This window comes from Paraburkholderia sp. BR10936 (assembly GCF_040965735.1).
In the GTDB taxonomy this organism is placed as follows: domain Bacteria; phylum Pseudomonadota; class Gammaproteobacteria; order Burkholderiales; family Burkholderiaceae; genus Paraburkholderia; species Paraburkholderia nodosa_A.
The window spans coordinates 1-47,791 of sequence record NZ_JBFRCM010000034.1; the positions used below are offsets into that span (position 1 = coordinate 1).

General features: G+C 62.9%; 76 protein-coding genes. 25 read left to right on the forward strand and 51 right to left on the reverse strand.

Features of this window, described 5'->3' with window-relative positions; translation table 11 throughout:
- The 34 genes from AB4Y36_RS38015 to AB4Y36_RS38180 form a co-directional block, all read right to left on the reverse strand.
- On the reverse strand, positions 1–634 hold a 634-nt coding region (locus AB4Y36_RS38015), incomplete at its 3' end, for a DUF2612 domain-containing protein (RefSeq protein ID WP_368685661.1).
- Positions 635–639: 5 nt separating this feature from the next.
- A complete protein-coding gene (locus AB4Y36_RS38020; protein ID WP_368685662.1) occupies positions 640–1,713 on the reverse strand; it encodes a baseplate J/gp47 family protein in 1,074 nt (357 codons plus the stop codon).
- A gap of 52 nt (positions 1,714–1,765) precedes the next feature.
- A complete protein-coding gene (locus AB4Y36_RS38025; RefSeq protein ID WP_368685663.1) occupies positions 1,766–2,131 on the reverse strand; it encodes a hypothetical protein in 366 nt (121 codons plus the stop codon).
- Positions 2,132–2,353: 222 nt separating this feature from the next.
- On the reverse strand, positions 2,354–3,103 hold the full coding sequence (locus AB4Y36_RS38030) for a Gp138 family membrane-puncturing spike protein (protein WP_368685664.1): 750 nt from the start codon (positions 3,101–3,103) through the stop codon (positions 2,354–2,356).
- On the reverse strand, positions 3,100–4,059 hold the full coding sequence (locus AB4Y36_RS38035) for a hypothetical protein (protein ID WP_368685665.1): 960 nt from the start codon (positions 4,057–4,059) through the stop codon (positions 3,100–3,102). Before AB4Y36_RS38035 ends, AB4Y36_RS38030 begins: the two co-directional genes overlap by 4 nt.
- A gap of 8 nt (positions 4,060–4,067) precedes the next feature.
- Positions 4,068–4,406, reverse strand: coding sequence for a hypothetical protein (locus AB4Y36_RS38040; RefSeq protein ID WP_368685666.1), 339 nt, complete (start codon positions 4,404–4,406; stop codon positions 4,068–4,070).
- Entirely contained in the window at positions 4,403–5,200 is a 798-nt protein-coding gene (locus AB4Y36_RS38045; RefSeq protein ID WP_368685667.1) for a phage baseplate protein, read from the reverse strand. Before AB4Y36_RS38045 ends, AB4Y36_RS38040 begins: the two co-directional genes overlap by 4 nt.
- Positions 5,201–5,209: 9 nt before the next feature.
- A complete protein-coding gene (locus AB4Y36_RS38050; protein WP_368685668.1) occupies positions 5,210–5,419 on the reverse strand; it encodes a hypothetical protein in 210 nt (69 codons plus the stop codon).
- Positions 5,416–7,131 carry a hypothetical protein gene (locus AB4Y36_RS38055; protein WP_368685669.1) on the reverse strand — a complete coding sequence of 572 codons (1,716 nt, stop codon included), beginning with the start codon at positions 7,129–7,131 and terminating at the stop codon, positions 5,416–5,418. The genes AB4Y36_RS38050 and AB4Y36_RS38055 overlap by 4 nt, the downstream gene beginning before the upstream one ends.
- A gap of 96 nt (positions 7,132–7,227) precedes the next feature.
- Entirely contained in the window at positions 7,228–7,713 is a 486-nt protein-coding gene (locus AB4Y36_RS38060; RefSeq protein WP_368685670.1) for a phage tail assembly chaperone, read from the reverse strand.
- 11 nt (positions 7,714–7,724) lie between these two features.
- Positions 7,725–8,159 carry a phage protein gene (locus AB4Y36_RS38065; protein WP_368685671.1) on the reverse strand — a complete coding sequence of 145 codons (435 nt, stop codon included), beginning with the start codon at positions 8,157–8,159 and terminating at the stop codon, positions 7,725–7,727.
- 24 nt (positions 8,160–8,183) lie between these two features.
- Positions 8,184–9,692, reverse strand: a complete 1,509-nt coding sequence (locus tag AB4Y36_RS38070) for a DUF3383 domain-containing protein (protein WP_368685672.1) — start codon at positions 9,690–9,692, stop codon at positions 8,184–8,186.
- A gap of 72 nt (positions 9,693–9,764) precedes the next feature.
- Complete coding sequence (locus AB4Y36_RS38075) at positions 9,765–10,250, reverse strand: hypothetical protein (RefSeq protein ID WP_368685673.1); 486 nt, start codon at positions 10,248–10,250, stop codon at positions 9,765–9,767.
- On the reverse strand, positions 10,237–10,605 hold the full coding sequence (locus tag AB4Y36_RS38080) for a hypothetical protein (protein ID WP_368685674.1): 369 nt from the start codon (positions 10,603–10,605) through the stop codon (positions 10,237–10,239). Before AB4Y36_RS38080 ends, AB4Y36_RS38075 begins: the two co-directional genes overlap by 14 nt.
- Positions 10,602–11,027, reverse strand: a complete 426-nt coding sequence (locus AB4Y36_RS38085; RefSeq protein ID WP_368685675.1) for a hypothetical protein — start codon at positions 11,025–11,027, stop codon at positions 10,602–10,604. Before AB4Y36_RS38085 ends, AB4Y36_RS38080 begins: the two co-directional genes overlap by 4 nt.
- 34 nt (positions 11,028–11,061) lie before the next feature.
- On the reverse strand, positions 11,062–11,592 hold the full coding sequence (locus AB4Y36_RS38090; protein ID WP_368685676.1) for a DUF4054 domain-containing protein: 531 nt from the start codon (positions 11,590–11,592) through the stop codon (positions 11,062–11,064).
- Positions 11,589–11,921, reverse strand: a complete 333-nt coding sequence (locus AB4Y36_RS38095; RefSeq protein WP_368685677.1) for a hypothetical protein — start codon at positions 11,919–11,921, stop codon at positions 11,589–11,591. Before AB4Y36_RS38095 ends, AB4Y36_RS38090 begins: the two co-directional genes overlap by 4 nt.
- Before the next feature lie 11 nt (positions 11,922–11,932).
- A complete protein-coding gene (locus AB4Y36_RS38100) occupies positions 11,933–12,901 on the reverse strand; it encodes a DUF2184 domain-containing protein (RefSeq protein WP_368685678.1) in 969 nt (322 codons plus the stop codon).
- 76 nt (positions 12,902–12,977) lie between these two features.
- Complete coding sequence (locus AB4Y36_RS38105; protein WP_368685679.1) at positions 12,978–13,457, reverse strand: hypothetical protein; 480 nt, start codon at positions 13,455–13,457, stop codon at positions 12,978–12,980.
- Between the two features lie 26 nt (positions 13,458–13,483).
- On the reverse strand, positions 13,484–14,731 hold the full coding sequence (locus AB4Y36_RS38110; RefSeq protein WP_368685680.1) for a DUF2213 domain-containing protein: 1,248 nt from the start codon (positions 14,729–14,731) through the stop codon (positions 13,484–13,486).
- A gap of 2 nt (positions 14,732–14,733) precedes the next feature.
- Positions 14,734–14,946 carry a hypothetical protein gene (locus tag AB4Y36_RS38115; RefSeq protein WP_368685681.1) on the reverse strand — a complete coding sequence of 71 codons (213 nt, stop codon included), beginning with the start codon at positions 14,944–14,946 and terminating at the stop codon, positions 14,734–14,736.
- Positions 14,947–14,959: 13 nt separating this feature from the next.
- Complete coding sequence (locus tag AB4Y36_RS38120) at positions 14,960–15,787, reverse strand: phage minor head protein (protein WP_368685682.1); 828 nt, start codon at positions 15,785–15,787, stop codon at positions 14,960–14,962.
- Complete coding sequence (locus tag AB4Y36_RS38125) at positions 15,741–17,180, reverse strand: DUF1073 domain-containing protein (RefSeq protein WP_368685683.1); 1,440 nt, start codon at positions 17,178–17,180, stop codon at positions 15,741–15,743. The genes AB4Y36_RS38120 and AB4Y36_RS38125 overlap by 47 nt, the downstream gene beginning before the upstream one ends.
- Entirely contained in the window at positions 17,177–17,407 is a 231-nt protein-coding gene (locus AB4Y36_RS38130; RefSeq protein ID WP_368685684.1) for a hypothetical protein, read from the reverse strand. The genes AB4Y36_RS38125 and AB4Y36_RS38130 overlap by 4 nt, the downstream gene beginning before the upstream one ends.
- A 12-nt stretch (positions 17,408–17,419) precedes the next feature.
- Complete coding sequence (locus tag AB4Y36_RS38135; RefSeq protein WP_368685685.1) at positions 17,420–18,076, reverse strand: glycoside hydrolase family 19 protein; 657 nt, start codon at positions 18,074–18,076, stop codon at positions 17,420–17,422.
- A 3-nt stretch (positions 18,077–18,079) separates the two neighbouring features.
- Positions 18,080–18,235, reverse strand: a complete 156-nt coding sequence (locus tag AB4Y36_RS38140) for a hypothetical protein (RefSeq protein ID WP_368685686.1) — start codon at positions 18,233–18,235, stop codon at positions 18,080–18,082.
- Positions 18,236–18,445: 210 nt separating this feature from the next.
- Positions 18,446–18,700, reverse strand: a complete 255-nt coding sequence (locus tag AB4Y36_RS38145) for a hypothetical protein (protein WP_368685687.1) — start codon at positions 18,698–18,700, stop codon at positions 18,446–18,448.
- A gap of 11 nt (positions 18,701–18,711) precedes the next feature.
- Positions 18,712–20,292, reverse strand: a complete 1,581-nt coding sequence (terL, locus tag AB4Y36_RS38150; protein WP_368685688.1) for a phage terminase large subunit — start codon at positions 20,290–20,292, stop codon at positions 18,712–18,714.
- Between the two features lie 36 nt (positions 20,293–20,328).
- Complete coding sequence (locus AB4Y36_RS38155; RefSeq protein WP_368685689.1) at positions 20,329–20,757, reverse strand: hypothetical protein; 429 nt, start codon at positions 20,755–20,757, stop codon at positions 20,329–20,331.
- Positions 20,735–21,640, reverse strand: a complete 906-nt coding sequence (locus tag AB4Y36_RS38160) for a hypothetical protein (protein WP_368685736.1) — start codon at positions 21,638–21,640, stop codon at positions 20,735–20,737. Before AB4Y36_RS38160 ends, AB4Y36_RS38155 begins: the two co-directional genes overlap by 23 nt.
- Entirely contained in the window at positions 21,640–22,374 is a 735-nt protein-coding gene (locus AB4Y36_RS38165) for a ParB/Srx family N-terminal domain-containing protein (protein WP_368685690.1), read from the reverse strand. Before AB4Y36_RS38165 ends, AB4Y36_RS38160 begins: the two co-directional genes overlap by 1 nt.
- A 182-nt stretch (positions 22,375–22,556) precedes the next feature.
- Complete coding sequence (locus tag AB4Y36_RS38170) at positions 22,557–23,057, reverse strand: hypothetical protein (RefSeq protein WP_368685691.1); 501 nt, start codon at positions 23,055–23,057, stop codon at positions 22,557–22,559.
- Positions 23,050–23,520 carry a DUF1367 family protein gene (locus AB4Y36_RS38175; RefSeq protein WP_368685692.1) on the reverse strand — a complete coding sequence of 157 codons (471 nt, stop codon included), beginning with the start codon at positions 23,518–23,520 and terminating at the stop codon, positions 23,050–23,052. The genes AB4Y36_RS38170 and AB4Y36_RS38175 overlap by 8 nt, the downstream gene beginning before the upstream one ends.
- A gap of 6 nt (positions 23,521–23,526) precedes the next feature.
- Positions 23,527–23,769, reverse strand: coding sequence for a hypothetical protein (locus tag AB4Y36_RS38180; RefSeq protein WP_368685693.1), 243 nt, complete (start codon positions 23,767–23,769; stop codon positions 23,527–23,529).
- Positions 23,770–23,996: 227 nt separating this feature from the next.
- Here AB4Y36_RS38180 and AB4Y36_RS38185 point away from each other — a divergent pair, with 227 nt between their 5' ends.
- The 11 genes from AB4Y36_RS38185 (at position 23,997) to AB4Y36_RS38235 (ending at position 27,743) form a co-directional block, all read left to right on the forward strand.
- Positions 23,997–24,560: an LPD29 domain-containing protein gene (locus AB4Y36_RS38185; RefSeq protein ID WP_368685694.1), complete on the forward strand. Its 564-nt coding sequence runs from the start codon at positions 23,997–23,999 to the stop codon at positions 24,558–24,560.
- Complete coding sequence (locus AB4Y36_RS38190; protein ID WP_368685695.1) at positions 24,557–24,835, forward strand: hypothetical protein; 279 nt, start codon at positions 24,557–24,559, stop codon at positions 24,833–24,835. The genes AB4Y36_RS38185 and AB4Y36_RS38190 overlap by 4 nt, the downstream gene beginning before the upstream one ends.
- Positions 24,836–24,939: 104 nt before the next feature.
- Positions 24,940–25,203, forward strand: a complete 264-nt coding sequence (locus AB4Y36_RS38195) for a hypothetical protein (RefSeq protein ID WP_368685696.1) — start codon at positions 24,940–24,942, stop codon at positions 25,201–25,203.
- Between the two features lie 59 nt (positions 25,204–25,262).
- On the forward strand, positions 25,263–25,517 hold the full coding sequence (locus tag AB4Y36_RS38200) for a hypothetical protein (protein ID WP_368685697.1): 255 nt from the start codon (positions 25,263–25,265) through the stop codon (positions 25,515–25,517).
- Entirely contained in the window at positions 25,514–25,846 is a 333-nt protein-coding gene (locus tag AB4Y36_RS38205) for a hypothetical protein (protein ID WP_368685698.1), read from the forward strand. Before AB4Y36_RS38200 ends, AB4Y36_RS38205 begins: the two co-directional genes overlap by 4 nt.
- On the forward strand, positions 25,843–26,136 hold the full coding sequence (locus AB4Y36_RS38210; RefSeq protein WP_368685699.1) for a hypothetical protein: 294 nt from the start codon (positions 25,843–25,845) through the stop codon (positions 26,134–26,136). The genes AB4Y36_RS38205 and AB4Y36_RS38210 overlap by 4 nt, the downstream gene beginning before the upstream one ends.
- Positions 26,133–26,345: a hypothetical protein gene (locus AB4Y36_RS38215; protein WP_368685700.1), complete on the forward strand. Its 213-nt coding sequence runs from the start codon at positions 26,133–26,135 to the stop codon at positions 26,343–26,345. The genes AB4Y36_RS38210 and AB4Y36_RS38215 overlap by 4 nt, the downstream gene beginning before the upstream one ends.
- 62 nt (positions 26,346–26,407) lie before the next feature.
- Complete coding sequence (locus tag AB4Y36_RS38220; protein ID WP_368685701.1) at positions 26,408–26,836, forward strand: antirestriction protein; 429 nt, start codon at positions 26,408–26,410, stop codon at positions 26,834–26,836.
- Between the two features lie 12 nt (positions 26,837–26,848).
- Entirely contained in the window at positions 26,849–27,220 is a 372-nt protein-coding gene (locus AB4Y36_RS38225; RefSeq protein WP_368685702.1) for a hypothetical protein, read from the forward strand.
- A 15-nt stretch (positions 27,221–27,235) separates the two neighbouring features.
- Positions 27,236–27,493: a hypothetical protein gene (locus tag AB4Y36_RS38230; protein ID WP_368685703.1), complete on the forward strand. Its 258-nt coding sequence runs from the start codon at positions 27,236–27,238 to the stop codon at positions 27,491–27,493.
- Between the two features lie 4 nt (positions 27,494–27,497).
- Positions 27,498–27,743 (forward strand): hypothetical protein, encoded by a 246-nt coding sequence (locus AB4Y36_RS38235; protein ID WP_368685704.1) that lies wholly within the window; start codon positions 27,498–27,500, stop codon positions 27,741–27,743.
- On the opposite strand, the gene AB4Y36_RS38240 is transcribed toward AB4Y36_RS38235, so the two are convergent.
- Positions 27,708–28,673 carry a hypothetical protein gene (locus AB4Y36_RS38240; RefSeq protein WP_368685705.1) on the reverse strand — a complete coding sequence of 322 codons (966 nt, stop codon included), beginning with the start codon at positions 28,671–28,673 and terminating at the stop codon, positions 27,708–27,710. The genes AB4Y36_RS38235 and AB4Y36_RS38240 overlap by 36 nt on opposite strands.
- 780 nt (positions 28,674–29,453) lie before the next feature.
- Between AB4Y36_RS38240 and AB4Y36_RS38245 the strand changes: the two genes are divergently transcribed.
- The 14 genes from AB4Y36_RS38245 to AB4Y36_RS38310 all read left to right on the forward strand — a co-directional run bounded on the left by AB4Y36_RS38245 (position 29,454) and on the right by AB4Y36_RS38310 (position 37,790).
- A complete protein-coding gene (locus AB4Y36_RS38245) occupies positions 29,454–29,678 on the forward strand; it encodes a hypothetical protein (RefSeq protein WP_368685706.1) in 225 nt (74 codons plus the stop codon).
- A 142-nt stretch (positions 29,679–29,820) separates the two neighbouring features.
- Complete coding sequence (bet, locus tag AB4Y36_RS38250) at positions 29,821–30,963, forward strand: phage recombination protein Bet (RefSeq protein ID WP_368685707.1); 1,143 nt, start codon at positions 29,821–29,823, stop codon at positions 30,961–30,963.
- Positions 30,960–31,598, forward strand: a complete 639-nt coding sequence (locus tag AB4Y36_RS38255; protein ID WP_368685708.1) for a hypothetical protein — start codon at positions 30,960–30,962, stop codon at positions 31,596–31,598. The genes bet and AB4Y36_RS38255 overlap by 4 nt, the downstream gene beginning before the upstream one ends.
- Before the next feature lie 46 nt (positions 31,599–31,644).
- Positions 31,645–32,313, forward strand: coding sequence for a hypothetical protein (locus AB4Y36_RS38260; protein WP_368685709.1), 669 nt, complete (start codon positions 31,645–31,647; stop codon positions 32,311–32,313).
- Positions 32,314–32,326: 13 nt separating this feature from the next.
- Positions 32,327–32,524 (forward strand): hypothetical protein, encoded by a 198-nt coding sequence (locus AB4Y36_RS38265; RefSeq protein ID WP_368685710.1) that lies wholly within the window; start codon positions 32,327–32,329, stop codon positions 32,522–32,524.
- A gap of 369 nt (positions 32,525–32,893) precedes the next feature.
- Entirely contained in the window at positions 32,894–34,072 is a 1,179-nt protein-coding gene (locus AB4Y36_RS38270; RefSeq protein ID WP_368685711.1) for a tyrosine-type recombinase/integrase, read from the forward strand.
- 22 nt (positions 34,073–34,094) lie between these two features.
- Positions 34,095–34,448, forward strand: a complete 354-nt coding sequence (locus AB4Y36_RS38275; protein ID WP_368685712.1) for a hypothetical protein — start codon at positions 34,095–34,097, stop codon at positions 34,446–34,448.
- Positions 34,449–34,467: 19 nt separating this feature from the next.
- Positions 34,468–34,752 carry a hypothetical protein gene (locus AB4Y36_RS38280; RefSeq protein ID WP_368685713.1) on the forward strand — a complete coding sequence of 95 codons (285 nt, stop codon included), beginning with the start codon at positions 34,468–34,470 and terminating at the stop codon, positions 34,750–34,752.
- A gap of 18 nt (positions 34,753–34,770) precedes the next feature.
- Positions 34,771–35,169 carry a hypothetical protein gene (locus AB4Y36_RS38285; protein WP_368685714.1) on the forward strand — a complete coding sequence of 133 codons (399 nt, stop codon included), beginning with the start codon at positions 34,771–34,773 and terminating at the stop codon, positions 35,167–35,169.
- Positions 35,166–35,402, forward strand: coding sequence for a hypothetical protein (locus AB4Y36_RS38290; RefSeq protein ID WP_368685715.1), 237 nt, complete (start codon positions 35,166–35,168; stop codon positions 35,400–35,402). The genes AB4Y36_RS38285 and AB4Y36_RS38290 overlap by 4 nt, the downstream gene beginning before the upstream one ends.
- Positions 35,399–35,590, forward strand: coding sequence for a hypothetical protein (locus AB4Y36_RS38295; RefSeq protein WP_368685716.1), 192 nt, complete (start codon positions 35,399–35,401; stop codon positions 35,588–35,590). Before AB4Y36_RS38290 ends, AB4Y36_RS38295 begins: the two co-directional genes overlap by 4 nt.
- 619 nt (positions 35,591–36,209) lie before the next feature.
- Entirely contained in the window at positions 36,210–37,037 is an 828-nt protein-coding gene (locus tag AB4Y36_RS38300) for a transposase (RefSeq protein ID WP_368685717.1), read from the forward strand.
- Positions 37,030–37,590 (forward strand): hypothetical protein, encoded by a 561-nt coding sequence (locus tag AB4Y36_RS38305; RefSeq protein WP_368685718.1) that lies wholly within the window; start codon positions 37,030–37,032, stop codon positions 37,588–37,590. Before AB4Y36_RS38300 ends, AB4Y36_RS38305 begins: the two co-directional genes overlap by 8 nt.
- Positions 37,587–37,790 carry a hypothetical protein gene (locus tag AB4Y36_RS38310; protein WP_368685719.1) on the forward strand — a complete coding sequence of 68 codons (204 nt, stop codon included), beginning with the start codon at positions 37,587–37,589 and terminating at the stop codon, positions 37,788–37,790. The genes AB4Y36_RS38305 and AB4Y36_RS38310 overlap by 4 nt, the downstream gene beginning before the upstream one ends.
- On the opposite strand, the gene AB4Y36_RS38315 is transcribed toward AB4Y36_RS38310, so the two are convergent.
- The 16 genes from AB4Y36_RS38315 to AB4Y36_RS38390 form a co-directional block, all read right to left on the reverse strand.
- Positions 37,782–38,114: a hypothetical protein gene (locus AB4Y36_RS38315; RefSeq protein ID WP_368685720.1), complete on the reverse strand. Its 333-nt coding sequence runs from the start codon at positions 38,112–38,114 to the stop codon at positions 37,782–37,784. The two genes, AB4Y36_RS38310 and AB4Y36_RS38315, sit on opposite strands and share 9 nt — an antisense overlap.
- A 4-nt stretch (positions 38,115–38,118) precedes the next feature.
- Complete coding sequence (locus AB4Y36_RS38320; RefSeq protein ID WP_368685721.1) at positions 38,119–38,385, reverse strand: hypothetical protein; 267 nt, start codon at positions 38,383–38,385, stop codon at positions 38,119–38,121.
- A complete protein-coding gene (locus tag AB4Y36_RS38325; protein ID WP_368685722.1) occupies positions 38,385–38,579 on the reverse strand; it encodes a hypothetical protein in 195 nt (64 codons plus the stop codon). The genes AB4Y36_RS38320 and AB4Y36_RS38325 overlap by 1 nt, the downstream gene beginning before the upstream one ends.
- Positions 38,580–38,653: 74 nt before the next feature.
- Positions 38,654–38,890: a hypothetical protein gene (locus AB4Y36_RS38330; protein WP_368685723.1), complete on the reverse strand. Its 237-nt coding sequence runs from the start codon at positions 38,888–38,890 to the stop codon at positions 38,654–38,656.
- Positions 38,859–39,203 (reverse strand): hypothetical protein, encoded by a 345-nt coding sequence (locus tag AB4Y36_RS38335; RefSeq protein WP_368685724.1) that lies wholly within the window; start codon positions 39,201–39,203, stop codon positions 38,859–38,861. Before AB4Y36_RS38335 ends, AB4Y36_RS38330 begins: the two co-directional genes overlap by 32 nt.
- Positions 39,204–39,388: 185 nt before the next feature.
- Entirely contained in the window at positions 39,389–39,745 is a 357-nt protein-coding gene (locus tag AB4Y36_RS38340; protein WP_368685725.1) for a hypothetical protein, read from the reverse strand.
- A complete protein-coding gene (locus tag AB4Y36_RS38345; RefSeq protein ID WP_368685726.1) occupies positions 39,742–40,413 on the reverse strand; it encodes an AAA family ATPase in 672 nt (223 codons plus the stop codon). The genes AB4Y36_RS38340 and AB4Y36_RS38345 overlap by 4 nt, the downstream gene beginning before the upstream one ends.
- A gap of 88 nt (positions 40,414–40,501) precedes the next feature.
- Positions 40,502–40,756, reverse strand: a complete 255-nt coding sequence (locus AB4Y36_RS38350; protein WP_368685727.1) for a hypothetical protein — start codon at positions 40,754–40,756, stop codon at positions 40,502–40,504.
- Positions 40,757–40,811: 55 nt separating this feature from the next.
- Positions 40,812–40,985, reverse strand: a complete 174-nt coding sequence (locus AB4Y36_RS38355) for a hypothetical protein (RefSeq protein WP_368685728.1) — start codon at positions 40,983–40,985, stop codon at positions 40,812–40,814.
- Positions 40,986–41,002: 17 nt separating this feature from the next.
- Complete coding sequence (locus AB4Y36_RS38360; RefSeq protein ID WP_368685729.1) at positions 41,003–41,611, reverse strand: hypothetical protein; 609 nt, start codon at positions 41,609–41,611, stop codon at positions 41,003–41,005.
- Between the two features lie 220 nt (positions 41,612–41,831).
- Positions 41,832–43,925, reverse strand: coding sequence for a tail fiber domain-containing protein (locus tag AB4Y36_RS38365; protein ID WP_368685730.1), 2,094 nt, complete (start codon positions 43,923–43,925; stop codon positions 41,832–41,834).
- 3 nt (positions 43,926–43,928) lie between these two features.
- Positions 43,929–44,357 carry a phage tail assembly chaperone gene (locus tag AB4Y36_RS38370; protein WP_368685731.1) on the reverse strand — a complete coding sequence of 143 codons (429 nt, stop codon included), beginning with the start codon at positions 44,355–44,357 and terminating at the stop codon, positions 43,929–43,931.
- Entirely contained in the window at positions 44,357–46,099 is a 1,743-nt protein-coding gene (locus AB4Y36_RS38375; protein WP_368685732.1) for a hypothetical protein, read from the reverse strand. The genes AB4Y36_RS38370 and AB4Y36_RS38375 overlap by 1 nt, the downstream gene beginning before the upstream one ends.
- A gap of 3 nt (positions 46,100–46,102) precedes the next feature.
- Positions 46,103–46,549: a phage tail assembly chaperone gene (locus AB4Y36_RS38380; RefSeq protein ID WP_368685733.1), complete on the reverse strand. Its 447-nt coding sequence runs from the start codon at positions 46,547–46,549 to the stop codon at positions 46,103–46,105.
- Between the two features lie 8 nt (positions 46,550–46,557).
- Entirely contained in the window at positions 46,558–47,607 is a 1,050-nt protein-coding gene (locus tag AB4Y36_RS38385) for a phage tail protein (protein WP_368685734.1), read from the reverse strand.
- Positions 47,579–47,791, reverse strand: a 213-nt coding sequence (locus AB4Y36_RS38390) for a hypothetical protein (protein ID WP_368685735.1), incomplete at its 5' end; no start/stop codon positions are given. The genes AB4Y36_RS38390 and AB4Y36_RS38385, both read right to left, overlap by 29 nt.

Consider the following 47,791-nt stretch of genomic DNA (forward strand, 5'->3'; position numbering starts at 1 on the left):
GGATCGTCACAAATAGCTGCGGGTCAAAGTCGTAGTCGGTATTGATGAGGATTTCGACGCCCGAGGCACGCGGCAGCAGATCCATGTAATTGAGCACGAATTCGACAAAGGGCGTGACGCGCGAGCGGATAATGAAAAGCGTGACCGTCATGTCGAGGTTATCGACGGCGTTCGCATACGCGCCGCCCGTGAGGATCATTGCGCCGGTAATGAGGTTCGGAAGCGACGCGTCCTGATAGTTTTTGACGACCTTCATGCGGATGAGCGTGCGCATTTCCTCATCGTTGGCCGTCGCGCTGTCCGCGATCGCACCGCCGTAGCGGTACCACTTGCCGCCCAGACGCTGGCCGCGCGTGAACGGCCCCGCATAGGGATTAGGAAAACTGGTCTGGTCGGGCTCGCCGTTGAAGCCGAAGAAGGTACGCGGCGCGGCTCCCTGCAGGATGCGCGAGACGCCGACGATGCGCCCGATCACGTCAAGCGAGATGCCCGTTACGTGGTCGATATCGTAGGTGTCCATCAAGGCCATGAAGCCCGCCCAGGTCGGCTTGACGAGCGTATCGAACAGCTCGGCGGTCGCCTTCGCGCGTGGCTTGCCCTTGTACTGCCAGACGAGCAGATCGCTATAGGCCATGATGTTTAAACCACCACGATAGAGACGTTGTCCGCATCGATCACGGCCTTCTCGCGCGGGCCGATCGCGATATCCTGCTCGGCGGGCGCGAGCGTATCGGTACCGATCCACAGGCGTGTCACGATGAAGCCAGGAATGCTGTACATCGGCGCATAAAGCTCGGTGCGGATAACCGGAATGCCGATCTTGAAGTTAAGGCGCGCGAGCGCTTCCGCGATCGCCTCATCGTCAATATCGGTAAAGTTCGCGCGGCGCGTAACCTGCGCTTCGACGTGCACCGCTACCTTGGTGGGGCGGTCGAACACGATTTCGCGCACGCGCGAAAACTGGTCAACCACATAGACCGTGCTTTCGCCCTGCATGCCTGTCCCGGCTGGCTTGCGCTGCAAAATGACCTGGCCGATGGAGCTTTCATCGCCGCCGTTGACCACCGCATTGATGGAGTTCGGCTCGGTGCCGTTGTGGTCGACATACTTCTTATAGTTCTCATAGACCTGCGCATCATCGACGCCGTTGAGCGCGAGCAGGTTGCCGAGCATGGAGCTGGCATCGTCCTGCGCGGTGCGCTCGCGCGAGAGGTAGAAGCGGGCGCGCAATGGCGGGTCCGTCTCCTGGTCGGTGCCGGTCGTGGCCGCGCGCGAGGTAATCGCGCTGACCCAGCCCGTCACGCCCGCGAGGATATCGAGCACCGTATTCGCGCCGACATTGAACGCACCGGCATCGACGCTCTGGAAATCGACGCGCGCGCTGCCGTTCGCATCGAGCCGCACGCGCTGCATCGAGCGCCACTGGATACCGGACTGGTCACGCGCGAGCGAGTCGGCAGGCACGTAAATGAGCGGCGTGCCCGAGAGAATCACCGAGCGCAGGTAGGAGGGGCTATCCACTGTGCGGCGGATGCCCGCGAAGTTCACCACGCGATCGAGGTTCGGCCCCGTCGCATAGTCGGGGTCCATCTGCCGCCACATTTCGCCCGCGAGTTCTTCAAGGTCGGCTAGCGCCTGCGACCACAGGCCAATCATCTGGCCATCGGGCGAGTCCGGGTCGGTGCTGATATCGGCGCCGTAGATGGTTTTCATCCCGGCGTCCATAGTCGAAATGATTTCGTCCAGCCGACGAATCACAAAGCCGCTATCGGTTAGCTGACCCATAGCTCACCACCACGGTTGAGGCGTTGCCGTCAGTCGTCTGCACTTCGGCGGTCACTTGCAGCTCGCGATCGGGCGAGAGCGTGAGGTCGAGCGAATCGAGTTGCGCGACGCCCGTTGTCTGGAGGATCGTGAGGCGCGCGGAGCGCTCGATATCGGCCAGGTTGGCGGGGCGCTCGAAATCGGTCAGCCACGGCATGCCGACTGCAAGGTTGAGAAACCAGTCACCGAGGAACATCAGCAGGCGCGTGCGCACGCGCTGCGCGGTCGATTCGCCATCGTCGGCATAGTTCGCCGTGCCCTGGCCGAACGTCCAGTCGCCGTAGGCATCGAGCCGTCTTACCTTCATCGCCTCGCATCCATACAAAAAGGCCCGCGCGAGCAGCGAAGCTCGAACGGGCCTGACGGGAAAACGCGCACGCTATGCGCACGCTCTGCGAATAAAAAGGGCGCGCGGCGGTCACCATCAGGGAACCGCGCGCGCCGTTGCGACCTGGTTCATTCCCCATGCCCCAATGCTGCGGCGCAAGGCGGCATGAGACAGAACAACGGGGGGAGGTCGCAGAAGCCTTTAGAAGGGGTAGCCCACGTTTCCGCCCTGTGGATCGTTGTGTGAGTGCCGGTCGTGACTCGCCACGTTCGGCGTCGTGATATCCAGCGCCGTCAGCCGGTTGGCGAGCGCGGCCTGTCCGCTCCCGCCGTTGCCTGGCGTGCTGGACAGGTCGCCTACGAGCAACGTATTGCCGTTGAGCGTAATTCCGGCCGGCGCGTTGATGACGAACCCGCCAGCAGGCGTCAGTACGGTCGAGCCCGCGCTGTTGCGGTTCGTCACGGTGCCGTCCGGGTCGAGCGTGACCGCCTGCGCGCCATCGACGGAGCGCAGCTCGGCGGAATCCGGCTTGTAACCTGGTATCGCCTTCGGTCGCGGCGAGACACCGACGAGCGCATAGGCGTCCGAGAGGTCATGCAACCGGTAGTCGGCGGGCGGCAATGCCTCGCCCTTCGAAAACCACGCGTCGATGCACCGGTCTGCAAAAACCAGCAGGCAGTCGTCGCCCGGCTTGACGGGCATCGTCACGCAGTACGGCCCGCCGCGCATGCAGTAGACCGGCACATCGGGCAGCGCCGGATACGCTTCGCTCGTGCCGTCCGCGAGCAGCTGCGCGAGCATCGGCTGTACGGTCGCGGTCTGCGAGTCCGGGTCGAAGAAGTCAATGCGCCCCGGCATCGCCACGCGCAGCGCGAGCGAGAGCGCATTGCTGGCCGTGTCCTGCGCGCGCTCGAACCCGCCCTGCTCGAACGGATAGTTGCCGTGGTTCATGGCGCGAGTTCCGCGACGCTCCAGACGCGTTTCTGGCCGGTTGCGAGCGCGGCGAGGTTCTGTGAGCCCACCTCGTAGCCGCCATCGTCTCCAGAGCCGTCTGAGCCAGCCGCAGGCCCCTTTGGGGGTGTCTCTTTTGCGACCTTCTGGAACTGGCCACCGATGACGACCAGTTGCGAGAGCCAGTCACCCTCGGCAAAGTCGCCCGAGTGGTGCACGCTCACGACCTTGTAATCGCCCGAGTAGTGGGGCAGGATCGATTGCACACGCACGACGCCGCCTACGAGGATTGCGGGATTGCAGAGGCAATTGACTTCAAGCCCGTTGTCGGTCTGCCGGGGCATGCCGACCATGCCGGTGTCCTGGCTGATAAGCGGGCCTGCGCCCGCGATCGCGGCATTGGCTGGGAGCATCACGATTGCGCCGTCCTGGATCGACCAGTCGGCCTCGTTGGCGCGCGCGAGGTTCGAGAGGCAGTCGCGCGTGTTGCCGCAATACACCCTCGCCCTCGCACTGCCCTCGGTACGGGTCACGCCCATGGCCCCGCGCGTGGTATCAGGCATGGTGCCGACGAGCGCACGCGCAGCCTGTGCATCGGTCGTACCGGCTGGCAGGGTCATGTTCGCCCGCGCGCTGGTATAGGCCGTATTGCCGTCGCCGCACTCCAGCTCGAGAACGAAATCCATGCCGTCGCGCTCCACGTTGGATTTCACGATATCGCCTGCGTAGATTACCCGTAGCGCCTCATAGCCGACCGAGAGCGCAACGGTCGTGTACAGCTTCGAAAGTACCGCACCCATGTGCTGGCGCGTGAGGTTCCAGATACGGATTTTTGCCGGGTTCGGGGTCTTTTCAAGCGTCTTGGTCACCTCAAAGGCGACGCGCAGATTGTTGAATGCAAACCCCTCGCTGCGCGAGCCTATGATGAGCTGGTAGCGCCGACCGAACTGCTGCATTTACTGCCTCATTGCAACGGCACTGGCGCGGCTTCGCGCACTTCATCCATGCTGCCGATCATGAGCACGCAGCGCCGCCCGAGGTCATCGATACTCACCGGGTCGAGCAGCGCCGCGGAGAGGTCCGCCAGCATGAAAATCCACTCGCGCCCGTAGCGCTGCCCGATCGGGATGCCGACTTCAAGTGGCACGTACTGCGCGATGTACTCCGAGGTATTCACGTCGAAGATATCCATGCGCCAGTGCTGGCCTACCGAATTCCAGATGATGGTCAGTTCGAGCGCATCCGTGCCGTAGTGCACCGTCATCTGTTGCGCGGGCGTCGCGTCGGCCGGCACAATATTCACAGCGACCACCCGCCCGTCAGGGCATTGAGCGATGAGCGCTTGAGCGTGCCTGCGTCGGGCGTCTGCACATTGCCCTTGTTACGCGTGGCCGACGACTGCGCATCCGAGCGCCCGCTTTTCGCGCCCGCTGCCGGGCCGGTCGGCCCGCCGCCTGCGACCGTGATCCCGCTCACGGTCTGCGTCTCCACGATGAACAGTTCCTGCGCCGTGACCGAGAGCGCTGCGCTGCCGTCGCGCGTCTGCGTCATGCTCGCGGCCACCACGAGCATGTTTTCGTAGTGCTGCGAGCCGGTAATGATTTCAACCATCTCGCCGCTTTTCTGGATCGCGCGCAGCGCATCGAAAACCTGCTCAACGCGCCGCGATCCGCTGGACATGTCGAGCGTATCGACCGGCTGGAAGTCGGGGAGCCAGGGCGCGAGCGCGCGCTGCAGATCGAGCGCGATAACCGGCGTCACATACGAGAGCGCGGGGCCGAGCTTGCGGCGGGCCTGCTGCAGCGTCTGCGGCGTGAACGTCATGAGCGGCACCGGGAGCGCGATGAGGTTGAGAAAATCGGCACTCTCGCGCGGGATGATGCTATCGGCCAGCGAATAATTCACGCCCGCAGGAGCCCAGTCCACCATCAAGCCCTGCACCGTCAGGCGGCGCGGCTCCAGTACCGCATGATCGGCCACCACCGCCCCGGATTCGACCGGGTTGTCGGTGATGCGCATCGTGGAGTCGTGCTGTTCCTGCTGCGTGAGGTCAATCCGTACCGTGCCGATGAGGCGCGATATCAGATAGACGTCCATCGCGCGAGCCTAGTCGGGTTCGGCGCCGAGCGGCAGGCCGATGGAGGCGCACACCACATTGCCCGCCTCGACCTGTTTCGGCGTCAGGAGCACATGGAAAATCTCGGCCTTGTGCAGACGGCAGAACGCCGAGAGCGCGGCGCGCGCGTTTTCCTCATGCCCTGGCATGCTCTCGCACGCGACGAGCGCCAGCGGCAAAACCAGATAGCGAAGTTTCATTGCACGACTCCAGAGCCCATGTTTCCCACCGCAGTCCGTGCGGTGCCCTGCAATTCCGTCTTGACGGCGCGTGCTGCCGCGCCGGGGTCGGTGCTCTGCACATTGACGGTCACGTTTTGTGTGAGCAGATTGTTGTTCGCCGTGCGCGTGGCACCCGCGCCGCCCTGGCTTCTCGGCAGGTTGCGCAGTGCGTTCGCGGTCGAACTGCCGGTCCCGGCTGGCATCGGCCCGCCCGTATTGAGCGCTTGCCCGCGTGCCTCCAGTTCGGCCTGGCTCGCGATACCCGCATTGCCGGGTAGCACGGCATTGCGTGCTGCGGCCACCGCGTCGCGCGCACTGCCGCCCTGTATCAACGTGCCCGCGAACGCCGCGACGCGCCCGAGCGTGTTGTCGATCAACTTGCCGATCGTGCCGAACACCCTGTTCGCCAGCGCCTCGATGATGTTGAATGCGTTGCGGAAGGCGTCGGTAAAGCCCTGCAGATCGCCACGCGCGAGCGCGACCCAGCCCGCGAGGCCGGTTGTGAGCAGATCGACCAGCGTCGTAAAAGCGAGCGTGACTGTCTCGATGGCCGCAATAAACACATCGCCAAAAATCATGTTGACGAGCTGCGCGAGCGGTTCGAGCGCCGCGACCAGATCCTTGATGCCCTGCCATACCGGCGCGAACGCGACCGCCGCCTGATTGACGTACTCCAGGAACGGCCCCCAGAACGCGCCGAGGCTTGATTGCCCGCCGTCGAGATACGTCATGAGATCATCGATGAGCAGCAGCAGCCCTGCGATGCCGGCGACGATCCACGTTATCGGGTTGAGCAGCATCGCGCGATTCCAGATCGCGAATGCGCCCGCGATGAGCAGCACGGCATTGCGCCAGCCGATGGTTTTGCCAATCACCCGGTCGAGGAAACTGATGAAATTAATCACCATCTGGCCTACATACTGCACCGCCGTAAAGAGGCGGTTAAGGCCGTCCTGTATGAGCACCCTGTTCTCGCGAAACCACGCCTTGAATGAGGCGATCATGCGATCGAGCGTCGGGATGAGCGAGAGCCCCACCAGCGTACGGAACTGCCCGAGCCCGAAGCGCAAATCCTTGAAACGGTTGTGCAGGTTCGATGCGGCTGCGGCCTGCTCGTCGGTATTGACGCCCCACTCGTTGGCCTGGTCGATGAGTTTGCCGAATTCCTCGCTCGTGAGACTTAGCAGCTCGCGCATCGATGCGTTAATTCCCATGCGCTGCAGAAACGCGGTCTGCTGCATCGCATTCATGCCGCGCATGCGCTCCTGTATGTCGCCAAGCACCTGATTCATGCCTTTCGTGGTGCCGTCCGCATTACGCGCCGAGAGGTTGTAGGCTTCAAAGGCTTTCGCGCCGCGCCCGATGCCGTTCTGCGCCTCGCCCATCACCTTAGCCAGCCGCGTGATCGACTCGCGCGCATCATCGACCGATGAGTTAGTCTGCGTGGCGGCATAGCCGAGTTGCTGGATGAATGCGACGCTCGTCTCGGTGTTGCGCGCCATTGCGCCCAGGCGGTCGAGGTCGCCCACGCTCGCGGCGAAGTAGCCCGCGATCGCCGTAGCGCCAGCGACGACGAGCCCCGCCACCTTTGTCGCGGCGGCGCCGATATTGAGCAGTTCACCCCGGAACGCCGCCGCCTTGTTTACGTCAGCGATGACGCCGAGCTTGACCAGATATTCATCGATCAGCATGGGCGCGGTCCCATTCGTCCAGCGCTTCGTGGAAGTCCATCAAATCCTCCAGCGAGTAGACCGTGCGCAGCTCGTGCCGCGTGCACAGGCCGCGCATTATTGGCCGGAAAAGAAACCACTTAACTTTGCCCGCAACGTGTCGACCATCTGGCGGGGCAGAATCTGTGCGAGTACCCCACCGTCGAAAAAACTGTCGAACTGGAACTGGAAGGCTTTCAGGATGAGCGGAATCATGTGGCCGCGATAGTGGTTGAAGTGCACGGCGCGCTGGCCGTCATCTTCGAGCCGGAACGGTTGCCCGCCACTCCGCGCAACGGCGATGTACTTATAGAGGAATTCACGTATCACGCGCGCATCGGGCGAACTCAAACCCGCTGCGAAACGCCCTACCGGCCATTCCGAGATATGCCCCGCCTTGTCGAGCGGAACGGTAAAGCCCTGCAGTAGCGGCGTGACGTGCTCCAGCAGCATGTCGAAAGCCGGTTCGGCCGGCGCGAGCATGAAAACATAGGTCACGTCGCCTAGCGTAATCTTGCGTTCCGCCTTCTCCGCGCGCTCCGTCTCGCGTACCGGTGCATCCATGATTAGCCCTCCTATTCAAACAAGCCGCGTTCGAGCCGCATCGTGAAGCTCGTAAAGACCATGGTCCACGTCATGGCGTTGTGCCCGTTGCCGCGCTGGTACTCGGGCGGCGTGGTGAAATAGCCGTTCTCGGCGGTGCACACGTCCTCGTTGAGCAGGTCGCGGATCGACAGGTAGAGCGGCGCAAAGCTCTTGATGCTCTGCCGCTGCGCGCGTCGCCACACGTCGAGCACGGCGTTATCGCGCGTGTGCTGTTTCATGCGAATCACGAGCGAGCCCGACTCATCGGGATTCTGCACGAATACGCCAGTGCCGCCCGCGCCGATGGTCAGTTCGCCATGATCGACCTGGAAGCGCGCAACGATCACGTCGTTGCCATCGGCCCAATCCTGGAGCCGCCAGTCGTTGATGAGTACGCTAACCTGTTTGGGATCAAAGACAGCCATGATGCCTCCCGCAAGCCGCTAAAATCAGCGGTCAAAATTCACAATGACGTCCGCGTGGTGGATCGCGCCCGCGAGTTTGAGCGCCACCTGAATAGGCGGTGCGCGCCGGTCCTGCCGGTCGCTCGTACTCAGGTTGTCTACCGTGTCGGCCCAGATGTACCAGCCCGTGTCGAGGTAATCGCCAGTCTCCAGCGTGCCGAACGGATCGCCGTTCCACACGCCAGGTGCGAACGCGCCATTGCGCACGCCATCCTTGCAGGCACGCTCAATCGCGGCGATGAGCCGGTGCGTACCGGCATCGGTCAACGGCACCTTCGTCACGCTCTGGTAAAGCACGGCGAACACGTTTTTCTGCGCCGCGTCGCAGAACCAGTCCAGAATGTGGATCTCATCGAAGAAGCGCCCGCCGATGACCATGCCCTCCGCGACCATCGGCACGGTGTCGAAGTAGGCGTAGTAATTCATGCCGAGCGCCTTGGCCTTCGCGGCCTCGGTTTCGGTGATGGGCTCGGGCGTAACCAGCGGTTGCTGTTTAAACTTCATCGTGAGCGTGGTATTGCTGCCCGCGAAGTTGACCGCGAGTGCACGCGCGAGGAACGAGACGATTGCATAGCGGTCGTCGTGGTCATACTGCGCAACGACGCGATATGCCTGCTGGTCGTAGAGCCGTCGAAAAACGTTGGTCTGCACCATTTCAAGCTGTGCGGCATTCATCGACGTGACGCCGAACACCTTGCGGTCAGCAGCCATGATGTATTCCGTGGTCGTGCTGATTTCGTCGTCGCTCAGAGGCGACTTGCACACGACCGCTGCATACCAGTCGCTGTAGGTTTGCGAGAGCGTGTGAAGCGCCTCGGGGATGGTCTGCGCGCCGAGCTGCTGCTGGTCCACACCCGGCACGATGTAGGTGGGCGCGACGTTATCCAGGCCGAGCCATGCGCCGATATAGTCAGGGTCGGTCGAGTCGCCAGTGACGAAGCCAATCTGCGTGGTCGCGCCAAGCGTCAGGCTTTCCACGATGAAGCGGGTACCGGCGCTATCCCACCGGAAGCCGAGCCCTTCGGGGCGGGTCACGCCATCGATCGCGGTTGCGATCTGCGCGAAGCTGGTACGCCCCGAGAGGTCGATACCCTCGAACGCGCGCACCACGTCATTGACGGGCACGCTAAAGGTAGCCGACGAGAGCGCGGCGAAGTCACCGACCGGGCGCGTGACGGGCCGACCGAAGATGGCGGCGGCCGTCGCGGGGATACTCGCATCGGCGGCGTCCCAGCGCCCGATAAGGATCTGGCGCGGGCGCGGCGACTGCGCAAAAAACTTCGTCGCCGCCGCGTAGGTTTCGGAGTTAATGCCGAAGGCGGCGCCGATCGCGTCGATGGAGCCGTAGAGCAGCCACGTCGCGCCCTGTGACGTGAACGGCTCCACTTCGGGCGTAACCAGCACGATCATGCCGAAGTTGCGGCGGCTCGGTGCAAGCGGCTGGATATTGAGCTGGACATTTACGACCAGCGAGAGCGGAAGCGAGGTAGTCATTTGCGCGCGTCCATAAAAAAAGCCCCGCGCGTGGCGGGGCTTCGGTTTGCGAAATTGCGCATTCGCGCAAGCTCACGGTTCGTCGGGCGGTCTGACCGGAACGTGTTCAATCACGAGTTCGTCTGCGCCCATCGTTGTGTGTACGTACAGGTCCGCGAGCCGGATCGCCTCCAGCTCCGTTTCAAAAATGCGCACCGTTGAAAGCGTGGCGAGAAAGCGCGAGCGGTGCTCCTGCTGGCCAGCCAGGCCGGTGAGGTCCAGGCTCGGGCGCGTGTCGATGAGCGCACAGCGCTCGCGGCGAAACATCGCCTGCCCACTCTCGCCCTGCATCGCGGCGCGCGCGAACTCTGCGAACTCATCCGCGCCGTTGCCGTAGGCTTCAAAAACCCACGTTTCGAGCACCGAAACCGTGATGCGCTCGCGCTCGGACTGGCCGTAGAAGTCAGTACGCGCAGGCCCGAGCGGAATCACCGACTCCAGGCAGAACGTGCAGAAGGCACGACCGCCGACCGGCCCGCCCGACCACGTTTCGCGCACGTCGCCGCTAGGGAGTTGCAAAAGCGCCGCCACCCGGGACCGTAGTGCCCCCGAGTCGAGTCGCTGTAGCGTCGTAAAAGCCATAATCGCTGTAGTCCTGCAGGCGCGCGACGCGCCAGCGGTCGCCATGCCATTCGATCTGGTCGCCCTGCCTGACCGGTTCGAGCGCATAGACCTTGATGCCCTCAAGGTAGCGTTCGCCCTCGGGCAGCATCGCCATGGCGTCATCGCTCGCGGGGTGGATCGCAGCGGTAATCGTGCCAGGCGTGAGCGTTTCGACCCAATGCCCGCCCGCGTCGTAGTGGCCGCTGCGGCGGTGAATCGGCCACTCGCCTACCCACTCCGGGTCGAGCACCACGTCTGCGAGATTCATCATTTCGTTTCCCCTGCGCGGCGCACAATACCCTGCACGGACTGCCGTAGCTGGCCGGAATCAATGAGCGGGGTCGATGAGCCCTTGCGCGCTACCGTCGCGGGCTTTAGCTCCACGAAGGCGGGAACCGGGTTCGTGATTTCCTCCTGCACTCCCGCCGCGGCGTCCAGCGCCAGCCGCCCGTAGGCATAGTCGAGCGTGGCCTGTCCCGCATAGACGCGCCGCAGGTCCGCAGCCAGGCCGCGCATGTAGCGCTCGCGCCGGTTGAATACGGACTGGCGCAGGAACGGACGCGCGGGGATACCCGCTGCCGGTGCGCCCAGGTCGTGAATGGCCGCAAGCTCGGCAAGCGTGATGCCGCCGCCCTCGTGCTCGCCGCTATCTGCGGGGTAGCCGACGACGACTTCATACTTAGGCGTGGACATAACCCGATCGAGGATGCGATCGAGGTTCGAGAAGTCAAAGGGCGGGCCAGTCTGGGCCATACATGACTCCCGATCCATACTCGTCGCGCTCATCGGGCGGCTCGGCCGGGATCGGCGTGCCAGGCAACGGAAGGCTGGCGTTGAGCACGACTGCGCCCATGCCGACGATGCGCGCCATGGACCACCACTCGATGCCGTAGGTCGTCAGCGACAGAAAGTACGGCACCTGTCCAGGTCCGCCAGTCGTTGACGAACTGCCCGTCGTGCCATACGTGATCGAGAGCGCGCCTGCGCGCCGTGAGAGTGCGAAGCGGAATATGCCCGTAGCCACGCCTCCACCAGCCGCGCTAGCGCTCTGCGCGCGCTGGTTCGCGAGCGCGAGAAGGTGAGCCGCCAGCGTACACACGCCCTGCACATACTTGCTTTCCCAGCGCGAGTAGCCATTCCACGGCAACGCATCTTCAAGCGCCGCCGTAACCTGCTCATCGGAGTTGGATTCGAACTCGGGAAAGCGCGCGCGAAACTCCGCAACCGTGACTTCCGGCGCGGCGCGACGCGTGCTCATGACGATGACGGCGGCGGGGATTTTTTCGGGCGCCGGCGCGAGGCGACATTTTCCGTCTCGGCCTCGGCGTCCTCGCGCTCGGCGGTCTGTGCAGGCGTCTCGGGCTGCTCGGTATATTCCTCGGCGCTCGCCTCGGTTAGCGTCTCATCATCGACGTAGTGTTTGCCGAACTTCGATGCCTTGAATTTCGCCCACACGGTCGCATCCACTGGCGTGATGCGGCGCGCGGCCAGCTCGATATTGCGCGGGATACCAGGAATAATGACGGGTGCCTTGCTGCTGTTCTGCACGTAGACCACCGACGCTTCGCGCGTCTTGCTATCAGCCATGAAAATTCCCCTTAGAGCCCGTCCACATACAGGCCGGACTTCGGATACTTCCAGTTCACCCCGGCATACTTGTACTCGGCCGGAATCTGCGTCTCGAGCCCGAAAATTTGCGGCGCGTGGAAAATGATCGGCATCGGGATATACATGACCAGGTTGCGCTGGTTTTTCTCGTAGACGATCATGCGCGCCGTGCCGTTGGTGCCCGCCTCATCGAGGTCCGGGCCACCGACGAAATCCACATTGGTGTTGTGCTCAACGCGCGAGAGGTTGTTTTCCTGCAGGAACGTCAGAATCGTCGTGTCGCTGTTGGGCGAGCGCGGCGTGCTGGCAATGTGGCCGAACTGCGGGCCGGGGAGCACGATCGTATCGACCACGCTGTTACGCTTGGTCTGTGTCCAGACCTGCGTGATGGCGCGATTCACGTCCATGAGGATCGCATCGGGCGAGGTTGCCGGGTTGAGCCAGTCGCCGGTAATGGCGGGCATGACCGGCACATACGGGTTATTGAAAACGCCCGTCAGTTCGTACTCGCCATAGAGGCCGACAACGTTCATGTGCCGCTCGTAGGCGTCCATGCATGCCTCGGCGCGGTCGGTGTCGAGCGGCAGGTTGAGGTGGCCGCTCGTGCGCAATTCCTCGAACGTGAACGCATAGGAGAGCGCGCCCGTTTCGATCGGAATCGTCTCCATGGCGTAGTAGACGTCAACGCGCGGCAGATCGCGGCCTTTCAGCGCATGGCGGCGGCCACGGCCCGCATAGTCCTTCATCTTGTATGCGACGCTCGTAGCCCAATCGCCAGGCTCGTTGCTGATAGGCACGAGGCGTTCATAGTCCAGCGGCTCGCGCAGCCGTTCGAACACCTCGGTTTCGATATAGGCGAGCTGCGAGACGAGGAACGCAAGCGCCTCGGGCGAGTCCACCAGTTGCAGTTGAGGGTTCGAGAGAAAATCCCGGAACACCTGGAGTCGGTTCGGCTTCATTGCGCTCCCCTAAAAAAGAAAAGCCGCCCTCTCGGGCGGCTCGCATGCCTTACTGTTGATGCCTTATGTTTGGTGTTCAGTCGCCACCAGCGGCGGCGGCTGGCTTCATACGGTTCACGCGTGCGATAGCGATGCCGCCCGCTGCGGCCTTGCTATCCCAGAACGCGCCGGCCACCGGCAGTGCGCCGCCGACCGTGAGCGTGCCGTCGAGGTCCGCGCCTACCGCATCGCCTACCTCGCATCCGGCCTTGCAGATCGCCCACACGCGCCCGAATTCCATCACCGGGACCGGCGCGCTCGGCGGATAGAACCACTCCCCTTCCTCATTGGCAGGCCACACCGCGTGCCGCACCGTAATCCCGGCGACTTCGCTGCCCGCCGCGAGCGCCGCAATGCGGCCATCCCCATCGACGCCCACGGCATAGCCGGGACCGATCGGCGCGTTGGTGTTGTTCGTGTACGAGACGATGGACGAAATATTCACGTCCACGTCCATACCCGGAATGCCAGGATCGAACAGCAGATCGCCGTATGTACCAAGGTCGATTCTTCCCATGACGTTCTCCCATTACCCGTTACCTTTCACTTGGCCGCCACGCGCACGAGGCGCGTCGTCTGCCGCTTGACCCAGCTCGCGCGCGCAGCGTCCGGGTCGGGCAGTCCGTCAGCGGTCACGGCGTGTTCGCGCGCGCCATCCCTGCCGCCTCCACCGCCACCCTTCGCGGCGGCATCCTCGGCGCGCATCGAGGCGGTGAGCGCATCAGCTACGGGGTCGCTGCGGCGCGGCGCGGGCTCGGCTGCGCTCGATGCGAGGACCGCGAACGCAGTGCGAATCGACGCTTCGTCGGCGTCATCGAGCGACTTGCCTGACAACACCGCGTCAATGAGCGGCTTGCGCGCGTCATACATGGAGGCGACTACCTCGCGGCGGATCGCTGCGCACGTCTTGCCGTCCGTAACGATCTTCGGCATGAGGCGCTTGGCGTGATCGAGCGTCTTGACCCAATCGGCCACCATCGCGTCGCGCTGCTCGGGCGTCATCGCGTCCTTGCCAAGCTGGGCGATCCGTGTGGCCTGGTCGTCAATGACAGCCTGAATGGCGCTGGGATTGCTGACCGTTAGTTGTGCTTCTCCGTATCTGACGGTGGAGGCGAGTGCGGTTTTCTGCGTTTCGATCGTGGCCTGCGCTTGAGATAGTTGCGACTGCAACTTCTCGACGGTCGCTGCCGCAACATCGTCAAGCTCAAGCGGGATGCCATCGACAACAATGCGTCGAGTACTCATGGCGTTAGCTCCTGGCATTTCCGCATCAGCGATCGAGCAGGCCGCGCCGCAGCGCGCCGCCCTTACCAGTGCGACGGAATTGATGCGGATATCCCGTTGCACTGCGTCGTAAGCCATCCCCTCGTGCGTGCCTGCGGTCCAGTCAAGCGTCGCGTCATACGTGGCACTGAGCTGTTTTTTGCCCGCGTCGATGGCATCGAGCGCATCCTGTGACTGGAAAATCAGGTCGGCGCCGACATAGATTCCGTCGCGGTGCGGCGCGACCACGGTCCCGACCGCCTTCTCTTTCCAGTTCTTCGGCGTGACCCTGCCAACGTGCTCGTTCGTGATGGGCGTGCCGCTGTAGGTCGCCATCGAGGCGGGTGCAAACACTTCTTCGGGCGGGCGGTAGACGCCGATTACGCGCATCGGGTCGCCATCCGTCATATCCAGCTCGAAGGCGCGGTAGAACTGCACGCCGGTACGCGCCACACGCGCAGGCACGGTTACAAAGCCGTCCGGGTGCTGCACGCGGCGGCTCATCTCCACATCGATAAACTCGCGCATGGCTATTTCTTCCGGTCGTTTTTGGTGACTTCGATCCCCGGATAGCGGCGTGCTACCTTGTTCTGCACCTTGCGTTGCTCGGCAGGCGTGCCGTGCTGCGCGATGCGCGCGAGCGCGTTGCGTGCGCGCGCGGGGGTGTTGACCGGGTAGCGCTTGCCTGGCAAGGCAAAGTTTTCGGGGGCAATGCGAGCGCGCCCCTTGGCGGTAATGGCCATGACAAAATCCCTCCTACACTTCCTCGCCGTTCTCGCTATAGCCGAGCAGCGGTATGGCAACGCAACGGCAGTTCACGTCATCGCCGGGGTGCCCCGTCTCGGCGGGCGGATCGTCCCAGGCGAACACCTTCCCTTCGTTCGCGGCATGCGTTTCGCGCACGCGCTCATCGCCCGCGGTGGACCACCGGTAGTGCGTGATGCCGAGATCGGTTTGCCGTGCCTGCGTGATGGCGGCATTCGTTTTTGCGGTCTGGTCGCGCGCGATCAACTTGGCGCGGTTCTCGGTCACGCCGTACAGTTCCTGAATGTCACTGGCGAGCGTTTCGTATCGCGCGCCCTGCTGCACGCCCAGGAACACACGCTGATTGAGCCCGCGCAGGTACTCGCTCGGGATCGAGCGGATCAGCTCGACGTTCATGCGGCGCGCAAGGTTGAGCGTCGGGGCAATGTCCTGCCCTTCCAGCAGCGCCGTAATGTCGAGGCCGTAGGCGCTCTGGATCGAGGTGCGCAGTGCTTCCTTGGTCGCCTCGTTCTGCGCGCCGATCATCGCTTCCGCGAGCGCTTCGGGACGCCATGCCATGCGCGAAACCGTGTCGGCCGAAATCGACGCGATCGCGCGTTCGATGGCCATCAGCACAGCGCCGCTCGTGACGTCGCGCACGTCGCGCATGAGAGAATCGCCAACGTGATAGGCCCACTCGTACGAGCGCAGCACCGGCAGCAGATGCGTGGCCGTGGCACTGGCAAGCTCGCGCGCAATCACCAGCAGCGCATTGCGGTAACGCAGCTCGACCCTATGCGACGGGCGCGCTGGCCGTAGCTGGCGCGGTCGCAGCGGCACCAGCCGCCCCTCCCGCGTTCGCCGCTGGCTGACCAGTTGGTGGAGACTGAACACCCGGCAATCCCTGCTGTGGCGGCGGCATGTAGTTAGCCATTTCCTCGGCCGCCCTGATATCGTCGTCGGTGATCGGATAGGTGTTGTCGGCGCGTAGCTGCTGCAGCACCTTCGCCTCGGTCACCACCGCCCGGTTGATATAGATTTCGTCACGCTGTGCTTTCCACAAACCGGCCTGCGCGGCGTCCTTTTCGTTCATCTGCCAGAGCGGCTTGAACGAGATTTCGAGATCGTCAATGAGCCGCCCGAAGGCGTTCATCGAAAGGATCGCGTAGAGCAGTTCGAGCACCGGGCGCAGCGTCTTTTCCTGCTTGCTCTTGATGGCGTCGTAGTAGTTGCGCATGTCGCTTTCGCCGGTCGCGTTCATGCCGCGAGGCGCGACGCCGAATAGACGCGTGGCCGGTATGTCGGTCGCCCCTGCAATGCGCTCCATGAACGTGCGCAGCACTTCGGGGATACCCGCGAAGCTGTTGATTTTCTTGTCGTAGTCGTCCTGCGCATCGAGCACCAGCGCATGGTTGACGCTTTTCATGAGCGCCGCCAGCTCGAAGCGCTTTTTCAGCGTCTCCGTTCCTTCGTCGCTCGCAAGCTGGATACGCAGCTGGTCGATCTTGAGCACATCGACGCAGGCTTCGAAAAACATGCTCGCCGTGCACTCCGCAACCGTGTCATTGCGCTGTAGCTCGTCGTACAGTGACTGCAGTACGCTGTCGCTCCACCACTGGTTCAGGCGCAGCAACGTGACCGGCAGTTGCGAGCCGTCCATGATGAGCAGCCGCGAGTTGTGAATGAGTTGCTGGTTCGGGCCGCGAATGCGATAAAACTCCGGTCGCCAGTTCGGATTCTTGAGGTCGATCATCGGCACGTTCGAGGCCGGGAAAATGTGCCAGCGATCGAGCACGATGAGGCCGTTAAGCGTGCCGGGGCGGATCGACTCCACATCGAGCGGCATCGCCGGGTCGTCGCCCTCGATGGAGGGGTAGAGCGCACAGCCGCCGTAGAGCCGCCCCCACTTGATGACCGAGGTCACGATATCGACCACGCTGAATTCGCGCTCCGCATCCTCAAGCGTCTCGCGCGCGTCGCCGTTGTTCGTCTCCAGGTTGATCCACTCGCGCGTCATGTCCTCGGCGGGCGCATCGACCACCTTGCGACAGAGCCAGTTGCTGGCGTACATCGCCTCCAGCTCGCGCTGGCTGATACGGTTGCGAAAGACATACGCGCCATAGCTCATCTTGTCGGAGCGCGTCATCAGGCCCGCAACGAAGTTGCGCAGCGTATCGAGCCAGTGGACCCCGGCGTGATGACGCGGCGCACGCGGCGCGGGCAGAGCGCTCATGTCCGATACCAGTACCAGCCCTCACCGCCGCAGCGCGTGCACGGCAGCAGGCCATCGTTGTACGGGTCGCCGCCCGAGCCGCCGCAGGCAGGACAGATATCGCGCAGCGAGCCGCCAAGGGCATCGCCCAGGTAGGTGCCTTCGTCCTCGTCAATGTAGGGCGGGTCGTCAGGCGGCGGGTCGGGTACCGTGACCGCCACCGGCACGTAGTCATGAAAGGTCGTCATGCTTGCCTCCATTCAGGCGAGTGCCATCAGCACGCGCTCGGTGGCCGCGACGCGATGCGCGTGGCCATGCGGCGTGGCGTTCGAAAACGGGTTGCCGAGGTTGACGGCGCGCGAGACGGCGAGCCAGTCGCGCTGGTCGGCGTAGAGGTTCACGCGGTTCTCGTACCACCACCATGCGGAAGTGAGCGCCGCCGCCTCGGGCTGCTCGACCAGCTCGGGCCGTTCAACGATGGGCAGGCCGAGCGCGCGGGCGGCGCGTGTGTAGTTGTCGCGCCCCGTCAGGTGAATGAGGCCGCGACCGATGAAGCGCCAGCCGTCGCCGCTCTCGGGCGGGCCGTTGCCCAGGCGGTTCGCGTAGACCGTATTGGCGATCGCCTCGGGTCGGCCTCCGAGCGATTTGGCCAGGGCGTTCGCCTTGTGGTGGCCGGCCACGCGCTGGCCGGTGGAGAAACGCGACGGCCACACATCGGCCATGCGCGAGGGCGAATAGTTCATGTTCTCCACGAGCCGCTTGAAGTTCGCAGACTCGTGCGCGCACTGCCCGACAAAGGCCGCTGCGCGCTCCGGGGTCGTGATTTCGAAGCGCTCGCAGGCGGCATTGACAGGCGCGAGCCAGCGAGCCGTATTCACGCCAGGGACGGCGTGCGCCAGGCTCGCGGCGGTGAACATGACTTACGTGGCGCGCGTCTTGCCCGCGACGAACAGGCCGATGATGGCCACGAGTGCCGCGATCGCTTCATCGACATGCACCCATAGCGCGTCAGGCAGCACGACGCCGATTGCGGCCAGCAAGGCCGCGACCAGCGCATAGACGGCGGGATTCTTCATGGACCCTCCCGTTACTACAAAAAACGTTCTTTTCGCTACACCCTTAAGAGCGTGAAAGCGAACCGAAAGGAACGCACATAGATTTGTGTGCACAAAACGCGTGGACCCCTGCAGCCGTCGTGCAGGGGCGTGAAACACGCGCAGACGAAACCGCGCTGCGCCTTAGGCGGCAAGGGTTTGACGGCCCGCGAGAATTCCTGTCCTAATGTTTCACGACGCCTCGTGCGCGCCCGCAGGTAGCGGCGTGCTGACGGCTGCGGTCGCGCTCGGGACCATCAGGCGCGGGAAGTTCGGCACGGCCATCACTGCCGCATTGAGCGCAGCCGTGAGCGTGCGGACCTTGCGAATATTGGCTTCGGCCGCCTCGTCGGCGGCGCTGCCCGCCGTGTAGGCGGCAACCTCGGTGATGAGTTGCAGCACGATCGCCTCAAAATTCGCCATGACGTCAGCGCGTGGTGTAGACATAGCCCCTCCGATCAAACCCAGTTCATGAGCGCGCCTTCGGCCAGTAGCTGTTCTACGGCGTCACACAGGACGTCTACCTGGTCGTCGTGCGCGTGCGTGTCGTCCTCGGTGAATGCCTCGCACTCGGTCACGAAGTCGCTCACCCAATCGCATTCCTCGGGCAGCATCACCAGCCCCGCCTCGATGCTCGGCGCGGCTCCCTTGACGCGTATCACCTTGTCGCGGTTGCGCGGAATGCCGAGGATCGGGATGCGCCCGCCGCGCCGGATTTCCTGAATGAGCCCGGTGCCGCTACTCTTGTCCTCGACCATGAGCGCCGCGAGCGGCACGTTCACGCGGTGGTCGTACGCGCGGCACTTGTCCCAGAAGTCGATGGCGTTACGTTTGAGGTCGGGCGCTTCCCAGCGATCGCGGATGAGGTTGATGGCGTAGATGCGGCCATCGACACCGAGGCCCCATTCCATGAACACCGTGAAGTCATTGCGCTCGCTGGTCTTTTGCGCGGTGTCGGCAATGATGAGCCGCCGCACGATGTGGGGCAGCACGCGCCAGCGCCCGAACCAGTGCCCCTTGATGAGGTTGCCGCCTTCTTCGGTGGGCTTTTGCTGGTACTGCGCCGAGAACACGCGGCGGCTGATTCGCTGCCCGTCGCGGTTCGTGCCGCCCTGCTCCAGCGCCAGCAGTTCTTCCAGCGGTTCCTTATAAGGCCAGTAGGAGAAACGCCCCTTGCGGTCGGTCAGGGCCGCGTCGATGCAGTGCCGGTACGGGTGCGCGTAGTGCTCGACGTAGCGCTGGTCGATGAGCGCCGGGATTTCGACGTAATGCCAGTGCCCCGGCAGACCGCCCGCCCTGATAAAGCCGGTGCAGTCATCGACCGCGAGGCGTTGCATGATGACAATGATGGGCGTGGCCGGGTTCGCCTTGCGGCTCTTGACCGTGCTCACGAGCCGCCGGTTTGCCTTCTCGCGCCCCGCCTTCGAATAGGCATCCTCGATTTTCAGCGGGTCGTCAAGGATGATGGCCCCCTGAAAGCCGGGGACCATGCGGCCGGCGCGAAAGCCGGTAATCTGCCCGCCGAACGCAACGGCATAGACGCCACCCGCCGTGCGGCCGTCAACCTCGACATTCCAGCGCTTGAGCGAGCGGCTATCGTCACGCAGCTCGCGCGTCCACATCGCCTGATACTCGTCGCTCTGGATCAGCTCTCGCGCCTTCTGGCTGTTGAGCAACGCCAGCTCGTCGCCGTAGCTGATATGCAGGAACCGCGCATAGGCATTGAGCGCCAGGCCCCGCGCGATGAAATTGATGACGACCAGTTCGGTTTTCGATGCGCCCGGTGCGACATTGATAACGACATTCGTCCAGGTGCCGTCAATGATTTTCTGCACCGCGTCGGCAATCACCAGGTGATGCCAGTTAAGCCGGAACGGCACGCCCTCACGAAGCTGGAAAAAATAGCTCGTGAAGGCTATGTGATCGTCCTCGCACGCCTTCCTTATCGCCTGCTGGCGCCACGCGTCCTGCGTGGTGCTGCGCATCCACGCGGGCGGCGGCTTGCGGTTCGTGCGGAACGGCAGGACTACGCTTTCCATATCATACGATATGAGTGCATAGCATATGCTATGACGTTAGCCAGTCAGGCGGCGGCGTCCGTATTTGTTCAGCACATCCTCCATGATCGCGCGGGCCGTTTCCTCGTTCTCGACCATGGGCGGGGCGTCGGCGGCGGGCGGCGGCGCGGCCTCGGCGGCTTCGCTAAGTTTCCAGCCGCCGCGCGTGCGCATCCAGAAAATGGCGCTCTGCACGACCTGCGGCGTGTCGGCCTTCTTCGTCGCGATGCGGTAAAGATTCGCGGCCACCGCCGCATTGCCCCGGTCTACCGCCGTGGCGATTTCCCGGTTGAAGGCGCGCACGAACACCGTGTAGCTCACCGCCTTGCCGGTCTGCGAATTGAGCACGTGCGTGCAGATATTCGCAAGCGGCACGCCGTAGATGAGCAGCGCCTTGACCAGCTCGCGCTGGTGCGCGCTCGGCTCAAACCTGGGACGCCCGCCCATTGCGATATCTCCGTTTCGGTTTGTCGACCAGGTAGCGCAGCGCCATGCCGTAGTTGTCGGTGCCCTGGGGCAGTTCTACGCCCTCGCGCAGTACGAGCCGGTTCGAGGCGAACGGCTTGTAATCGACGTAGTGATGCCAGCGCCCGAAGCGCCAGAGCATGCGCGCAACGTCCGGGTGCAGGCGCACGAGCATGCGTGACTTCGGCACGGTGCCCTCGCGCTCGTAGAACTCGGCATTGTTGCCGCCCTTCATGGTCTGCGTCGGTACCTTGTCCTGCAGGAACGCATTGAACTGCACCGTGCACCAGCCGGCCTTGAGAACGCGCAGCGACAGGTCGGTGTCCTCGTTGTAGCGCCCGCGCCAGCGAAACGGTATGTCGTTGCGGATGAAGTTGCAGGAGAAAATCCGTGTGTTCATGACGAACGGCGGTACCTTGTATTTACGCGGGGCGAACATTTCGTAGTTCGGCCCGACCATCGCGAGGTTGCGATAGCGCAGCGCGAAATCCTCCATGCAGCGGAATATCGTGCCGTCGCTCACCGGCACTTTCAGATTGCGGTTCATGCGGTAGAAGCCGCGAATGTTGTCATCCATGACCCAATGCCAGTCGAAGCCGCGCGCGATCGCGTGATCCCACGCGAAATTGCGCGCCGGGCCGGGTCCGCGGCCTTTCGTGTCGCCCAGGTCATCGCACGTCTCGTATCGCGCCTGGTAGGCCGGATCGAGCACGAGCAGCCGGTCGGCCGGGTAGCGGCACGCGTAGGCGTCATACTCCTGCGCCTCCACGATGACGGTGTAGGCGAGGCCCATTTCGTCCAGATAGCCCATCGTGAGCGCGTTGTCGGCGCGGCCCTTCGATGGTATGTAGATCGGAAAGCGCATCACGCCGCCTCGGCGTCGCCGCCCTCGGGTGGCTCATCCGGTGAGCTACCCTCGGTGGTGTAGCGCTTGTCGGCGTACGAGTCGATTTCCGCCTTCGGGTGCCACACGAATTTGGTCTTTTCGCCTATCTCCTGGCCGATGAGCGCCGCGAAGTCGTCAACGGCCTGCTGGTCCCGAAAGTGCACGTGCAGCGTGCGGAAGGTCATTTCCTCCTGCTCGAACTCGGGCATGCCCTGCCAGTGCGCGAGCGGGTCGATATCGAGCGCGAGCAGCTTGTCGATCTCGACCGGCGTGAAACCGATGAGGTCGAGATTGAATTCAGCCGCGCGCAGTTCCTCCAGCTCCCCCACGAGCAGCGTGTTATCCCACGTCGCGTTTTCGGCCAGCTTGTTATCCGCGAGCACGTAGGCGCGGATTTTCTGCGGGCTCCACCCTACTGCAGTCATGCAGGGCACTTCGGTAAAGCCGAGTTGACGGGCGGCGAGTATGCGGCCATGCCCCGCGATGAGGGTGCCGTCCTCGGCACGGAGCACGGGGATAGTCCAGCCCCATTCCCGCATGCTCGCCGCGATCTGTGCGACCTGGAGGTCGGAATGCTGGCGCGCGTTGCGCGCGTAGAAAATCAGCGAGTCGATCGGCACGCGCTCCACGCGGTCTGCCGGCCACTCGGGCAGCGCGGGCGGGGCTGGCTCATCTGCGCCCTGCGCCGCCGCGCGCCGCTTGCTTGCTGCCATGACACCCTCCGGGGATGGTAGGTGTTACATACCATCTCATACGAGATGATATGAAATGACTTTTCGGTAAAAAAGAAACCCCGGCCAGAACCTGAAGGAACGGAGCCGGGGTTTCCCGAGACTGGCGCGAAGGGCCGCGTGCGTGGGCGCAATCGGTCAGCCTCGCCTAATACTAGTAAATTTCAGCCGGTTTTGTGTGCATCTTCGTTTTTGGCGGGTCGCCCGCAGTGGGTGCGCGTGGCGTTGCAGTGCGCAATGGACTGGCGGCGCCGCAGCGCGAGCGAGATGACGTTTTCATCGACGTAGCGGCGCGCGAGCAGCGCGTGCTGGCCGAGGATGACGCGCTCACGAAAGCGCCGGATACGCGAATTCAGGCCGTCGCGCCCGAGGTGGTAGTACGTCATGAGGTCCGCCACCGGAATGCGCCAGAGGTAGTAGCAGAGAAAGGTCATTTTCTGCTCGGTGCGCGGTTGCGCCGCGATCGCGCGGTTGAGCTGGTTTAGCTCGGGGTCGTTCGGTGCGTCAGGCGGGTTCGGTATGGTCGCGTCGGGCACCCGCATTTTCGCGAGCAGGTTCTTCGGTGGCGGCGGCGCGTAGAGTCGTCGTGAGTGGTGCCAGTCGGCCCAGCGCATGCACAGGAGGTGGTCGTCGGAATCGCGTGTGTTCTCGGTCGGGTTATCCATCATCGCTAGCCAGGATGCGCTCGATGCCGCGCTCGGCAATGCCCGGTCGGGCCGCAGGCCACAGGAACACGAGGGCGGCGGGGGTGCGCAGGAACGTGATACAGCGCTGATGGTGTAGCTGGAAAGCCGCGTCATCGAGCGATTCGTAGCTGATGGAGCGCGGGGCGGCAACAGTCACGCCGTCTGGTCCCGGCACGAGGTCGCAATGCCCCGCACCTACGGTTACCCAGGCGCGCAGCGCCTCGGGCGTTTCGAATCTGCGTTGTGACTGAAAGAGGCGCTTGAGCAGGCCGAAGTGCACGGCGTGCCAGTAGTGCGAGCGCGGCTCGGTCCACGAAAACGCGATCGTCTCCCCGACCGGCATCGCCTGTACATACGCATTGAAGCGGTCGAAACAGCGCTCGTCGGCATCCGTCATGCCCTCGATGCCCTGCGGCGTTTTTGTGAGTACGATGCGCGACATGGCTGGCTAATCCTCCACCAGTGCGACGGGCGAGAGCGAGCGGTTCGCTACCTCGCGCGGGCGCTCGGCGCGCCTGATGAACGCCCACAGCTCGCGCCGCGCGCAGGCCGCTGCATAGTTGCCGTGCCGCTCGCGTACGCGCTCCACGAGCGCATGCGCGGGGTCGTAGTCATCACGCCTCGCGGCTTCGACGGCAGCGGTAAAGCGCGCCCAGCACGCCTCGGGCGAATCCGCCCTGCTCCTGGTCATAACCCCTCCGATCCTGCCCGCAGGGTTTTCGTCGCACGCTCGTACCAAAGCATAGTAGTGCAACAGCCAAAACGCACCCCCGGTATTGGGCAGACTGTTAAGTGCGAATATCATATCATATCGTATGATGTCAATCGCCCCGCATCGTTCTCTCTGGACTTCCCCTTCTAATGATTAATGGATCGTTTATCGTTAGAATCAAGATTCCTGGATTGGAGGTAATGCAAATGGGTCTTATTTATATCGGTGTCGCGGAAACCGCAAAACTGCTGCGCAAGGCGCTTAAAGAGGCGTTTCCGGGTGTCAAGTTCGGTGTGCGCTCGCACAAGTACGCAGGCGGCGCGTCGATCGGCGTGGCCTGGCGCGACGGCCCCTCGGAAGCGCTGGTCGAAGCCATTACGGATCGCTTTCGCGGTTCTTACTTTGATGGGATGATCGACTATCAGGGCTCGCGTTATGCGATGATCGACGGGCAGATGGTGAGGTTCGGCGCGGATTATATTCAGACTCGCCGTTCATTCTCCCGCGCGATGGTCGAGCGTTTCGTGGAGCGCCTGGCACCGGGCTGCGTGGTCTGCGGCGACGATGACTACGGCTGGGGTATAACCTGGGCCGACAACGAGAGCGCGCGGCGCGTGAGCAAGGCACTGCACCGGCATTCAGACCGGCTGCGGATCATGCCGAGCCCGACAGCGGCGCGGATTATCTACTGTGGAAATGACGGCTATAGCGACGTGGGCGCGCTGGCCGTTGACGACGACGAGCATGATGAGGGGAAAACCAAGCAATGAAAAAACAGCCTGAGAAACCGGTGGTGGTCGAGCGGCGCGGGCGAGAGACGGGCACGCTGGTGGCGGGCTCCGTGCCCTGGCAGATTGCACAGCTCGAACCCGGCGCGAGCATGCTGGTGCTCGATGCCCCCAACCGGGCGCAGCAGCTTTCCGTGGCGATCAACCGCTACACGAGCAGCCACGGCGGGCGCTACACCGTGCAGACCTGCGCGGGCATGCCCCTGACTTTCGATGGCTCCGCATTCAAGTTTTTCCGCATCACGCGCACAGAGTAAGCCTGCGAACGCTGGCCCGCTTTGTTTCTATTGATTAACGAATCGTTAATCGTTAATCTAATAGTGAAGGCGGGGTGGGCCCGCCGCGCAGGAGGTAAATGAGCATGAAACTGGTTGACCATCCGAACGTTGTCGCATGCCTGGGCTATGCCTGCGGTGCGCTCAAGAATCCCGAGCAGACCTATCGCAACCCGATGACCGGCAACCTGTATGCACGCATTGATGGCCGCGTGTTTGATGTGCATCCGCTGGACCCCGAGACGGGCGGTTACCCGATCCGCTGGGAGCTGGATGCCTACGCGCGCAGTGAACTGGCAATCGAGATAGCCGAGTGGGCCGACCAGGCAATGGCCAAGGGCTGGCGCTAACCGCCTTTTCTCCGCTTTCGCTTCATATCATATCATTTCATATCATAGGAGTGCATATCATGTCATACGACCGTGGGCAGCTTGCGAAGGTGCTGCTCGCCTACGTGGAACGCCTGCCGCTCAAGGATCTGTACGCGATCGTGGAGTGCCAGGAGAACGCGTGGCATGCCGGGATGAACCTCGGCATGCGCGCGCAGCTGGAGGCGCATGAAAAAGCCGTGCGCTCGTGTGAACAGGCGGTCGAGCACATCGGCTCGCACGACCTGGGTCTTATCAGTGCCGCGATCGAGCAGGCGGCAGGAGGTCAAGTATGAAAGACGTTGTTTATATCGGCGCATCACCCGCCAGCGAGCACTGCGCGCAGGTCGGCACCGCCGATTATTCCTCACACGCGCGGCTACAGTGCCGCGCCTTTATCAACCTGATTCGGCGCGAGCTGGGCGACGAGCCCGAGGGTGCGCGCCTGGGCATCAAGGGCGAATCGCACGAGTTCGGCACCTACTACGAGGTCGTGTGCTGGTACGACGACGAGGACGCCGCCGCAACGAACTATGCCTACGACGCCGAGCGCAGCGCGCCGGATATGTGGGATGCGGCCGCCCTGGAGGAACTGGCCGGCGCGGGCGTCGAGGTGCATCGATGACGCGCACGAAAGTCACCCGCCTGCTTTCGGGCGCAGCCCTTGAGCGCTTCGCCATTCAGGTCGCCTCGCTGCGTAACGCCATCGGGGTCGCCCGCGCCTTCTACCGCGAAAGCGGCAACATGCTCGCGCGCGATCGCGACGAGTTCTGGGCCGAGTCGCGCGAGCGCCAGCGCCGCTCCCTCGCGCTGCGTGAGCGCGAACTGGAACTGCTGCTCTCGACTCCCGAGGGCCAGGAATTCCTGCATCACGAACAGGCGTTGCTGGATGCGCGCCAGGAGGCCAAACGATGACAACTCCCCTCGGCGTCACGCTGGCGCCGCAATCGCTGTTTGCCCTGCTCGATGCACTCGATGCGAAGGGCGAGGCGTATAGCCTGGTACGGGTTCCCGCAAAGGGAACGTGCGTGCTGTATGTCGAAATCGACGGCATGCCGAGCGAGCATCACATCGAGCTAAAGCCTGACGGCTCGTGGGTCGCGCGCAGCACCATCGTGGTTTGAGTCTGCTTTTTCAACGCGTCGTATCATACGATATGATACGGCATCATACGGAGTCATATGATATGCAATCCAATCTCGTGACCGCACGCCCCGTCAGCGATGACCGGCGCATGGGGTTCCTCCCTCACCTGTTCGGGCCGATGTACAACGCGGGCGAGTCGGGCCTGTTCTCCTATGCACGCATGCTCGCACCCGAGCAGTACCAGGGCGGGCATTGGGACTTCTACGAGCTGTCCAACGGCGGCGGCTTTGCCGTGCCGACCGGCCCCGAAGTGTGGGAGCTAACCTCGGAGAATCAGGACCGGCAGCGCATGACGCGCGAGGCCGCGGGCATCGTCTTTACGCTCTTTTCCCTGGGTCGGCAGATGGAGCGCTGCGCGCTGCATACTTCCGAAGCCACGCTTGCGGCATTGAGCGACATGCATACGCGCCTGTACCAGTTCGCGCGCGAGCATGATGACTGGCGCGCCATCCGCGCCGTGCTGGACTAAGGGGGAGCCGCCATGTTTGCCTACCTGATTGACCCCTTCGCCCGCACCGTGACGCGCGTGGAGCGCAGCGCGCAAAGCGCCGTTGCCGTCCTGCAGGAAATTTACGCGCTGCTCGACTGCGAGACCATCGACGCCGTGCGCCCGGTCAATGCCAGCGATGACGTGATCTACATTGACGACGAGGGGAAAATGCACGACGAGCGCGAGCAGGCGTATTTTCTCTGCCGCCTGTGGCCTCTTGACGTGCTGGCGGGCCGCGCCCTGTGGGTCGGCTCCGAGCCTGACGGCAGCGAGTGCGACCCGCGCTCTGCACTGGAGTACGTGCGCGACCACATCGTGTGGGCCGAGCCGCGCGCGGCTGCTATGCTCATGTCTATTGATTAATCGCCGGGATGACGAATGGAAAACGAAAAACTCGATCTGATCCTGAACCTGGTGCAAGGCATGAATACTGAGCAGAAAGCCATGCGCGAGGATATGACCGTCATACGCTCGGACCTGACGCGCCTGGCTGATGCCGTCGAAGTGCTCGCACGCGAGCAGGCGGCCATGCGCGAAGACCTGGACTATATGGGGCGTCGGGTATCGCGTCTGGAGCAGAATGCGCTAGACCAGACCGGTCGCATTGAAACGCTCGCGCAGCGTATAGGGCATTAATGCCATGAGCGATGACCTGAGCTACGACTTCGACGCGCCGCGTGAGGAACCGGCATGCTGGCGCGTGTGGCTGCGGAGCACTCCCGGCATGTGGGCCACGTATGACGGCTACGTTGACCTGTACGCCCCGCGTGGCGCCGACGAGGACTCGCTTTTCCGGGAGGCGGTGCGCCGGCTTTCGCGCTCGAGCTTTCCAGACCGGCCCTCGCTCGCCTCATGGCAGTTCGATAGCGCCGAGCTGCTGCCCTGAGCATTTCACGCGCGCCAGCGCCTGAGTTTTCCAGTCTGCAGGTGGCTGGCTGCGCACGATAGCTACTGGCTCATCTAATCCGCCCCAGCGCTGAAAACTCGCATGCGAGTCGTTGCGAGTCTCGCCGCGTAGCCGACTATCCTTGCCTGCGTCGGTATCGACCGCCTGCGTGACGACGCTGGCGACCGTCTCCACGATCTTTTTCGCCACCTTGCGCGTCCTGTCAATCCACGCCGACGCCCGCGCGCGTGGCTCCATGCCTTCCAGCAACGGCAGGAGGTCCGCCAGCTTGCGGATGCCCCGCTCTTTCGCTTGGTTGAGCACGGCGGCGCAGTACTGGCGGAAGCGCCGGATATCGCGCCCGCATACCTCCGCGATGCGGTTGAGTCGGCGGTTGAATGCAACGTTGCCGTCGAGGTCCAGCGTGCAGTTGAGCGACACGCCTAGCGGTTTGCGCAGCGCGTAAAACAGATCGCGCATGAGTCGCGTACTGGCTTTTCCCTTCGGTATCTTTCCCTCAACCGGCAAAGCCTGGTCTTTTAAAAATAAACTGCCTCTGTCTTTTAAAAGACCTTCGCGCGCGTATACAGGCGGGGAGTTTTCGGGCACGTCATCTGCGGCTGTGCCTTGCTGCTCGGGCGTTGGCTGGCTGTCATCGGGGAGTGGAAAATTCGTACACGTCCCGCGCTGCCGTCTAAAAATTCGTACAGCCAGGGCGAGCGCGCGCGCTAGTTCGGCAGGGTGCTTTTGCTGCATGTGGATCGACGCTCCTAGTACGCGTTCGATGCCGCGCAGGGAAGTCGGAATGGCGACGTTCGCCGCGATTAGGGGAATGGCACGAAAGACTACGTGCGCGAAATGCTCAAGGGAAGCGAGCGCGCTGCATTCGCTGGAGGTCAGTTGCAGCGAACTCATATCATATGGCATCATATCGTTGCTCGTATGGCATGCGAGTAAAAACCCTCCCGCCCGCCCCGCAAGGGGAAGGTGTCAACCGAAGCTGCTAACTTCGGGGAGAGGGGTGAAGCTCAGCGTCTAAGACGGTTGAGCGACGGGACTGCGAAATCCTGTTTTGTTTTGCAAGAAAGCCGACTGCGCTAACAGTCGGCTTTTTTGTGTCTCCTGTTCATCTAACTGACGCTTGACCGCACCGCGCCCCTATGGCACGATCGCGGGTAACTTTTGGCCCGGCCAAAAGCAAAGGGGTGCAAAAAGCCCTCGGCTCTCGCCGATGATTTTTTGAAGCTCTAGTACTCTTTAGGCCGACCAGCCTGCACTACCCGAAGCCTCGAACGCGTCAACGTTCGGGGCTTCTTCATTTGTGGCTCGCGGTTCTCTGCAACCCGCGTCGCCAGGCAAATTCGGACGATTATCAACGATCCGCCCGCAGGCGTCGAGTAAACCGACCCCGTAAATTTTACTATATGACTGCAAACCTACCGCTACTTTCGGCGGTAGGCGTGATGCATCCTGCATGAAATCCGCACCCTGCTGCTTTTCACGCGCGTCTGGACGTCGATCATAGTCCGATGAATCAGAGTTGCCAATAGAAAGGGTGCGCTCGCGGCATTTGTGTTTTTCCGCTCGCGGCCTATTCTCGGTGGATGGCATCGTGACGGTGCCCATGAGCCCGCAAGCCATCAAGTCACTACGCCCCGCGATCGCCCCGCGCGCGCGCAGTTTCTTCCCCCTCCTGCCGAGGCAACTGTCATGGATATCGATGGTTGTATAACCGGACGCGACGGCCGCCTGCTCGCGTTCTTTTCCATCAAACGGTTTGACGTGCGCGCACCGCGCGCCTCATTCGCAAGCGACCCTGAACTGCTGGAAGCGGCCCGCGCGCTGGCCGGCCACCCGCTACACCGCGCGTATGTCGCGCGCCGCTTCGTTGAGTTGTCCGCGAGTCTGCGCGACGTGCCGGAACGGCCTTCATAGCGCAGCGCCCCGACCATTTGCTAATAGTCGAGGTTCGTATGATATTCTATGTGGTCCTATCATATCATACGATATCAGATGATAGGGACAGGTAAGCTGCCCGCGCCCCTTGCGGGTGGCGCGATTTGGGAGAAACCCGGTTATGACAGCCAGCAGCAAATCCACCCTTCGGGAGCGCTTCGCGGAGCGCTACGGCATCGCCAACGACGAAGTTTTTGACATCCTGAAGGCCACCGCTTTCCGCCAGCGACAGGCGAAAGGCGGCGACGACGAGACACCCGCGAAACCCGTCCTCGTGAGCGACGCCGAGCTACAGGCGCTGCTCATCATCTGTGAGCAGTACGGGCTCAATCCTTTCACCAAAGAGATTTACGCCTACCCCGACAAGCAGGGCGGCGGCATCGTGCCGGTCGTCTCGGTCGATGGCTGGGCGCGCATCATCAATGAGCAGCCGCAGTATGACGGCGTGCAGTTCGCCTACTCCGACGAGCTGATTACGCTGCCCTACGCGAAAGACCAGATGCATGCGTGGATCGAGGCGACCATCTGGCGCAAGGACCGCAACCACCCGATGGTCGTGCGCGAGTACGCGATCGAGTGCTACCGCGAGCCCTTCGTAAAGGAAAGCAAATATCAGGGCGGCAAACCGTGGGTGGTCAATACGCCCTGGCAGACGCACCCGCGCCGCATGCTGCGCCACAAGGGGCTCATCCAGTGCGCGCGCCTCGCCTTCGGCTTTGCTTCCCTGAAAGACCAGGACGAGGCCGAGCGCATCATCGAAATGGGCCAGGCCGTCGAGGTCGGCGCCGAGGGCGACCAGGGCGATGGCTCGCTCATGCCGCGCGCGCTGGAAAACAATCCCACGCAGACCGCAGCAGAGTTTTTCGGTGGTGCAGGCAACGTCGAAACGATCCGCGAGCTGGTGCCGCGCGAGAAGGCCGCGCCGGCCGACGCCGAGCCGGTGGAGCGCAAGCGCCGCACGGCCAAAGCCGTCAAGGCCGAACAGGCCGCGACGGCTAGCACATCCGCACCGGAAAGCGCCCCTGTGCAAAACGCATCTAACGGTCAGCCTGGCATGTTTGACGAGGACGGCTCCGCTGATGCTGGCGCATCCGCTACGCCGCCGAGCGTGCCAGTGCCGCCTAACATGCTGGCCATTTTGCAACGCAAGATGAGCACGGCAGGGCGTAACGAGGTCGATATGAAGGCGCATTTCGGCTTCGGGCTCTCGGGCGTCACGAAAGCGAACTTCGCAGACGTGCAGGCCTGGGCCACGGCCATATGAGCGCACGCGAACTCGCGTTTGATGCCGCCGCGCACCGCTATAGCGTCGGCGGCCATCCCCTCCCGGCAGTCTCGCGCGTCCTGCACCCCGTCTCGCCCTATGCCGACCGGTCGATTCCGCGTGACGTGCTCGCGCGCAAGGCCGAGATCGGCGCTGCCGCGCACCGCGCGATCGAGCTTGATATCCGGGGCGTGCTCGATACGGCGTCGCTGCACCCGCTCATCGAGCCGTATTTCGCCGCGTGGCGTCGCTTCTGTGCCGAGGCGCATTACACCGCCGCCGCGAGCGAAATCCGCGTATGGCATCCGGCGTTGCGCTATGCGGGCACGCTTGATTCGCTCGGCTGGCTGGGAGATAGCGCGGCGCTCGTGGACTTCAAGTGCACCGCGGCGATCATGCCGACCGTTGGCCCGCAGACTGCCGCCTATCAGGAGGCGGCGAGCACCACGCCGGATATCGACCCGGCGCTTTGCCAGCTCGCGCGTCAGGCGCGGCGCTGGTGTCTCCAGCTTTGCCCCGATGGCACCTACCGGATGGTGCCGCTCGATGACCCCAACGATTTGCGCGTCTTTCTCGCGCTCTTGACTATTCACACTTTCAGGCAACACCATGCAGACCACTACCCCGAGCAGTGAAAAAACGACCGACGAAAAGGTTGAATCTACAACGATAGCAGTCGCCATGCCGCGCGGCGATGACCGGCAGTTCACGCGTGCGCTGGCCGAAGCCGCCGTTGCGAATGATTATGTGATCGATTCACAGGACATGCACGAATTCGCGGCGCACCAGCTACGCGAATACAAGCAGCAGTACGAGGCGCTGGAAGCGCGGCGCGTGGCCATCACGGGGCCCATGAATATCGCGCTGCGTAACGTCAATGCGTTATTCAAGCCCGTCATGGACCGGCTGGATGAGGCGAGCCGCACGCTGCGCTCGCGCATGCTCGACTGGACCCGCAAGGAACAGCAGCGCATTGCCGAAGAAAATGCCGCACGCGAGCGCGCCGCACGCGCGACGCGCGAGGCCCTGGAAGCGCGAGCCCGCGAGGCCGCGCAGCAGGGCAAGCATGAGGAAGCGCATGCACTCACGCAGGGCGCAGCCGTGATGAGCGCGCCGGTCGTGCCGCTCAAGGTCGCGGCGGTCGCGGGCGTCTCCACGCGCACCAACTGGACGGCCGAGTGCACCGACCTCGCGGCGCTGGTCGCCTATGTGGCCGAGCACCCGGAGTATCTGAACCTGCTGCAGGCGAACCAGCAGGCGCTCACGGCGCTCGCGAAGGCGCAGAAAACCGCGCTGGCTATCCCCGGCGTGCGCGCCTTCGATCGCGGCAGCGTGGCAATCCGCAAGTAAGGGGGGTGTTGAAATGACAACACACGCCTATACCGCAGAAATCGATTACGTCAAGGATGACGCGCCGTGCCACTGCGGCGACTGCGCCTGGCATGGCACGGCCGCACAGACCTGCGATATCGAGGATTGCATGCTCACTCCCGGCGATCCGTCGCCGGTCGGGCGGTGCCCCGATTGCGACGCCCTGGCCTATCTGGATATCCGTACATGAGCGGGCGCGGCAAATGCTCCTGCCGCGTGGGGATAGGTGTACCGGAGGATAAAAGTCCGACTACAGGCGGCATGCTTATGCCTGGCATGCCCACGGAAAGGGCAGTTTCATATGATATGGAGGCACTTCCTATCATATCGAATGATATAAACCTGACTTATTTGGAATCGACCCTCGCAGGGTCGCATTCTTCTATAATCCGGCTGCGTCGCCTAGGCTTTTAATGATTGTCCGAAAGTGTAGCAGTAGAACCGTTGCGCAACCGATACTTCATATAATTGCAAACAACCCAGCGGACGATGCATAGAGCATATTCTAATAAGTGAGGGGCACACGAACAAAGCAAGGCCAGACCAGGAAACGCACGTTATGGACAAGAAACCACGCAGGCGCAAGAAAGATGGCCATCTGCCGTATCGCATGGTCATCAACAAAAACAAGTATTACTTCCTCAAACCGCTCGACAACAACCGGCATGAGGCGGTCCCTCTCGGCCATGTGAACGAGCCCGACCGCAGCCCGCAGGAGTCATTGCAGGCGGCGCTTGAGCGCTACCGGAAGCTGGTGGATGAGGTCACAGGACGCGAGTCGCTGGAGCTGCTGCTATCGCAATGGATGGAAAAGTTTGCCCCGCTCAATCCGCCACCGGGCACGGTGCCGCGCTACGAGCCTGCGACAGTCAAGAAGTACCGGACGATGATGCGCTTTATCAACGCGCGCATAGGCCGTCTTAGAGTCAACGAAATCAAGCACTCTGACATAGCGCGCTTTCTGGATGACAACTTTGGCGAGCAGCCGTATAGCTCCAATGCCTATAAATCGCTACTCTCTAATGTATTCAAGTGGGCTGTGCGCCGGGGCATGCGCGAAACCAATCCCACAAGAGAGCTGGAGGAAGCGAAAGAGCCGCCACGCACGCGCTATATCAATGACGAGGAACTAAAGTGGATTCTGCAGGAGGCATCGCCCATGACGGCATGCCTGGTACAGCTGGCAGCTATCACAGGACAGCGCATAGGCGACCTGCTCACTCTTGAATGGAGTGCCGTGAGTGATCAAAGCGTGCTGTTGCCCGAGTTTGAGGATGTTGGAGAGATGGGCTCGGTTGGACTCGTTTTCTATCCGTCCAAGACACGCAAGACAACAGGGCGCAAGGTGCCGGTGCGACTGACCGAGCAGCTACGCGACGTGCTGCTTAAAGCGAAGGCGATTCCAACTCATCCAAGTAAATATGTCATCCGCAAGGATGACGGCGAGCGCTATTCCTACGAGGGCGCACGCAGTGCCTTCAAACGTGCGCTTGTACGCGCTGAAAGGGCATATCTAAAGGATTGCATCGCACGCAAGAAAGCGCCACGAGAGGGAATTTTTGAAGGCATTCACTTTCACGACCTCAAAAGACGTTCACTAACCGACGCCGATATCCAGAATCTGAACGCCCAGGCACTAGGCAATCACGCCAGCGACAAAACCACGAAAAAACATTACCTTGCAGAAGTCGAGGGTGCACCTCTAAAATTGGTCGATCCACCCCACATGCCTTTCTGACGGTGAGCTTTTTCGGGAAACGATGAACGAAAAACTGCGTGCACTGCTCGACCTGTTTGACCTTCTAGAACCTTCCTATACGGGCATCCCGAGCGATGAGCGGCTGCTCTCGCTCGGCTACGCCCGCCCGATCAAGCGCCTGCCGGATGGCCGAATCTGCGCGATTATGCCGATGGCATCAATTGACGTGCTGGCCATCGATATCAATCCGTGGGGGCATAACGACTGTTACTACTATCTCCATGCCTGCGACGCCGCCGCGAAGGCGCTCGACGCGTGGGACGGCCAGCACGAGCCCGAGGGATGGTTTCGACACCCTCCTAGCGGACGCCGCCGCCGCAACGGCGACCCCGCCCAGGAGTATTACCAGCCGTAAGACACCCGGAGACAGAGAGATGCCAGCGCCGAACCCCGAGACACCTATCCGTTACATCAGTGGCGGCCGTGAGCTGCGCCAGTATCAGGATTACTGGTACATACGGCTCACGCATAAAGAGCTGGCCGACTGGCCCGGCGTGCACTGGCATGGCTACGTGCTCGTGCACAAGTGGAAAATCTGGGCGCTCTACGGCGAGTGGTACGGGCAGGACGAAGCCCGCTACTGTTATCTCGATGGCGACCGCGACAATATCCGCGTGACGAATATCGGCCTGCGGCGTGTTGGAGGTGACTGGTTCTAGAGATATGGAGGTGCATTCATGGCACTGCTCTACCCCACAAGCATGATTCGGATTCCCGATGTTTCCATTGCCGATGAGGTAAAGGAATTCAGGGATTGCGAGCGCGATGCTTCGCCGTTCCCGTTCGAGCCGCTGCGCGCGGTGCCGGAAAAGCTGCTACTCGGTGCGCCCGAGCCGATCCGCGCACCCGATCCGCAGCCGGTCGATCTGCATTTTCATATCGAGCTGAACGCTGCGGACATTACGAACATGATGTGCGAGGCCATCGGCGCCGCCTTCAATATCCCGCCTTCGCTGCTGCGGGGGATGGTCGACGAAAAATGCGCCGAGGCCAATTCTCGAGTGCGTAATCTCGCGACCGTCGCGGCGCTCTACGACCCGCAGGCGTCAAGCTGCGCGTGGTGCAGTCCGCTATGAACGGCTTGACCAGCTCGCCACTGATTGTCTGGACGGTCTACGACTCACCGCGAGAATATCCGGGCTTTTTTGTCGCGCGCGCCCATGTCGTGAATGACGGCGTGTGCTATGCGACGATGAAAATGTATCTCGGCCTGACGCTTGAGGAAGTACGCCGCCAGTTGCCTGCGGGGCTCGTGAGGTTTCCGCGCGAGCATGGCGATGAACCGCAAATCGTGGAGAGCTGGTTATGACCGAGGATCTATGGGAACGTTGCGCGCGCATCGTGTGCGTGTCTGACCTCGCGCAGGCGGCCGGCATTGCAGAACCGCTATTCGCGATCGAGCTGCGCCGCCGCTACCCGACTGAGGCCGCGCTACGCGCGATGTGGGCGCGCGTCACGCAGACAATGCCGCTGATGCGCGACGCGCTGGACGATTGAGCCGTTGCCATAGAGCGTACCAAGCGCACTGAGCGAGCCATAAGTTGGAAGCGTACCGTTGACGGGTGAGCGAGCCATTCCGCCTAGAGTGTTCCAGAGAAAAGGAGCGAGCCGAAAAATGGAAGCGTTCCGCACAGTGTGAGCGAGCCATTGCATGTAAGCGTGCCCGGAGAGTTGGAGCGAGCCAGACTTCCAAAGCGTACCACTCTCGCGGAGCGAGCCATTGAGAACGAGCGTACCAATGAGCACTAGCTAGCCAGGAGTATCAGAGCGTACCGAAGTTCGGGAGCGAGCCATCGTACGAGAGTGTGCCATTTGGAAAGAGCGAGCCCGAGTGCCCGAGCGTACCGATTCAGCCGAGCGAGCCGTGAGAAACCGAGAGTACCGTACGTAATGAGCGAGCCACACTCCCAGAGCGTACCGTCGTAGTTGAGCGAGCCGTATAGGATAAGTGTGCCATGCGGTAAGAGCGAGCCGGTTATTTGAGTGTTCCATAATCGATGAGCGAGCCAAGCGGTTTGAGTGTGCCATCAGATAGAAGCGAGCCAGCGGTTAGAGCGTACCAGTAGCAGTGAGCGAGCCATCGCTGCCGAGCGTACCCAAATAATGGAGCGAGGACATGAGCGAATCGAGTTTTGAGCCGGTGCAGCGCCTGACGCGCGATCTGGCGACCGCAGCGCGCACGTTGTCAGATGACGAGGCGCGCTATCTGGTCGATGCGTACTACCAGATGCAGGACGATCGCAAACGCGCACACAATCAGGTGCGTGCCATGGACGCCGAGCCGCACGCGACGCTTGCATGGTTTGCCGCGCAGTCCGAGACGCTGGAAAACCAGATCAAACGCGCGCTCGATATCTACACCGACGCGCACCCGATCGGCACGTGGCTAAAGGGCGTTTATGGCATCGGGCCGGTCATCGCTGCAGGGCTGCTCGCGCACATCGATATCACGCGCGCGCCAACGGCAGGCCATATCTGGCGCTATGCCGGGCTGGACCCGACCTCGAAATGGGAGAAAGGCACCAAGCGCCCATGGAATGCGGCGCTCAAGACGCTCTGCTGGAAGGCGGGCCAGTCGTTCATGAAATTTTCGAACCACGACGACTGCTTTTACGGCCACCTCTACCGCGAGCGCAAGGCATACGAGCAGGAGCGCAACGATGCAGGCGGCAACGCCGCGGCCGCCGCGCGCATCCTGGAGACAAAGAAGTTTCGCGCCGACACCGACGCCATCAAGCATCTGCAGGCGGGGCATCTGCCGCCGGCGCAGATCGACGCGCGCGCACGCCGCTATGCAGTCAAGATTTTTCTATCGCACCTGCACGGCTACTGGTACGAACAGCACTTCGGCAAGCCCGCGCCGGTACCCTTCCCCATCTCGCACCTGGGCCACGCGCACATGATCGCGCCGCCCATGGCCGAACCACGCCATGTCCATGACTGACACAATCAATATCCTGCCGCACTCGATGCGCGTGCCGGAACCCGCGCCCTGGCTCGATGAGCCCAATCTGGCCACCTTCCGCATTGACGAGTACCTGTGCGTCGCGCTGCGGCATCCATGGGGGCACTGGTGCGGCTATGTCGGCGTCGGCGCGCAGCACCCGCTATTTGGCGTGAGCTTCCACGAGCTGGAGGATGCGGGCGAGGCGCTGTACTGCCATGGCAGTCTGAATTTTGCTGACCGGCTCGATGAGTTTACGGGCTGGTATTTCGGCTTCGACTGCGGGCATGCCTTCGACTACTCGCCATACATGGCCGAGTACTACCGTCGCATCGGCATGCCAGATGACGTGATACGCGAGCATGACCGGCTGTTCGTGCGCAACGAGCACGGCGAGGGTGGCGTGTTTCCCCGCCAGTACCGCGACCTCGATTTCGTGCGCGCGAACTGCGTGGCGATCGCGGCCCAGCTCATGGATATCGTCAAGGATGAGGCGAAGGTGCGCGAAATCCGCGAGGCGCACGCGCGCCAAACCACCGGAGAGGATCGATGAAAAACCAGGACGACCAGAACGAGGAACGCGAAGGCCCGCGCGTGAAAATCAGTATTTCGGTCGCGCCGGAAACGCTCGCGCGCATTGACGAATGGCGCAGCAGTCCAGGCGGCGGCGGTTTGAACCGGTCTGCGCTGTTCGCGCTGGCTGCTGACCGGTACATGCTCGCGCACCCCATCAAGGGGTGGCGCTCAGAATAGCGGTAGCTGACGGGGATCGACGCGGTGGGCGGCGCGCGTAAGCGCGGCGTGCGCGGCGTGGAGTGCCGAGTCGTAAGCCAGATGACAGCGCTGGCACCACGCGCGCAGGTTGGCGGGCTCGCAGTGCTCGGGAGTGTGGTCCAGATGTGCCACGGTGAGCACCACACGCGAGCCTGTGACGGGATGCGGCGCGCCGTTGAGGGCACGGCACCACGGATAGCGCGGCGAGCCCTCACAGCGGTTGTGGGCGCGCTCGATGATGGCGGCGCGAATCTCGGGCCAGTCGGCCGGGTAGCGGTCGGCGTTCTCGGGTTTGATCGGCATGGGGCTAGTTGATACGGATCGCGGGCAGCTCGCCCGCCTCTATCGCGGCCATCATCCTCTGCATGCGGCGCGCAAACTCATTGCGGATATGCCGGTAGCACGGGCTGCTCGCAATGCTCTGCTCGTTCGCCTCGAACCACTCCGGGTCAATGTTCATCGAGAGCATCACGTAAATGCCAAGCGGCGCCAGCCCGTCATTCGCCTCGATGCGCGCCATCCACGCGAACATGTCGGGCGGCGGCGGCGTGATTTCCTCCACGTAGGCATCCATTACCGGCCCCGCTTGCTGCTGCGCGTACTGCCGCGTGGCTTCGGGCCGCGCCCTGGCACGCCCGCCTTTTTCGCGCTCTCGCGCGCGGTATTGAGCGCGATCGCAACGGCCTGCTTGCGCGGCACGCCCGCCTTGAGCTCGGTCGAGATGTTCGAGCCGATCGTCTTGCTGCTGTAGCCGAATTTCAGTGGCATGATTTGCCTCCCTGAAGTTTCAGTGATTAACGAGCGCCTTATGATAAGAAAAGTTATCTAACTAGCTGCGTTTTCTAGACGTACAGTTCGACGCCGAATCCGACCAGCGCGCGATCGGCCGTGGCGCGCTGGCGCGCGTGCTGCGCCCACGAAAACATCATCCAGTACGAATCACGCCAGCGCGGGTCGTAGCGGTGTATCGCGCACTCCGCGAGAAACACGCGCGCGGCAAAGACGTGAAACTCGAATGCTCGTATGTGCGCCTGCGCGTCGAGGCGCTTAGCGTCGCGCGTGACTCTCGGCGGGTACATGGTGCGGGCGCGGTTTGCGCAGCAGGTCCGCGATGCGGTTGAACGCCTCAACGTCCGTGTCCGCGCCGGTAAGGATGAAATCGTAAAAGCGGCCGTTGACGATGCGCATGGCATCGTAGATGCCGCGCGAGTCGCGGTAGATGATGGCCGGTGGCTGCGTGCCGTTGCACAGCAGGAGCACTGTGCGCACCACGTCCTCGGCGGCATTGGTCACCGACATGCGCCCGTTGAGGTCGTGAATGACCGGAATTCCGGCGATCTGGCCGACCATCGCGAACTTGGCTCCGCTCGCGTCGTGGTGGATCGGAAACATCGGGTTGCCTCCGCAAAGCCTGGGGAAAAATCCCTGCGCGCGTGTGCACGATTACTGAGCCAGTAACCGTGCGTTTTCGCGCAAAGCCTTACGGAATATAGTTGACGCGGGGATTTAGTGCCAGTTTTACCAATTGTTTAATTGGCGGCAACGATTCTTTCGGTTCTGAAAGAATGCGGGGGATTCTATTTTTCCAGCTCGCCAATCTCGCGCACGCCCGCCTCGCGCAGCAGGCGGTTGATCTCGGCCTTCACCACACGCTTGCAGATCGTGTGCATGGAGTCGGGTGAGCGCTCCGAGAGCCATTGCAATGCGCCCTTCTCGCGATCGGTCAGACGCACGTTCACGAGACTGATTTCGCGATCGTGCGGGCGGGCCATCCAGTCGAGTTCGCCCGGTTTGACCGGCGCGGGCTTCGCGGCGCGCGCCTTCGGCGCATGGTGCGTATCAGCGCCCGCGGCGAACCGCTCCGCGCCCGAAATATGTTCTTCCTGAATGCCGTTGGGGCGGCTCGGCGTTGCGTAGTTGAGCGACTTGCTCATAGGTAAATCTCCTGATGCAGCTTGCTGACCTCTTCCATCGCGTCAGTCGTGAGTTTGGCCGATGCAAGCTCGGTCACGCCCTGACCGGCAAGCCAGGCGCGCAGGTACGCGGCGCGATCGCTGATGACGGTGCGGCAAACCTCGAGTGCGGGATACTGCTTGAGCGCCTGCAGGGTCGAACGGATCTCCATCGCGCGGCGGCCGGCGTGAGTCGGCGCGCAGGAGACGATGACACGGCAGCGTAGCTGCGGATTGAATTCGCGCGCACCGAGCAGCAACGATTCCACCGTGCCGAGCGTCCAGTTGTCGGCGGGCTGCGGCTTGATGGGCGAGAGGAACCAGTGCGAGCGCGTGAGCGCCTTGCGCAGCTCGTATGAGTCCGAGCCGTTGGTGTCGATGAAAATGTGGTCGTAGGCGTCCGCGTCGAGCCATTCGTCCAGCTGCGCCTCCATGTCCGGGCCGGTGCGCACCGTGCAATCGATCGGCGCCGCCGCAGGCTGGTTGCTACGTGAGATATGCCACTTGTCGGTAGTGTTCTGGCTGAAATCCGTATCGATGACGCCGACGCGTGCGCCCAGGCGAGCCGCGCAGGCCGCGAGGTTGCCCGTAATCATCGACTTGCCGGTGCCACCCTTCTGCCCGCCCACGGTCGTAATGATTGCTGTCATATCATCGTGTATGAGTTCATATACGTTCGTATCATATCATCCGATAGTACGGCGGCACCAGCGAGCGGGGGCCGTTGCCCCGCCTGCGTCAGAACCGCACGAGCGAGCGTGCCTCCATTTCTTCGCGCGAGTGACCGAGGCAACCGGTCGCCGGGTCGAAGTTCGTGCAGTGGCCGATGGTGATCCACTTGTGGCCGCGCGCATTGCGGGTCACGAGGTCGGCACGGATTTCCGCAGCGGGCTCTATGTCGCCATCGGGCGAGAGAAAGTAGCAGAGTGTGTCATCGTCCACGAGCATTGCCTCGCGGACCGGGATGATGTGATGGAAAATTTTTTCGCCCATGATCGACCACCTTGACATGGTTTGCGCCCTTATTTCTATTAGATTCAGGCGCTTATCATGGCACGCGCGGCCCAGGATGCACAACGGGGGGCGGGGCAAGAACCTCGACGGTGACACGCAGCAGGAACGCGCCTTCATTGACGACATGGAACGTGGCGTTCGCTTCGCGCACGAGAAAGACGCCACCGGGGCGCACTCCGAAACAGTACGGCTGCGGGGTGGTGTCCATGTTGCGCGTTATGCCGGTTATGCCGCCATCGGGAGCCAGCCGAAGGCACGGGTCACCTGCCATTCGAGTGCGGCAAGCGCGCGCGGCCCCTGCTGCGCCGCGACGCGCCGCAGGATTTCCACGCCGCTATCGAATGACTCGCGTACTTCGGCATAGGTCGCCGTGCGGCCTTCGGACCACCACTCCACCGACTCGGCATCTGCGACTTCAAACAGCACGCCATCTGGTGCACGCATTAGCTTGTGCGGGTAGGGGGTCGTCCAGAGCGCGACGACGCCGGGATTGCGTGTGATAGCAATGCCGGGTGGCGCGTGGGCTTTAGACGGCATGTTCGCCTCGCGGCGGTGTGCATGCGGAAGGGTGAGGAACGGACAGGCCTGCGCGGCAAAGCGCGCGCAGTCGAAATGTGATGGGGGCTCGCTCGATACGCGGTTGACAATGCACATCGGGCCGATCACGTAGGTGCGATATATCCCGAGCTTGTGACCGCACAGCCAGCAGCGCGACTCGCGCATGCAGCGCCGCAATTTCTGCGGGTCGATGCAGCGAAAGTCGGGCTCGCCGTTGATATAGCCGACGAAGAAGGGAACGGGATAGCCTTTTGACGAGATGCGCAGGCCGCGCATCTGCTCGGGGACGAGCGGCAATCCCTCACGTAGCGCGGGGCTCATTTGCGCCCGCCTCGCGCCCCCCTGTCGGCGCCGCCGCGCTGTGTCGTGACACCCTTCGCGGGTGCGCGGCCCTTCGCCGCCGGCGCGGGTGCGCGGCGGGGTGCCGTTGGGGGCTTGCGCGCGCCGCCGCGCATGCGTGCATCTTCTTCTTCTTCGTCGGGTCGGTTGCTCATCATTACCTCACTTGGGTTGCGAGCTGCGTTTCGAGTGCGCTTACGCGCGCGGATAGTTGCTGGATCGCATGCATGGCGTCCATCAACATGGCTTGCGGATCGAGCGCGAGCGGCGGCGTTTCTTCCACCGGCTTCGCATCGACGCCTGACCCATCGAGCGGCGTCGGCGGCTGCTTGACCCAATCAGGGGCATTAGGCTGCACGCGCTGCGCGACGAGCCCGATATTGACGTGCCCCTGCAAGATGTAATCAGGCTTCCAGTCAAAGGCAACAAACTCGGCGGCTTCGATACGCGCGAGCGAATCAACAGGCGTCGGCTCGATATGTTCCTTCAGTTTTTCGTCCGATGCATTGGACGGCACGTAGGCAATGAACTGCCCATCGACGTTAAAATTGAGCGTCCGTGCACTGCCATCCCAGACAATATCAATCGTATTTGTATTCGAGTAGACCGGACGCCCCAGGTTGGTATCTGTCCACAACAATCCCTGATTCCCGCCATCCACGTAAGCGCGAATGCGGCCTTCCCAGTTGAAAACCATGGAATTGCCGGAATCGGTAAATGCGAAACCCCAGTTGCCCAGGTCGCCACGCCTGATAGGCACGCGCCCGTTGGCATTGGCATTTGCATTGTCTGCCGCGCTCTGGGCTGCATTGATGGCGTTCCAGACATAGCCTCGATTCGATGACCAGATATTGCCGTCGCCCAACATTGTGATCGTCGCGTTGCCATTATTGTAAAATTCCAGCTGGTCATTGGCAGTGTTTAAATGTATGCGCCAGCGAAAATCCTGCGACGCCGCTTGCGCAAAATCGACATAAGCACCGTAGGCATATTCCGCAAGTTTTATGAAGCCAGGCCCGAGCCGTCCAGAGTAGCCGTTGGTGTCGCCATTGTTGCCTACGGACCAGAATTCCCCCCAATTCCACCCGCGAAAACTGTAATTGCCGTTGTCGGACAGTTGCAGGTTCCACGCGCCGCCACCATTGTTCAGGATGCCGAAGCCCAGCCCAGGCTGGCCATAACCGTTATTCATTGACGGGTTAACAGACAGCGAGGCATGCCCGGCTGAACTGTTCAGGTTGAGGGCATTGCCGCCATTGATCCATGCCTGCCCCTGCATGATCGTATTGCGATACACCGTCATGTCGCCGCGCACGGCAGCGGACCCGTTTTCGCCAACCTGAAAATTCCAGTTCACGCCGGTCGAGTCGATAAAGCCGACGCCATAGTCAGGGCCGAGCCCTGCACCCGGATTGAAGGCTATGCGCGCGCCTACGCTGCTATCTGCATTCAGAAAGCGGACCTGCTGCGGAGGGGAAAAATCCAGCGGCCCCGCCATGACGGAACCGGTCTTTTTGACGAAGCTCTCGGGCTCGACACTCGCGGCATGGTCGGCTGCATCGAGTGCGCTTTGCGCGGCATCGCTCGCGCTCTGTGCTGCGGCCTGCGCATGCTCGCTCGCGGCTTCGACGTCGCCTTCGATCGACGCGGCGCTCGCGGCGGCTTCCTCGGCGCTCTGACTTGCTGCTATTGCATTTTCGGTTGCTGTAGTCGCACTCTCACCCGCCTGCGTGGCGGCTTGCGCTGCCGTCAGCGCGCTACCTGCCGCACCTGACTCTGCGCTCTGTGCGGCCTGGGCTGCACTCACGGCGTCGGCGCTCGCCTGTACGGCCGCATCGCGCGCGCCGCCTGCCGATATCGAAGCCGCTTCCGCGCGTTGCGCCGAATCCGCGGCGTTCGTAGCCTCGCTCGATGCCGTGGTGGAGTAGGCTTCGGCCAGGTCGGCCGCATTGCTCGCAGTTGCCGCATCTGCTGCAGCCGATTGCGCGGCGTTCGTGGCCGTCGAGGCCGCAGCGGTAGCGGTCTGCGCGCCCTGCGTGATGGCTTCAACGTCAGGCGCGATCATGTCGTTCACACCGGTCACGAGTTTCGATATCGTGGGGACCGCGCGCCCGTCAGCGGTAATGTAGTCGCTCACCTCATCGCCATTCACCCATAGTTCGGCGCGTTGCGCATCGAGTTCAAATTGAGCGACGATATCCGCGAGGTCGCCCATCGGGTCGGTTGAGCGCGGTACAGGAGGCGTGGCCATGTCTTAGCCCTCCGGTGCTTGCGGCCAGTCAATTTCAAACGGAAAACCGGGCTGCTGCGGCACGTCGCGCAGCGCCTGCCGGTAGGCTTTCCAGCCGTCGAGTGCACGCGTGAGCGTGGGCGGCGCGTCGGGCGGGGCAATGACCTTGCTGTCGCTCCATGCCAGGCACATATCGCGATACCTGCGCACCCACACGCCGCGATAGCGCGCTTCGTCGGCCTGGAATTTCGCCTTGATATCGGCATCCTTCGGCTGCGGCGGGTCGGTAGGTCGCCAGTAGATAATGAAGGGGTCGCCTGCGTGCTTGCCCCGCTCATCGAGCGGGTGCGCGGTCACATAATCGACGCTCGGTTTGAGCGCCGGATACAGGTCTGCGAGCACCGTTACCATGAGGTCGTGCGAGAACGGCCCGCTCACGTCTGGATTGTCCATCACTGATTCCGCAGCCACGTTGCGCGCGGCCAGAAAGCCGGGTTTGATTGCTGCGTGCGCATGCCGGAAATGACCCACGGATTATTCGGGTTGACTTCGGTATCGGAGCCCGGCACGCTGGCGTTTAGTTCGATATGTCCGACAGCCCACACGCATTGAGCGCCTGCAACGGCACGACCATTGGCATTGGCATTGATATTTTCCAGTACGTTTGCCAGCCACTCGCCGCGATAGGCGAGAAAGACATTGCCGTCCGTCTGGTGGGTCGAACTGCCCACCTGCACATTGCCGCGCGTGGTTAGCGTCTGCACTGTCACGTTGCCATCGTCATCGATGGTTATCGGCACCGCGTTATAGGCGTGATTGACGAATTCCAGCCCGCCACCGAGGCGACCCCGGATATACATGAAACTGCCGCCCGTACTTTGCCAGGCGCTTTCGCCGCTACTGGCGCCGAGCACCATAAAATTACTCCGCCCATAGGCAGTCAATCCGTTGCCGCATGTCATGCGCCCGCGCACGGTCGCATTGCCGTCATCGCGAACCTGAAAATTCCAGTTGCCCAGCGTATTGTTTCCAAAGCCGATGCCACCCGCGCCGCTCAGGCTTGGATCGGTTGCATAGGCCATGAATACATTCATGCCGTTAGGAGCCTGTATCTGAAACTGAGCGTTGCCGCTGATGATATGGCTGCCGTTGGTGGTGATGAACTGACCGCCGTTTGCGAGTTGTACATTGCCAGCCTCCGTGAGGCGCATCAACCGCACGGTATTGGCCGCATTGGTAATAAAAAATTCCTGCGTACTCGCACTATTCTCCGCGCCGAGCCGTACCGTCATCGATACCTGCGGATGAAAGTCAATGAAAGCCGCGTAGCCAGCTCCGGTCGGGTCAAAATGCAGATTGCCGGTCATCGACTTCGTGCCGTCGCGCCGCACCAGCTGCTCGGGATTTACCGCGTCGGCATGCTCGGCGGCATCCGTTGCACTTTGCGCGGCATCCGTTGCACTTTGCGCCGCCTCGGCGGCGTGCGCCTCGGCCTCGCTCGCACTGGCGGCGGCTATCTCAATCGCGTCGCTCGCCTGCTGTGCGTACTGCTTGGCGCTCAAGCTGTCGGTACCATCGACCGGGCCTTCGTCCTGCGCGGCCCACGCCCACGCAATCGCCTGCGCCTCCTGTGCGTCGAGTGCGCTTTGCGCGGCGGCTGTTGCACTATTGCCCGCAGCCGTTGCACTATTGCCCGCAGCCGTTGCACTTTGCGCGGCCTGTGAGTGCGCAGTCTGCGCACCCTGCAATGCGCTTTGCGCGTCTGCCGATGCGGACGTAGCTGCGTCGCGCGCGCCGCCCGCCGAGATAGCCGAGGCCTCGGCGCGCTGCGCATCATCGGTCGCGGAGACTGCCGCCGCCTGCGCGTCGATCACGGCCTGGCTCAAACCCTCGGCATCGGCTGCGGCCGATGCGGCAGCGGCGACGGCCTGCCCTGCACTGGTCGCAGCGGCATTCGCAGCATTGGTCGCAGCAGTAGCGCCCTGCGTAATCGCCTCCACGTCCGGGGCGATCATGTCATTGACGCCTGCGACCAGCTTGGAGACGGTCGGCACGGCACGGCCATCGGCGGTGATGTAATCGCTAACCTCGTCGCCGTTGATCCACAACTCGGCGCGCTGGGCGTCCAGCTCGAACTGCGCAACGATATCGGCCAGATCGTCCATCGGGCTCGCTAGCGGCTTGATGGCGGGCATGGCTTACTCTCCTGGCAACGGGTCGGGCAGCTCGCGCAGCCGGGGCGACTGCGGCCACACGACGGCATCGGGAAACCCCGGCTGCTGGTGAACCTGCCGCAGCCGTTCGCGATACACGCGTAGCGCGTTGAAGTAGTCCAGCTCGTCGGCGCTCATGATGCCGAGCGCGTGGCGGTCACTACCGCGATCGATCGAGGGGCCGACTTCCGCGAGCCGCCGAGCGACTTCGCGTAGCACCACATCGGCCATGCGCGAGGACACGTCAACGATGCGCCACTGCTGCGCCTGCTCATCGAACACCGCCGCCTGCATGAGTGCACGCACGGCAGGCGGCTCAATCGTCGTCGCATGCGCGGGGATGAGGAATGCACCCGGCGTGAGCGGGTCGGGGTCGGCCTCGGAGGCGTCGATATACTCGCCGCTCGCGGGGTCGTAGTTGTAGACGAGCATTGCAGCGCTCAATACTTGATGCACGCGAGAAAGGCATAGTTGCGCGGGCGTGTCTCGGTGCCGCCCTGCCAGTCGGTCACGATCGAATGCGCGTGCGCACCGCCCCCACCGATGGCGACGCCCACGCCGTGCACGTGGTTGCCGTCGCCAAAAATGCCGATGTTGCTCCCTGATGCCGCGATGCCGATATTCGAGCTCGAAGCGTAGGTCGTGCCGAGGTTGCCGATGCCGGTGTTGCCGGGTTGCAGCGTCTGCGCGCGCCCGAACTGGCCAACGTCCTGATAGGTGTGTGCGTGGCCGTTGTCGATGACGCCGTGCGAGTGGCCGTTATCCGCCACGCCGTGACCGTGCCAGCCGGAAACATCGGTCCATGCGCTCGCGCCGTGGCCGTGGTCGCCCACCGCGATCGCGGTGCCGCCGTGCTGGTGCGGTTGCATGTCCGGGCTTTGCCAGGTGCCGAAGCCGCGGCCCCGATCGACGCCGCGACCATCGTCCCATGCCCGCATGAATTCGCCGCGCACGTCAGGCAGCAGGAACGTCGATGAGTCGGGCGCACCGAAGGTCGTGCCGATCGAGCCAAAGAGCGCCGAGTATGTGACGCGCGAGAGCGACGCGCCGTTCATTTTCAGCCAGCCAGCGGGCGCGATGGGCGCAGCGAACAGCCCTACCATGCCGGGTGGTGCCAGTGTGAGCGCGCTTTGCGCATCGGCCAGTTGCGCCCAGGTGTTCGGGTCGTTGCCCGGTATCACGTTCTGGTTCGCCCGCAGCGCGCGAAAGAGCAGCGCGCCGCGCGAGACTGCGGAGCCCGGTGCATAGAGCGTGGTGGAAGCCCACTCCGTGACGCCGCGCTGGATAAAGTACTGGATAGCCGAGTCGAGGCGCAGCAGCAGCTGATTGAACCACTCCATGGGCGGGAAGCCGCCATTGCCGCCATCGGCAGGAGCCGCGAACGTGAGGCCCCAGCCTCGCGTGATATCGGGGAATGGCCTGATTTCGCCTGCGGTGGCCGCCGAGGCGAATACGTCCTCGTCAGGGCGCAATAATAGGGAGGTTTGCATTGATGTGGTCCTGTACGCGCTGGAACGCATCGGGCAGCGTGACGTTGATAATCCGGTGGATCGTCACAAATAGCTGCGGGTCAAAGTCGTAGTCGGTATTGATGAGGATTTCGACGCCCGAGGCACGCGGCAGCAGATCCATGTAATTGAGCACGAATTCGACAAAGGGCGTGACGCGCGAGCG

Bases quoted from the DNA above. Each gene is read 5' to 3' on its own strand.
- AB4Y36_RS38315 (WP_368685720.1), bottom strand. From the start codon at position 38,114: ATGCCGATCAAACCCGAGAACGCCGACCGCTACCCGGCCGACTGGCCC.
- AB4Y36_RS38080 (WP_368685674.1), bottom strand. From the start codon at position 10,605: ATGATGAATCTCGCAGACGTGGTGCTCGACCCGGAGTGGGTAGGCGAG.
- AB4Y36_RS38205 (WP_368685698.1), top strand. From the start codon at position 25,514: ATGAAAGACGTTGTTTATATCGGCGCATCACCCGCCAGCGAGCACTGC.
- AB4Y36_RS38060 (WP_368685670.1), bottom strand. From the start codon at position 7,713: ATGGATGCACCGGTACGCGAGACGGAGCGCGCGGAGAAGGCGGAACGC.
- AB4Y36_RS38185 (WP_368685694.1), top strand. From the start codon at position 23,997: ATGGGTCTTATTTATATCGGTGTCGCGGAAACCGCAAAACTGCTGCGC.
- AB4Y36_RS38090 (WP_368685676.1), bottom strand. From the start codon at position 11,592: ATGAGCACGCGTCGCGCCGCGCCGGAAGTCACGGTTGCGGAGTTTCGC.
- AB4Y36_RS38085 (WP_368685675.1), bottom strand. From the start codon at position 11,027: ATGTCCACGCCTAAGTATGAAGTCGTCGTCGGCTACCCCGCAGATAGC.
- AB4Y36_RS38265 (WP_368685710.1), top strand. From the start codon at position 32,327: ATGACAACACACGCCTATACCGCAGAAATCGATTACGTCAAGGATGAC.
- AB4Y36_RS38050 (WP_368685668.1), bottom strand. From the start codon at position 5,419: ATGAAACTTCGCTATCTGGTTTTGCCGCTGGCGCTCGTCGCGTGCGAG.
- AB4Y36_RS38355 (WP_368685728.1), bottom strand. From the start codon at position 40,985: ATGGACACCACCCCGCAGCCGTACTGTTTCGGAGTGCGCCCCGGTGGC.
- AB4Y36_RS38110 (WP_368685680.1), bottom strand. From the start codon at position 14,731: ATGCGCGAGTTTATCGATGTGGAGATGAGCCGCCGCGTGCAGCACCCG.
- AB4Y36_RS38240 (WP_368685705.1), bottom strand. From the start codon at position 28,673: ATGATGCCATATGATATGAGTTCGCTGCAACTGACCTCCAGCGAATGC.
- AB4Y36_RS38210 (WP_368685699.1), top strand. From the start codon at position 25,843: ATGACGCGCACGAAAGTCACCCGCCTGCTTTCGGGCGCAGCCCTTGAG.
- AB4Y36_RS38295 (WP_368685716.1), top strand. From the start codon at position 35,399: ATGACCGAGGATCTATGGGAACGTTGCGCGCGCATCGTGTGCGTGTCT.
- AB4Y36_RS38230 (WP_368685703.1), top strand. From the start codon at position 27,236: ATGGAAAACGAAAAACTCGATCTGATCCTGAACCTGGTGCAAGGCATG.
- AB4Y36_RS38215 (WP_368685700.1), top strand. From the start codon at position 26,133: ATGACAACTCCCCTCGGCGTCACGCTGGCGCCGCAATCGCTGTTTGCC.
- AB4Y36_RS38145 (WP_368685687.1), bottom strand. From the start codon at position 18,700: ATGTCTACACCACGCGCTGACGTCATGGCGAATTTTGAGGCGATCGTG.
- AB4Y36_RS38270 (WP_368685711.1), top strand. From the start codon at position 32,894: ATGGACAAGAAACCACGCAGGCGCAAGAAAGATGGCCATCTGCCGTAT.
- AB4Y36_RS38115 (WP_368685681.1), bottom strand. From the start codon at position 14,946: ATGGCCATTACCGCCAAGGGGCGCGCTCGCATTGCCCCCGAAAACTTT.
- AB4Y36_RS38325 (WP_368685722.1), bottom strand. From the start codon at position 38,579: ATGCCACTGAAATTCGGCTACAGCAGCAAGACGATCGGCTCGAACATC.
- AB4Y36_RS38385 (WP_368685734.1), bottom strand. From the start codon at position 47,607: ATGCAAACCTCCCTATTATTGCGCCCTGACGAGGACGTATTCGCCTCG.
- AB4Y36_RS38035 (WP_368685665.1), bottom strand. From the start codon at position 4,059: ATGCAGCAGTTCGGTCGGCGCTACCAGCTCATCATAGGCTCGCGCAGC.
- AB4Y36_RS38335 (WP_368685724.1), bottom strand. From the start codon at position 39,203: ATGTTTCCGATCCACCACGACGCGAGCGGAGCCAAGTTCGCGATGGTC.
- AB4Y36_RS38045 (WP_368685667.1), bottom strand. From the start codon at position 5,200: ATGGACGTCTATCTGATATCGCGCCTCATCGGCACGGTACGGATTGAC.
- AB4Y36_RS38365 (WP_368685730.1), bottom strand. From the start codon at position 43,925: ATGGCCACGCCTCCTGTACCGCGCTCAACCGACCCGATGGGCGACCTC.
- AB4Y36_RS38350 (WP_368685727.1), bottom strand. From the start codon at position 40,756: ATGGGCGAAAAAATTTTCCATCACATCATCCCGGTCCGCGAGGCAATG.
- AB4Y36_RS38375 (WP_368685732.1), bottom strand. From the start codon at position 46,099: ATGCCCGCCATCAAGCCGCTAGCGAGCCCGATGGACGATCTGGCCGAT.
- AB4Y36_RS38285 (WP_368685714.1), top strand. From the start codon at position 34,771: ATGGCACTGCTCTACCCCACAAGCATGATTCGGATTCCCGATGTTTCC.
- AB4Y36_RS38225 (WP_368685702.1), top strand. From the start codon at position 26,849: ATGTTTGCCTACCTGATTGACCCCTTCGCCCGCACCGTGACGCGCGTG.
- AB4Y36_RS38190 (WP_368685695.1), top strand. From the start codon at position 24,557: ATGAAAAAACAGCCTGAGAAACCGGTGGTGGTCGAGCGGCGCGGGCGA.
- AB4Y36_RS38260 (WP_368685709.1), top strand. From the start codon at position 31,645: ATGCCGCGCGGCGATGACCGGCAGTTCACGCGTGCGCTGGCCGAAGCC.
- AB4Y36_RS38200 (WP_368685697.1), top strand. From the start codon at position 25,263: ATGTCATACGACCGTGGGCAGCTTGCGAAGGTGCTGCTCGCCTACGTG.
- AB4Y36_RS38255 (WP_368685708.1), top strand. From the start codon at position 30,960: ATGAGCGCACGCGAACTCGCGTTTGATGCCGCCGCGCACCGCTATAGC.
- AB4Y36_RS38175 (WP_368685692.1), bottom strand. From the start codon at position 23,520: ATGTCGCGCATCGTACTCACAAAAACGCCGCAGGGCATCGAGGGCATG.
- AB4Y36_RS38065 (WP_368685671.1), bottom strand. From the start codon at position 8,159: ATGGCTGTCTTTGATCCCAAACAGGTTAGCGTACTCATCAACGACTGG.
- AB4Y36_RS38320 (WP_368685721.1), bottom strand. From the start codon at position 38,385: ATGGATGCCTACGTGGAGGAAATCACGCCGCCGCCGCCCGACATGTTC.
- AB4Y36_RS38020 (WP_368685662.1), bottom strand. From the start codon at position 1,713: ATGAAAACCATCTACGGCGCCGATATCAGCACCGACCCGGACTCGCCC.
- AB4Y36_RS38280 (WP_368685713.1), top strand. From the start codon at position 34,468: ATGCCAGCGCCGAACCCCGAGACACCTATCCGTTACATCAGTGGCGGC.
- AB4Y36_RS38235 (WP_368685704.1), top strand. From the start codon at position 27,498: ATGAGCGATGACCTGAGCTACGACTTCGACGCGCCGCGTGAGGAACCG.
- AB4Y36_RS38360 (WP_368685729.1), bottom strand. From the start codon at position 41,611: ATGCGCGGCCTGCGCATCTCGTCAAAAGGCTATCCCGTTCCCTTCTTC.
- terL (WP_368685688.1), bottom strand. From the start codon at position 20,292: ATGGAAAGCGTAGTCCTGCCGTTCCGCACGAACCGCAAGCCGCCGCCC.
- AB4Y36_RS38140 (WP_368685686.1), bottom strand. From the start codon at position 18,235: ATGAAGAATCCCGCCGTCTATGCGCTGGTCGCGGCCTTGCTGGCCGCA.
- AB4Y36_RS38305 (WP_368685718.1), top strand. From the start codon at position 37,030: ATGACTGACACAATCAATATCCTGCCGCACTCGATGCGCGTGCCGGAA.
- AB4Y36_RS38330 (WP_368685723.1), bottom strand. From the start codon at position 38,890: ATGTACCCGCCGAGAGTCACGCGCGACGCTAAGCGCCTCGACGCGCAG.
- AB4Y36_RS38380 (WP_368685733.1), bottom strand. From the start codon at position 46,549: ATGCTCGTCTACAACTACGACCCCGCGAGCGGCGAGTATATCGACGCC.
- AB4Y36_RS38340 (WP_368685725.1), bottom strand. From the start codon at position 39,745: ATGAGCAAGTCGCTCAACTACGCAACGCCGAGCCGCCCCAACGGCATT.
- AB4Y36_RS38345 (WP_368685726.1), bottom strand. From the start codon at position 40,413: ATGACAGCAATCATTACGACCGTGGGCGGGCAGAAGGGTGGCACCGGC.
- bet (WP_368685707.1), top strand. From the start codon at position 29,821: ATGACAGCCAGCAGCAAATCCACCCTTCGGGAGCGCTTCGCGGAGCGC.
- AB4Y36_RS38290 (WP_368685715.1), top strand. From the start codon at position 35,166: ATGAACGGCTTGACCAGCTCGCCACTGATTGTCTGGACGGTCTACGAC.
- AB4Y36_RS38275 (WP_368685712.1), top strand. From the start codon at position 34,095: ATGAACGAAAAACTGCGTGCACTGCTCGACCTGTTTGACCTTCTAGAA.
- AB4Y36_RS38160 (WP_368685736.1), bottom strand. From the start codon at position 21,640: ATGCGCTTTCCGATCTACATACCATCGAAGGGCCGCGCCGACAACGCG.
- AB4Y36_RS38125 (WP_368685683.1), bottom strand. From the start codon at position 17,180: ATGAGCGCTCTGCCCGCGCCGCGTGCGCCGCGTCATCACGCCGGGGTC.
- AB4Y36_RS38220 (WP_368685701.1), top strand. From the start codon at position 26,408: ATGCAATCCAATCTCGTGACCGCACGCCCCGTCAGCGATGACCGGCGC.
- AB4Y36_RS38155 (WP_368685689.1), bottom strand. From the start codon at position 20,757: ATGGGCGGGCGTCCCAGGTTTGAGCCGAGCGCGCACCAGCGCGAGCTG.
- AB4Y36_RS38170 (WP_368685691.1), bottom strand. From the start codon at position 23,057: ATGGATAACCCGACCGAGAACACACGCGATTCCGACGACCACCTCCTG.
- AB4Y36_RS38370 (WP_368685731.1), bottom strand. From the start codon at position 44,357: ATGGACAATCCAGACGTGAGCGGGCCGTTCTCGCACGACCTCATGGTA.
- AB4Y36_RS38245 (WP_368685706.1), top strand. From the start codon at position 29,454: ATGGATATCGATGGTTGTATAACCGGACGCGACGGCCGCCTGCTCGCG.
- AB4Y36_RS38180 (WP_368685693.1), bottom strand. From the start codon at position 23,769: ATGACCAGGAGCAGGGCGGATTCGCCCGAGGCGTGCTGGGCGCGCTTT.
- AB4Y36_RS38135 (WP_368685685.1), bottom strand. From the start codon at position 18,076: ATGTTCACCGCCGCGAGCCTGGCGCACGCCGTCCCTGGCGTGAATACG.
- AB4Y36_RS38100 (WP_368685678.1), bottom strand. From the start codon at position 12,901: ATGAAGCCGAACCGACTCCAGGTGTTCCGGGATTTTCTCTCGAACCCT.
- AB4Y36_RS38300 (WP_368685717.1), top strand. From the start codon at position 36,210: ATGAGCGAATCGAGTTTTGAGCCGGTGCAGCGCCTGACGCGCGATCTG.
- AB4Y36_RS38130 (WP_368685684.1), bottom strand. From the start codon at position 17,407: ATGACGACCTTTCATGACTACGTGCCGGTGGCGGTCACGGTACCCGAC.
- AB4Y36_RS38310 (WP_368685719.1), top strand. From the start codon at position 37,587: ATGAAAAACCAGGACGACCAGAACGAGGAACGCGAAGGCCCGCGCGTG.
- AB4Y36_RS38070 (WP_368685672.1), bottom strand. From the start codon at position 9,692: ATGACTACCTCGCTTCCGCTCTCGCTGGTCGTAAATGTCCAGCTCAAT.
- AB4Y36_RS38030 (WP_368685664.1), bottom strand. From the start codon at position 3,103: ATGAACCACGGCAACTATCCGTTCGAGCAGGGCGGGTTCGAGCGCGCG.
- AB4Y36_RS38025 (WP_368685663.1), bottom strand. From the start codon at position 2,131: ATGAAGGTAAGACGGCTCGATGCCTACGGCGACTGGACGTTCGGCCAG.
- AB4Y36_RS38095 (WP_368685677.1), bottom strand. From the start codon at position 11,921: ATGGCTGATAGCAAGACGCGCGAAGCGTCGGTGGTCTACGTGCAGAAC.
- AB4Y36_RS38105 (WP_368685679.1), bottom strand. From the start codon at position 13,457: ATGGGAAGAATCGACCTTGGTACATACGGCGATCTGCTGTTCGATCCT.
- AB4Y36_RS38055 (WP_368685669.1), bottom strand. From the start codon at position 7,131: ATGCTGATCGATGAATATCTGGTCAAGCTCGGCGTCATCGCTGACGTA.
- AB4Y36_RS38165 (WP_368685690.1), bottom strand. From the start codon at position 22,374: ATGGCAGCAAGCAAGCGGCGCGCGGCGGCGCAGGGCGCAGATGAGCCA.
- AB4Y36_RS38195 (WP_368685696.1), top strand. From the start codon at position 24,940: ATGAAACTGGTTGACCATCCGAACGTTGTCGCATGCCTGGGCTATGCC.